At 71.5% G+C, this 54,289-nt stretch carries 59 protein-coding genes (2 of these 59 only partly in view); 18 read left to right on the forward strand and 41 right to left on the reverse strand.

Features of this window, described 5'->3' with window-relative positions:
- The 4 genes from ACIQZN_RS07605 to ACIQZN_RS07620 all read right to left on the reverse strand — a co-directional run.
- Positions 1-100 carry the beginning of a GuaB3 family IMP dehydrogenase-related protein gene (locus ACIQZN_RS07605; protein WP_018101158.1) on the reverse strand. The gene continues 1,025 nt to the left of window position 1, outside the view, so 100 of the gene's 1,125 nt are visible here — the first part of the coding sequence; the start codon lies at positions 98-100; the stop codon falls past the left edge of the window.
- Positions 101-205: 105 nt separating this feature from the next.
- Positions 206-1,708, reverse strand: a complete 1,503-nt coding sequence (gene guaB / locus ACIQZN_RS07610; RefSeq protein ID WP_403989344.1) for an IMP dehydrogenase — start codon at positions 1,706-1,708, stop codon at positions 206-208.
- Positions 1,709-1,869: 161 nt separating this feature from the next.
- Positions 1,870-2,445 (reverse strand): sigma-70 family RNA polymerase sigma factor, encoded by a 576-nt coding sequence (locus ACIQZN_RS07615; protein ID WP_018101160.1) that lies wholly within the window; start codon positions 2,443-2,445, stop codon positions 1,870-1,872.
- Positions 2,446-2,694: 249 nt separating this feature from the next.
- Positions 2,695-3,306: a response regulator transcription factor gene (locus ACIQZN_RS07620; protein WP_003948568.1), complete on the reverse strand. Its 612-nt coding sequence runs from the start codon at positions 3,304-3,306 to the stop codon at positions 2,695-2,697.
- A 426-nt stretch (positions 3,307-3,732) separates the two neighbouring features.
- On the opposite strand from ACIQZN_RS07620, the gene ACIQZN_RS07625 reads away from it, so the two are divergent.
- Positions 3,733-4,059: a WhiB family transcriptional regulator gene (locus tag ACIQZN_RS07625; protein WP_403989347.1), complete on the forward strand. Its 327-nt coding sequence runs from the start codon at positions 3,733-3,735 to the stop codon at positions 4,057-4,059.
- Between the two features lie 141 nt (positions 4,060-4,200).
- Here ACIQZN_RS07625 and ACIQZN_RS07630 read toward each other — a convergent pair whose 3' ends face one another.
- The gene (locus ACIQZN_RS07630; protein WP_403989349.1) at positions 4,201-5,130 is read right to left on the reverse strand and encodes a LysR family transcriptional regulator; all 930 of its coding nucleotides are present in this window, start codon (positions 5,128-5,130) and stop codon (positions 4,201-4,203) included.
- An 89-nt stretch (positions 5,131-5,219) separates the two neighbouring features.
- Here ACIQZN_RS07630 and ACIQZN_RS07635 point away from each other — a divergent pair, with 89 nt between their 5' ends.
- Positions 5,220-5,891, forward strand: coding sequence for an MOSC domain-containing protein (locus tag ACIQZN_RS07635; protein ID WP_403989897.1), 672 nt, complete (start codon positions 5,220-5,222; stop codon positions 5,889-5,891).
- A gap of 52 nt (positions 5,892-5,943) precedes the next feature.
- A complete protein-coding gene (locus ACIQZN_RS07640; RefSeq protein WP_403989351.1) occupies positions 5,944-6,717 on the forward strand; it encodes an SDR family NAD(P)-dependent oxidoreductase in 774 nt (257 codons plus the stop codon).
- Between the two features lie 27 nt (positions 6,718-6,744).
- Here the strand turns inward: ACIQZN_RS07640 and ACIQZN_RS07645 are convergent, their stop codons facing one another.
- A complete protein-coding gene (locus tag ACIQZN_RS07645) occupies positions 6,745-8,508 on the reverse strand; it encodes a DUF2264 domain-containing protein (RefSeq protein ID WP_403989353.1) in 1,764 nt (587 codons plus the stop codon).
- A gap of 172 nt (positions 8,509-8,680) precedes the next feature.
- Between ACIQZN_RS07645 and ACIQZN_RS07650 the strand changes: the two genes are divergently transcribed.
- The 5 genes from ACIQZN_RS07650 to ACIQZN_RS07670 all read left to right on the forward strand — a co-directional run bounded on the left by ACIQZN_RS07650 (position 8,681) and on the right by ACIQZN_RS07670 (position 14,037).
- Positions 8,681-9,793 (forward strand): substrate-binding domain-containing protein, encoded by a 1,113-nt coding sequence (locus tag ACIQZN_RS07650; protein ID WP_403989355.1) that lies wholly within the window; start codon positions 8,681-8,683, stop codon positions 9,791-9,793.
- Between the two features lie 107 nt (positions 9,794-9,900).
- Positions 9,901-11,238 carry an ABC transporter substrate-binding protein gene (locus ACIQZN_RS07655; RefSeq protein ID WP_403989357.1) on the forward strand — a complete coding sequence of 446 codons (1,338 nt, stop codon included), beginning with the start codon at positions 9,901-9,903 and terminating at the stop codon, positions 11,236-11,238.
- 4 nt (positions 11,239-11,242) lie between these two features.
- The gene (locus ACIQZN_RS07660; RefSeq protein ID WP_403989359.1) at positions 11,243-12,130 is read left to right on the forward strand and encodes a carbohydrate ABC transporter permease; all 888 of its coding nucleotides are present in this window, start codon (positions 11,243-11,245) and stop codon (positions 12,128-12,130) included.
- Positions 12,127-12,981: a carbohydrate ABC transporter permease gene (locus ACIQZN_RS07665; RefSeq protein WP_403989361.1), complete on the forward strand. Its 855-nt coding sequence runs from the start codon at positions 12,127-12,129 to the stop codon at positions 12,979-12,981. The genes ACIQZN_RS07660 and ACIQZN_RS07665 overlap by 4 nt, the downstream gene beginning before the upstream one ends.
- 27 nt (positions 12,982-13,008) lie before the next feature.
- Complete coding sequence (locus ACIQZN_RS07670; protein WP_403989363.1) at positions 13,009-14,037, forward strand: hydroxyacid dehydrogenase; 1,029 nt, start codon at positions 13,009-13,011, stop codon at positions 14,035-14,037.
- A gap of 87 nt (positions 14,038-14,124) precedes the next feature.
- On the opposite strand, the gene ACIQZN_RS07675 is transcribed toward ACIQZN_RS07670, so the two are convergent.
- The 4 genes from ACIQZN_RS07675 to groES form a co-directional block, all read right to left on the reverse strand.
- Complete coding sequence (locus tag ACIQZN_RS07675; RefSeq protein WP_403989365.1) at positions 14,125-14,484, reverse strand: ArsR/SmtB family transcription factor; 360 nt, start codon at positions 14,482-14,484, stop codon at positions 14,125-14,127.
- Positions 14,481-14,930 carry an SRPBCC domain-containing protein gene (locus ACIQZN_RS07680; RefSeq protein WP_403989367.1) on the reverse strand — a complete coding sequence of 150 codons (450 nt, stop codon included), beginning with the start codon at positions 14,928-14,930 and terminating at the stop codon, positions 14,481-14,483. Before ACIQZN_RS07680 ends, ACIQZN_RS07675 begins: the two co-directional genes overlap by 4 nt.
- 147 nt (positions 14,931-15,077) lie before the next feature.
- Positions 15,078-16,703, reverse strand: a complete 1,626-nt coding sequence (gene groL, locus ACIQZN_RS07685) for a chaperonin GroEL (RefSeq protein WP_403989369.1) — start codon at positions 16,701-16,703, stop codon at positions 15,078-15,080.
- 103 nt (positions 16,704-16,806) lie between these two features.
- Positions 16,807-17,115: a co-chaperone GroES gene (groES, locus tag ACIQZN_RS07690; protein WP_018101172.1), complete on the reverse strand. Its 309-nt coding sequence runs from the start codon at positions 17,113-17,115 to the stop codon at positions 16,807-16,809.
- 305 nt (positions 17,116-17,420) lie between these two features.
- On the opposite strand from groES, the gene ACIQZN_RS07695 reads away from it, so the two are divergent.
- Positions 17,421-17,831 (forward strand): DUF6234 family protein, encoded by a 411-nt coding sequence (locus ACIQZN_RS07695; protein ID WP_403989371.1) that lies wholly within the window; start codon positions 17,421-17,423, stop codon positions 17,829-17,831.
- On the opposite strand, the gene ACIQZN_RS07700 is transcribed toward ACIQZN_RS07695, so the two are convergent.
- The 7 genes from ACIQZN_RS07700 to tsaB form a co-directional block, all read right to left on the reverse strand.
- Entirely contained in the window at positions 17,822-18,796 is a 975-nt protein-coding gene (locus ACIQZN_RS07700; protein WP_403989373.1) for a polysaccharide deacetylase family protein, read from the reverse strand. The two genes, ACIQZN_RS07695 and ACIQZN_RS07700, sit on opposite strands and share 10 nt — an antisense overlap.
- Before the next feature lie 147 nt (positions 18,797-18,943).
- Positions 18,944-19,609, reverse strand: a complete 666-nt coding sequence (locus tag ACIQZN_RS07705) for a hypothetical protein (RefSeq protein WP_403989375.1) — start codon at positions 19,607-19,609, stop codon at positions 18,944-18,946.
- 47 nt (positions 19,610-19,656) lie between these two features.
- Positions 19,657-20,127 carry a VOC family protein gene (locus tag ACIQZN_RS07710; RefSeq protein ID WP_403989377.1) on the reverse strand — a complete coding sequence of 157 codons (471 nt, stop codon included), beginning with the start codon at positions 20,125-20,127 and terminating at the stop codon, positions 19,657-19,659.
- Positions 20,128-20,208: 81 nt separating this feature from the next.
- The gene (locus tag ACIQZN_RS07715; protein ID WP_403989379.1) at positions 20,209-20,481 is read right to left on the reverse strand and encodes a hypothetical protein; all 273 of its coding nucleotides are present in this window, start codon (positions 20,479-20,481) and stop codon (positions 20,209-20,211) included.
- Entirely contained in the window at positions 20,478-21,578 is a 1,101-nt protein-coding gene (gene tsaD, locus ACIQZN_RS07720; RefSeq protein ID WP_403989381.1) for a tRNA (adenosine(37)-N6)-threonylcarbamoyltransferase complex transferase subunit TsaD, read from the reverse strand. The genes ACIQZN_RS07715 and tsaD overlap by 4 nt, the downstream gene beginning before the upstream one ends.
- Positions 21,578-22,081, reverse strand: a complete 504-nt coding sequence (rimI, locus tag ACIQZN_RS07725) for a ribosomal protein S18-alanine N-acetyltransferase (protein WP_403989383.1) — start codon at positions 22,079-22,081, stop codon at positions 21,578-21,580. Before rimI ends, tsaD begins: the two co-directional genes overlap by 1 nt.
- A complete protein-coding gene (gene tsaB, locus ACIQZN_RS07730) occupies positions 22,078-22,716 on the reverse strand; it encodes a tRNA (adenosine(37)-N6)-threonylcarbamoyltransferase complex dimerization subunit type 1 TsaB (protein WP_403989899.1) in 639 nt (212 codons plus the stop codon). The genes rimI and tsaB overlap by 4 nt, the downstream gene beginning before the upstream one ends.
- Positions 22,717-22,946: 230 nt before the next feature.
- On the opposite strand from tsaB, the gene ACIQZN_RS07735 reads away from it, so the two are divergent.
- Positions 22,947-23,492 (forward strand): hypothetical protein, encoded by a 546-nt coding sequence (locus ACIQZN_RS07735; protein WP_403989901.1) that lies wholly within the window; start codon positions 22,947-22,949, stop codon positions 23,490-23,492.
- 511 nt (positions 23,493-24,003) lie between these two features.
- On the opposite strand, the gene tsaE is transcribed toward ACIQZN_RS07735, so the two are convergent.
- From tsaE to ACIQZN_RS07775, 8 genes are all read right to left on the reverse strand, one after another.
- The gene (gene tsaE, locus ACIQZN_RS07740) at positions 24,004-24,555 is read right to left on the reverse strand and encodes a tRNA (adenosine(37)-N6)-threonylcarbamoyltransferase complex ATPase subunit type 1 TsaE (protein ID WP_403989385.1); all 552 of its coding nucleotides are present in this window, start codon (positions 24,553-24,555) and stop codon (positions 24,004-24,006) included.
- Positions 24,524-25,735, reverse strand: coding sequence for an alpha/beta fold hydrolase (locus ACIQZN_RS07745; protein ID WP_403989903.1), 1,212 nt, complete (start codon positions 25,733-25,735; stop codon positions 24,524-24,526). Before ACIQZN_RS07745 ends, tsaE begins: the two co-directional genes overlap by 32 nt.
- 80 nt (positions 25,736-25,815) lie before the next feature.
- Positions 25,816-26,964 carry an alanine racemase gene (gene alr, locus ACIQZN_RS07750; protein WP_403989387.1) on the reverse strand — a complete coding sequence of 383 codons (1,149 nt, stop codon included), beginning with the start codon at positions 26,962-26,964 and terminating at the stop codon, positions 25,816-25,818.
- Positions 26,965-27,016: 52 nt separating this feature from the next.
- Positions 27,017-27,403, reverse strand: a complete 387-nt coding sequence (locus ACIQZN_RS07755; RefSeq protein WP_403989389.1) for a DUF488 domain-containing protein — start codon at positions 27,401-27,403, stop codon at positions 27,017-27,019.
- A gap of 44 nt (positions 27,404-27,447) precedes the next feature.
- Positions 27,448-28,914 (reverse strand): NAD(P)H-hydrate dehydratase, encoded by a 1,467-nt coding sequence (locus ACIQZN_RS07760; protein WP_403989391.1) that lies wholly within the window; start codon positions 28,912-28,914, stop codon positions 27,448-27,450.
- Between the two features lie 219 nt (positions 28,915-29,133).
- A complete protein-coding gene (locus ACIQZN_RS07765; protein WP_403989393.1) occupies positions 29,134-29,502 on the reverse strand; it encodes a holo-ACP synthase in 369 nt (122 codons plus the stop codon).
- Positions 29,503-29,529: 27 nt separating this feature from the next.
- A complete protein-coding gene (gene glmS, locus ACIQZN_RS07770) occupies positions 29,530-31,377 on the reverse strand; it encodes a glutamine--fructose-6-phosphate transaminase (isomerizing) (RefSeq protein WP_403989395.1) in 1,848 nt (615 codons plus the stop codon).
- Positions 31,378-31,470: 93 nt separating this feature from the next.
- On the reverse strand, positions 31,471-32,958 hold the full coding sequence (locus ACIQZN_RS07775) for an MFS transporter (RefSeq protein WP_403989397.1): 1,488 nt from the start codon (positions 32,956-32,958) through the stop codon (positions 31,471-31,473).
- A 130-nt stretch (positions 32,959-33,088) separates the two neighbouring features.
- Between ACIQZN_RS07775 and ACIQZN_RS07780 the strand changes: the two genes are divergently transcribed.
- Positions 33,089-34,072: an Lrp/AsnC family transcriptional regulator gene (locus ACIQZN_RS07780; protein ID WP_403989399.1), complete on the forward strand. Its 984-nt coding sequence runs from the start codon at positions 33,089-33,091 to the stop codon at positions 34,070-34,072.
- Between the two features lie 180 nt (positions 34,073-34,252).
- Here the strand turns inward: ACIQZN_RS07780 and ACIQZN_RS07785 are convergent, their stop codons facing one another.
- Positions 34,253-35,170, reverse strand: coding sequence for a LysR family transcriptional regulator (locus ACIQZN_RS07785; protein WP_403989401.1), 918 nt, complete (start codon positions 35,168-35,170; stop codon positions 34,253-34,255).
- Between the two features lie 132 nt (positions 35,171-35,302).
- Here ACIQZN_RS07785 and ACIQZN_RS07790 point away from each other — a divergent pair, with 132 nt between their 5' ends.
- From ACIQZN_RS07790 to ACIQZN_RS07815, 6 genes are all read left to right on the forward strand, one after another.
- The gene (locus ACIQZN_RS07790) at positions 35,303-35,701 is read left to right on the forward strand and encodes a nuclear transport factor 2 family protein (RefSeq protein ID WP_403989403.1); all 399 of its coding nucleotides are present in this window, start codon (positions 35,303-35,305) and stop codon (positions 35,699-35,701) included.
- Between the two features lie 26 nt (positions 35,702-35,727).
- The gene (locus ACIQZN_RS07795; protein ID WP_403989405.1) at positions 35,728-36,660 is read left to right on the forward strand and encodes a zinc-binding dehydrogenase; all 933 of its coding nucleotides are present in this window, start codon (positions 35,728-35,730) and stop codon (positions 36,658-36,660) included.
- Positions 36,661-36,747: 87 nt separating this feature from the next.
- Positions 36,748-37,392: a dihydrofolate reductase family protein gene (locus ACIQZN_RS07800; protein WP_403989407.1), complete on the forward strand. Its 645-nt coding sequence runs from the start codon at positions 36,748-36,750 to the stop codon at positions 37,390-37,392.
- Positions 37,393-37,456: 64 nt separating this feature from the next.
- A complete protein-coding gene (argG, locus tag ACIQZN_RS07805; protein ID WP_403989409.1) occupies positions 37,457-38,902 on the forward strand; it encodes an argininosuccinate synthase in 1,446 nt (481 codons plus the stop codon).
- Between the two features lie 134 nt (positions 38,903-39,036).
- Positions 39,037-40,032 carry a type I pantothenate kinase gene (coaA, locus tag ACIQZN_RS07810; RefSeq protein WP_403989411.1) on the forward strand — a complete coding sequence of 332 codons (996 nt, stop codon included), beginning with the start codon at positions 39,037-39,039 and terminating at the stop codon, positions 40,030-40,032.
- Positions 40,033-40,051: 19 nt separating this feature from the next.
- A complete protein-coding gene (locus ACIQZN_RS07815) occupies positions 40,052-41,026 on the forward strand; it encodes a DUF389 domain-containing protein (protein ID WP_403989413.1) in 975 nt (324 codons plus the stop codon).
- Positions 41,027-41,083: 57 nt separating this feature from the next.
- On the opposite strand, the gene glmM is transcribed toward ACIQZN_RS07815, so the two are convergent.
- The 4 genes from glmM to ACIQZN_RS07835 all read right to left on the reverse strand — a co-directional run bounded on the left by glmM (position 41,084) and on the right by ACIQZN_RS07835 (position 45,474).
- Entirely contained in the window at positions 41,084-42,442 is a 1,359-nt protein-coding gene (gene glmM, locus ACIQZN_RS07820; protein WP_403989415.1) for a phosphoglucosamine mutase, read from the reverse strand.
- Positions 42,443-42,606: 164 nt separating this feature from the next.
- Complete coding sequence (gene rpsI, locus ACIQZN_RS07825; protein ID WP_018101205.1) at positions 42,607-43,131, reverse strand: 30S ribosomal protein S9; 525 nt, start codon at positions 43,129-43,131, stop codon at positions 42,607-42,609.
- Positions 43,132-43,176: 45 nt separating this feature from the next.
- Positions 43,177-43,620 carry a 50S ribosomal protein L13 gene (gene rplM, locus ACIQZN_RS07830; protein WP_018101206.1) on the reverse strand — a complete coding sequence of 148 codons (444 nt, stop codon included), beginning with the start codon at positions 43,618-43,620 and terminating at the stop codon, positions 43,177-43,179.
- Positions 43,621-43,845: 225 nt separating this feature from the next.
- Positions 43,846-45,474 (reverse strand): ABC-F family ATP-binding cassette domain-containing protein, encoded by a 1,629-nt coding sequence (locus ACIQZN_RS07835; RefSeq protein ID WP_403989905.1) that lies wholly within the window; start codon positions 45,472-45,474, stop codon positions 43,846-43,848.
- Between the two features lie 274 nt (positions 45,475-45,748).
- Between ACIQZN_RS07835 and ACIQZN_RS07840 the strand changes: the two genes are divergently transcribed.
- Entirely contained in the window at positions 45,749-46,603 is an 855-nt protein-coding gene (locus tag ACIQZN_RS07840; protein ID WP_403989418.1) for a hypothetical protein, read from the forward strand.
- A gap of 37 nt (positions 46,604-46,640) precedes the next feature.
- Here the strand turns inward: ACIQZN_RS07840 and truA are convergent, their stop codons facing one another.
- The 11 genes from truA to rplO form a co-directional block, all read right to left on the reverse strand.
- Entirely contained in the window at positions 46,641-47,495 is an 855-nt protein-coding gene (gene truA / locus ACIQZN_RS07845; protein ID WP_403989420.1) for a tRNA pseudouridine(38-40) synthase TruA, read from the reverse strand.
- Positions 47,496-47,583: 88 nt separating this feature from the next.
- Entirely contained in the window at positions 47,584-48,060 is a 477-nt protein-coding gene (gene rplQ / locus ACIQZN_RS07850) for a 50S ribosomal protein L17 (RefSeq protein WP_403989422.1), read from the reverse strand.
- Positions 48,061-48,260: 200 nt separating this feature from the next.
- A complete protein-coding gene (locus tag ACIQZN_RS07855; protein ID WP_003966937.1) occupies positions 48,261-49,283 on the reverse strand; it encodes a DNA-directed RNA polymerase subunit alpha in 1,023 nt (340 codons plus the stop codon).
- A gap of 137 nt (positions 49,284-49,420) precedes the next feature.
- Positions 49,421-49,825 (reverse strand): 30S ribosomal protein S11, encoded by a 405-nt coding sequence (gene rpsK / locus ACIQZN_RS07860; RefSeq protein ID WP_003956432.1) that lies wholly within the window; start codon positions 49,823-49,825, stop codon positions 49,421-49,423.
- Between the two features lie 104 nt (positions 49,826-49,929).
- Positions 49,930-50,310 (reverse strand): 30S ribosomal protein S13, encoded by a 381-nt coding sequence (rpsM, locus tag ACIQZN_RS07865; RefSeq protein WP_018101211.1) that lies wholly within the window; start codon positions 50,308-50,310, stop codon positions 49,930-49,932.
- Positions 50,311-50,501: 191 nt separating this feature from the next.
- Positions 50,502-50,615 carry a 50S ribosomal protein L36 gene (rpmJ, locus tag ACIQZN_RS07870; protein WP_003956441.1) on the reverse strand — a complete coding sequence of 38 codons (114 nt, stop codon included), beginning with the start codon at positions 50,613-50,615 and terminating at the stop codon, positions 50,502-50,504.
- A 60-nt stretch (positions 50,616-50,675) separates the two neighbouring features.
- Complete coding sequence (gene infA, locus ACIQZN_RS07875) at positions 50,676-50,897, reverse strand: translation initiation factor IF-1 (protein WP_014047798.1); 222 nt, start codon at positions 50,895-50,897, stop codon at positions 50,676-50,678.
- 164 nt (positions 50,898-51,061) lie between these two features.
- Complete coding sequence (map, locus tag ACIQZN_RS07880; protein ID WP_330313311.1) at positions 51,062-51,898, reverse strand: type I methionyl aminopeptidase; 837 nt, start codon at positions 51,896-51,898, stop codon at positions 51,062-51,064.
- 142 nt (positions 51,899-52,040) lie between these two features.
- A complete protein-coding gene (locus ACIQZN_RS07885; protein WP_403989425.1) occupies positions 52,041-52,700 on the reverse strand; it encodes an adenylate kinase in 660 nt (219 codons plus the stop codon).
- Positions 52,700-54,019: a preprotein translocase subunit SecY gene (gene secY, locus ACIQZN_RS07890; protein ID WP_328904426.1), complete on the reverse strand. Its 1,320-nt coding sequence runs from the start codon at positions 54,017-54,019 to the stop codon at positions 52,700-52,702. Before secY ends, ACIQZN_RS07885 begins: the two co-directional genes overlap by 1 nt.
- Positions 54,020-54,242: 223 nt before the next feature.
- A protein-coding gene (gene rplO / locus ACIQZN_RS07895; RefSeq protein WP_018519290.1) for a 50S ribosomal protein L15 crosses the window boundary here: on the reverse strand, positions 54,243-54,289 show its 3' end. Its footprint extends 409 nt past the window's final position; 47 of the gene's 456 nt are visible here — the last part of the coding sequence; the start codon falls outside the window, past its right edge; its stop codon occupies positions 54,243-54,245.

Genomic DNA, 54,289 nt, shown 5'->3' on the forward strand with positions numbered 1-54,289 from the left:
CCTTCGGGTCGCGGGTCCGGCGGCTCGGGACGACGGCGATGTCGTCGAATGCGTATGCCCGGCGGCCGCGCTTGCCGCGCCCGATCTCGATCTCAGTCACGATGTGTGGCCTTTCCCTCTGCGTCTGCGCTGTCCAGTATCCCCGACACGTGCCGGAGGGGCGGTCCGGGAACCCCCGGGCCGCCCCTCGTGCTCGCGTGGCGCGTTACTTCTTGCTGTAGTTCGGTGCTTCGACCGTCATCTGGATGTCGTGCGGGTGGCTCTCCTTGAGGCCCGCCGAGGTGATCCGCACGAAGCGGCCCTTGCTCTCCATCTCGTCCACGGTCGCGGCGCCCACGTAGCCCATGGTCTGGCGGAGGCCGCCGACGAGCTGGTGCAGCACGTTGGCGAGGGGGCCGCGGTAGGGCACCTGGCCCTCGATGCCCTCGGGGACGAGCTTGTCGTCCGAGGCGACCTCGGCCTGGAAGTACCGGTCCTTGGAGTAGGAGCGGCCCTGCCCCCGGGACTGCATGGCGCCCAGCGAGCCCATGCCCCGGTACGACTTGAACTGCTTGCCGTTGATGAACATCAGCTCGCCCGGGGACTCCTCGCAGCCCGCGAGGAGCGAGCCCAGCATCACGCTGTCGGCGCCGGCGGCTAGCGCCTTGCCGATGTCGCCGGAGTACTGCAGGCCGCCGTCGCCGATGACCGGGACGCCCGCCGCACGGGCGGCCAGGGCGGCCTCGTAGATCGCGGTGACCTGCGGGACGCCGATGCCGGCGACGACGCGGGTCGTACAGATGGAGCCGGGGCCGACGCCGACCTTGACGCCGTCCACACCGGCGTCGATCAGGGCCTGGGCGCCGTCGCGGGTCGCCACGTTGCCGCCGATCACGTCGACGTTCACGGCCGACTTGATCTTGGCCATCCAGTTCAGCGCGTTGCTGTTGTGGCCGTGCGAGGTGTCCACGATGAGGAAGTCGACGCCCGCCTCGGCCAGCGCCTGGGCGCGGTCCAGCGCCTCGGGGCTGGCGCCCACGGCGGCACCGACGAGCAGCCGACCCTCGGCGTCCTTGGCCGCGTTCGGGTACTGCTCGGCCTTCTTGAAGTCCTTGACCGTGATGAGGCCCTTGAGGAGGCCCGCCTCGTCCACCAGCGGCAGCTTCTCGATCTTGTGGCGGCGCAGCAGCTCCATGGCGTCCACGCCGGAGATGCCGACCTTGCCGGTGACGAGCGGCATCGGCGTCATGACCTCGCGCACCTGGCGGGAGCGGTCCGACTCGAAGGCCATGTCGCGGTTGGTGACGATGCCGAGGAGCTTGCCCGCCTGGTCGGTGACCGGGACGCCGCTGATCCGGAACTTGGCGCAGAGCGCGTCCGCCTCGGCGAGCGTGGCGTCCGGGCCGACCGTGATCGGGTCGCTGACCATGCCGGACTCGGACCGCTTCACCAGGTCGACCTGGTTGACCTGGTCCTCGACCGAGAGGTTGCGGTGGAGCACGCCGACGCCGCCCTGGCGGGCCATCGCGATGGCCATGCGGGCCTCGGTGACCTTGTCCATGGCGGCGGACAGCAGCGGGATGTTGACGCGGACGTTGCGCGAGATGAGCGTCGAGGTGTCGACCGCGTTGGGCAGCACTTCGGATGCGCCCGGCAGCAGCAGCACGTCGTCGTATGTCAGCCCGAGCGTCGCGAATTTCTCGGGCACTCCGTCGACGTTTGCAGTCATGACACCTTCCCCAAATGGCCTTGATCGGTGCGGATGTCCATGCTAACGGGCTCGGGAGGCGTCTCATTCCACGAGCAAGATCACCCGCAGGTTCTGTAGCTTTCTACGGCTGTGGCGTACGTCTCCGAGGGGCCCGGGCCCCCGTCGGCGCACCGCCCGGCTCACTGTTCGGCGAGGGCCCTCAGCCGGCTGAGCGCCCGGTGCTGGGCGACCCGGACGGCGCCCGGGGACATGCCGAGCATCTGCCCGGTCTCCTCGGCGGTCAGCCCGACGGCGACGCGCAGCACGAGCAGTTCGCGCTGGTTCTCCGGGAGGTTGGCCAGGAGCTTCTTGGCCCAGGCGGCGTCGCTGCTGAGCAGCGCGCGCTCCTCGGGCCCGAGCGAGTCGTCGGGGCGCTCCGGCATCTCGTCGGAGGGCACCGCGGTCGAGCCGGGGTGCCGCATCGCGGCGCGCTGGAGGTCGGCCACCTTGTGACCGGCGATGGCGAAGACGAAGGCTTCGAAGGGTCTGCCCGTGTCCTTGTAGCGCGGCAGCGCCATGAGCACGGCGACGCAGACCTCCTGCGCCAGGTCCTCCACGAAGTGGCGGGCGTCACCGGGCAGCCGGTTCAGCCGGGACCGGCAGTAGCGCAGGGCGAGCGGGTGGACGTGGGCGAGCAGGTCGTGCGTGGCCTGCGCGTCGCCCTCGACGGCGCGGTGCACCAGGGCACCGATCACCGTCGTCCCGTCGTCGCGCATCGAACCATGGTGCCCCGGCCCCGCTTCATCCGCGGCACCGCGTCCGTAGTTGTGCACCGAAGCGTTATGAGCGGGTGCGCCGGAAGTCATGTCCTGCGCCCTCCCCTTCCGCTCGACCGAATCGTTCCCGAGGAACTCCACGTCTCAAGGATGCGGCATCGGCCGGGAAGCGTCACATACCGCCGGATCGGCGGGGTACGGCGGCGTGCGCCGCACCCCTTGCCCGGGCCCGCGGGGCCCGGGCAACTGTCAGCGCACCAGGCCCCACCGGAAGCCCAGGGCCACCGCGTGGGCGCGGTCCGAGGCCCCGAGCTTCTTGAAGAGCCGCCGGGCGTGCGTCTTCACCGTGTCCTCGGAGAGGAACAGCTCGCGGCCGATCTCCGCGTTGGAGCGGCCGTGGCTCATCCCCTCCAGCACCTGGATCTCGCGCGCCGTGAGCGTGGGCGCCGCCCCCATCTCGGCCGACCGCAGCCGGCGCGGGGCGAGCCGCCACGTCGGGTCGGCCAGTGCCTGGGTGACGGTCGCCCGGAGCTCGGCCCGGGAGGCGTCCTTGTGCAGATAGCCGCGGGCACCGGCGGCGACCGCGAGCGCGACGCCGTCCAGGTCCTCGGCGACGGTCAGCATGATGATCCGGGCGCCCGGATCGGCGGAGAGCAGCCGGCGGACCGTCTCCACCCCCCCGAGCCCGGGCATGCGTACGTCCATGAGAATCAGATCCGAACGGTCGGCACCCCAGCGGCGGAGGACTTCCTCGCCGTTGGCGGCCGTCGTCACACGCTCGACGCCGGGCACGGTCGCGACCGCGCGACGGAGCGCTTCTCGGGCAAGCGGGGAGTCGTCGCAGACGAGGACGGAAGTCATGACCGCCCTCCGCAGCTGATGCGCGTCACCTTGAGCCTCCAGGCTGTTACAAGTCGTCACCTGTGCGGTTGACGCTCTCGGACATCTGCCCGATCGCTCTTTCTGCCAACCGCCTCCGCACTCTCAACGATGGTCACTCGAAAGAGTTACGGGTTGGAAGACCGAGTTCGGCACTCTACGTGAGTAAGCGCTCACGGAGGAGAGCGCCACGGGTCGTCCAGTCGTCAACCGAAACTTTTGGCACCCCTGTGCCCCATTTAGCGGGATTTCTTCCCTTTTGGTGGTGTCTGTGGCTAGATTCGCAATCAGTCATATTTACATCTACTAACACCGTAGATGTACGGTCTTGTACGCGGTCATCGACAAGCACCCACCCACGACGCACGACGACGTTTCCGACTCAGCACGGTTTCGAGGGGACAAGCAATGGCCGATTTCTCCCGACTTCCCGGACCCAACGCCGATCTGTGGGACTGGCAGCTGCTGGCAGCCTGCCGCGGGGTCGACAGCTCGCTCTTCTTCCATCCCGAGGGGGAACGGGGTGCCGCGCGGAGCGCCCGTGAGACCTCTGCGAAGGAGGTGTGCATGCGGTGCCCCGTGCGCGCGGAGTGCGCGGCGCACGCCTTGGCCGTCCGTGAGCCCTATGGGGTGTGGGGTGGGCTCACCGAGGACGAGCGTGAGGAGTTGATGGGGCGGGCGCGGAATCGGTTGATCACGGCTGCGATGCCGGCGTCGCCGCCGGGGCATGGGTGACCTTCGCTTCGCGTACCGGGGGGAGAAACGTTTCTGCACCCCACCCCGCCCCTTCCCGAAACCTGGGGCTCCGCCCCCGGACCCCCGCTCCTCAAGCGCCGGAGGGGCTGGTTTTCGGGGCTCCGCCCCGGACCCCGCGCCTCAAACGCCGGCGGGGCTGGATTTAGCGCCGGTGGGGCTGGGATTGCGTGCTGTCAGCGCCAGGTGGTCCAGGGTGGCCGCCACCGCCGGGACCCGTGCCAGGTCCGGCAAAGTCAGGGCTACGATCTCGCGCTCGATGGCCGGGGCCACCGTGAGGGTCCTGGCTCCTCGGGGGCGTACCGACTCGATGGCCAGGGCGGGCAGTACGGCGACCCCCAGACCAGCGCCGACCAGGCCGATCACTGCCGGGTAGTCGTCGGTGGCGAAGTCGATGCGCGGGGTGAAGCCGGACTCCTCGCAGACCTCCACGAGCTGCCTGCGGCACCGGGGGCACCCGGCGATCCAGGACTCCCCGGCCAGCTCCGCGATGCCCACCTCGTCCCGGTCCGCCAGCGCGTGCCCCTCGGGGACGAGGCCCGTGAGGCGGTCCGTGAGCAGGGGGCGGACCACCAGGTCGTCCCATTCGGCGCCCGGCTCCCCGTAGCGGAACGCGAGGGCGATGTCGCAGTCGCCGTCGCGCAGCATCTCGACCGACCGGGGCGGCTCGGCCTCCACGAGGGAGACCCGGGTGCCGGGGTGGGCGGCGCGCAGGGCGGCGAGGGCGCCCGGGACCAGCGAGGAGCTGCCGCTCGGGAACGAGACGAGCCGGACCCGGCCGGCCCGCAGTCCGGCGATCGCGGCGACCTCCTCCTCGGCGGCGGTGAGCCCGGCGAGGATGCCCGACGCGTGCCGCACCAGCGCCTCGCCCGCCTGGGTCAGCCTCATCTCGCGGCCGGTCCGGATGAGCAGCGTGGTCCCCGCCGAGGACTCCAGGGCCTTCATCTGCTGGCTGACGGCGGGCTGGGTGCAGCCCAGCTCCCGGGCGGCGGCGGAGAAGGAGCCGGTGGTGGCGACGGCGCGCAGGACGCGGAGGTGGCGGGCTTCGATCACTTCTTCAGCATAAGCGACCCTTGGGGCGGTCGCAGGATATTCGCGTGTGACTTTGGGGTGGGCTTGGATACGGTTCCGGTATGACCGCGATGACAGTGCTGACCGTGAACGCGGGGCGTCCCACGACGGCGTCCTACACCGACGCCCCGGGCGGCAGGACCGGGATCGACAAGCACCCCGTGGACGGGCCGGTGCGGGTCTCGGAGCCCGGCCCCAGGGGCGAGGGCGGCAGCGGTGTCGCCGGGGACGCGGTGTGCGACCTGCGCCACCACGGCGGCTCGGACCAGGCGGTGTACGCGTTCGCGCGCGAGGACCTGGACGCCTGGGAGCGGGAGCTGGGCCGCTCACTGCCCAACGGCTCGTTCGGCGAGAACCTGACCACGGCGGGGCTGCGGGTCGGCGAGGCGCTGATCGGCGAGCGCTGGCGGATCGGCGGGGAGCTGGTCCTGGAGGTCGCCTCGGGCCGCATCCCGTGCCGTACCTTCCAGGGCCATCTCGGCGAGGCCCGCTGGGTGAAGCGGTTCACGCGGGCGGCGGCCCCGGGGGCGTATCTGCGGGTGATCACGCCGGGGTCCGTCCGGGCGGGCGACCCGGTCGAGATCGTGCACCGGCCGGACCACGAGGTGACGGTGGAGCTTCAGTTCCGGGCCGTCACCACCCGGCGCGACCTGCTGCCGCTGCTGCTCCCGGCCGGCGGGGCCCTGTCCCCGTCGACGCTGCGCAAGGCACGTGCGTACGCGGCGGAGCTCACCGCGTCCTGAGGCCGCGGGAGTGCCCGGAGGCGCCGTTCCGGGATGCTCTACCGTGCCGCTTATGACGACTGCACTGATCACGGGCGCGACGGCGGGTATCGGTGCCGCCTTCGCCCGGCGGCTCGCCGCCGACGGGTACGACCTGGTCCTGGTGGCCCGGGACGCGGAGCGGCTGCGCGAGCAGGCGACCGAGCTGCACGACCGGCACGGCATCGAGGCCGAGGTGCTGCGGGCCGACCTGTCCGAGGACAAGGGCATCCGCGCGGTCGAGGAGCGCCTCGGGGACGCCCGGCACCCGGTCGACCTGCTGGTGAACAACGCGGGCTTCGGCAACAAGGGGCGCTATCTGGAGGTCCCGATAGCCGACGAGCTGACGATGCTCAAGGTGCACTGCGAGGCGGTGCTGCGGCTGACCTCGGCGGCGGCGGCCTCGATGCGGGAGCGCGGCCGGGGCGGCATCGTCAACGTGGCCTCGGTCGCGGCGTTCGTACCGCGCGGCACGTACGGCGCTTCGAAGGCGTGGGTCGTGCAGTTCAGCCAGGGCGCGGCGAAGGACCTGGCCGGGTCCGGGGTGCGGCTGATGGCGCTGTGCCCGGGCTTCGTGCGTACGGAGTTCCACCAGCGGGCCGGGATGGGCACGGGCAACATCCCGGGCTGGATGTGGCTCGACGCGGACAAGCTGGTGACGGCCGCGCTCGCGGACCTGGCGCGCGGGAAGTCGGTGTCGATCCCGGACCCGCGTTACAAGGTGCTGATGGGCGCGGTGAAGCTGGCCCCGCGCGGCCTGCTCGGCGGGCTGACCTCGCGGACGGGCCGCAAGTACGGGCCGCAGTAGGGGCCCTCGCTCCTCAGTAGAGGGCCTTCACTCCTCCGGGAGCCGGAGTACGGCGGTGCTGCCGTCGTGCCAGGTCACCCGGATCTCGTGGGGGCTCTGTACGCGGATCCCGGCGAGGGTGTCGACGGGGGCCGGGTCCGCCTCGCCGGTGAGGGAGGCGAGCGCGACGAAGAGGGACCGGGGTCCGGTGGTCTCGCCCTCGACGGCCAGGAGCCGGGAGGTCTCGCCGAACATGGTGTCCCCGCCGGGAAGTTCGCGGACCCCGCCCGCGTAGCCGTGGACCGGGTGGAGCTGGGCGGTGAGCGCCTGGCCGTCCCCGGTCGCCCATCCCGTCTGGCGGACGGGCGTGCCGTCGGGCGCGCCCGTGACCAGATGCGCGCGGACCTCGGCGCGGCCGTGGGCGAGGGTGGCGGAGACGACGCGGACGCCGGGGCGCGGGGTGTGCGCGGAGGCGGCGTGGCCGAGCGGGTCCGCGGTGAGGCGGGCGGTCGGATCGCCGTCCCACAGCAGCGCGAAGTGGTTGTCGCGCTCGGCGTCCCCGTGCGTGGGGCCGGTGCGGGTGGAGTACGCGAAGCGGGCGTAGCCGGGGTCCTCCTCGTCGCCCACGTGGTTCGAGCCGTGGTTGTGGAGCCGCACGAGGCCGTCCGCGGCGGTGGACTGGAGGAGCATCCCGGTCGGGCCGAGGACGGTCACGGCGTCCGCGGTCTCGGCGGGCAGCGGCTCCTCGGCGGCCGTCCAGACGGGGTGGTCCGGGGGCATCAGGAGTCCGAGGAAGCCCTTGGAGGCCCAGTACGGGGACGCCGGGCCGGAGTAGGTCTGGAGCATGGGCGCGTACGGGCGGTGCCAGCCGAGGGTGAGGAGGCCGTCCCGGTCGGTGGCGCCGTGGTCCAGGAAGTGGCGGAGGGTGCCGGAGGCGAGGCGGCGGGTCGCGCCCGGGGTGAGCGGGGTGTGGCCGGTCATCGCGCCGAGCCAGGGGGCGGCCGCGGCGGCGAAGCGGTAGATGAGGGAGCGGCCGAACGGCATGGGGGCGCCGTCCGCGCCGAACATGCGGCTGTAGTCGTCCAGCTGGCGGTGCAGGCGGGGGCCGTAGCGGTCCAGGAGGTCCCGGTCGCCGGCGAGGTGGGCGTGCAGGACCGGGTAGAAGTGCATCGCCCAGGCGTTGTAGTGGTCGAAGGAGCGGTTCGGGCCGTCGCTGTACCAGCCGTCGCCCAGGTACCAGTCCTCGACGTGTGCCAGCGCGCGGTCGATGGTCTTCCGGGCGCGGTCGGTCTCGATGCCGGCGTCCTGGAGGAAGCCGGCGACGGTGAGCCCGAAGAACCACCAGTTGTTGTTCACCGGGGGCGCTTCGAGGGCGGGCAGGAGCCAGTCCACGGCGCGCTGCCGGGTGGCGTCGTCCAGGGTGTCCCAGAGCCAGGGGCGGGTGAGGCGGAGGCCCAGGGCGATGGACGCGGATTCCACGATGGCCTGGGGGACGTCCGCGATGCGGGGCCAGGCGTCGGGGCTGCCCGTCGGCTCCGACGTACCGGCGGCGAGCCCTTCGGCGTACCGGCCGAGGAAGCCGTGCGGGTCATCGCCGCGCGCTCCGGCGGTCCGCAGCGCGGCGAGCAGCCAGGTGCGGGCGTAGCCCTCCAGGCCGTCCGAGAGCGGTCCGGACCAGCTCGGCCGGGGGCCGGGGAGGTCAATGCGGCCATGACGGGGCGAGGCGTGGGGGCATACCGCGAGGAGCAGCCGGTCGGCCGTGCGCTCCCAATCGGTACGGGTGTACCCCGTGTACGGACTCGTCGTGGGCATGATGCTCCCAGGGGAGGCGGACTTCGGCATCGCAGGGAATCCTGAACCGCGGATTGATCGAACGTCAAGGGATGACGTTGCGAATGATCGAAACTTCCATCAATCGATCACAGTGGATTAAGGTCTGGCGAGCCGAGCCACCACATCGCGATTTTGCAAGGGGACTGCCGCCGTGCGCGAGAGTGCAGCTGAACGTCACGACCGACTTCTGGCCCTGGTACGGGAGCGCGGCTCGGCCCGTGTCTCCGATCTGGCCGGCCTGCTGGGGGTCTCCCCCGTCACGGCGCGCCGCGACGCCGAGGCGCTGGCCGAGCGCGGACTGCTGGACCGGGTCCACGGTTCGGTCTCCTGGCCCCGGGACGCCGCCGCCCCCGACGCCCCCGCTCCGGGCGGCGGCCCGGTGCTCGGCCTGATCGCCCCCTCGGCCACGTACTACTTCGCCGAGGTCATCCGGGGTGCGCAGGAGGCGGCCGCGCGCGCCGGGGGCCGTCTGGTGCTGCGGATCTCCGACTACCGGCCCGAGGGCGACCGGGCGCGCGCCGAGGGGCTGCTCGCCTCCGGGGTCGACGGGCTGCTCATCGCACCGGCCTGGCGGGGCGCCGAGGACCAGGCGGCGTACGGGGACTGGATGGCCGGGCTGCCGGTGCCCGCCGTGCTCCTGGAGCGCACCCCGGCGCCGGGGTCGCCGCTGGACAGCCTGGACCGGGTCTGCTCGGACCACCGGCACGGGGTGCTGCTCGCGGTGCGCCATCTGGCCGGCCTCGGCCACGGCACCCCGCTCCTGGTGGCCCGCGCCGACAGCCCGACCGCGCTCGCGGTGCGCTCCGGGTACGAGGACGCGCTCGCGGTGCTGGGTCTCGCCGAGGGCGCTCCGGCGATGATCGGGACGTCCGGGCCCGAGGTGGACCCGGGGCGCTTCGAGGAGGCGGTGCGCGAGGTGCGCGACGCGGTGGTCTCCGGCCGGGCCGCGTCGGTGCTCGTGCACAACGACGTGGACGCGATCCACCTGGTGCAGCGCCTGTCGGAGCTGGGCGTGCGGGTGCCGGAGGACCTGGCGGTGATCGCGTACGACGACGAGGTCGCGGCGCTGGGCGACATCCCGCTGACCGCGGTCAGCCCGCCCAAGCGGCACGTCGGGCGGTACGCGACGGAGCTGCTGGTCGAGCGGCTCGGGGCCGGGCGGGACGGGTCCGGGCGGGACGGTGCGGGGCCGGACGGGGACGAGCCGGGACGGCATCTGGCACTGCTGCCGCGGCTGCGGGTGCGGGCGTCGACCGCTCGATAACTTTCTGATCTTTTCTCGATCAATCAATCTTTCGCTCTTGACTTCGGTCATCGGTGGACCAAGGATCACGCCCAACGTCCCTGTCACCGTCGACTCAGGAGCCCGCCGTGAACCGCAGTTGGAGCAGAACGACTCTTTCCATAGCCGGAGCCGTCACCGCCCTCGCCGTCGTCACGGCCTGCGGCGGGGACGGGGACGGCTCCGGGGACGGCGGCGGCACCGGCACCGGCACCGCCGCCAAGCCCGTGACCATCACCTTCTGGGGCTGGGCCAAGGGCACCAAGGAGGTCGTGGACGCGTTCAACGCCTCGCACGAGAACATCCACGTGAAGTTCGAGGAGACCCCGTCCGGGAACGCCGGCGGCTACGCCAAGATCTCCAACGCGATCAAGGCGGGCAACGCCCCCGACCTGGTCTCCGTCGAGTACCCGCAGCTCCCCGAGTACGTCAGCCAGGGCGGGTTCCAGGACATCGGCAAGTACCTCACGGACGACGTGAAGAAGAAGTTCCTCCCGCAGGCGGTCGAGCAGACCACGCTCGGCGGCAAGAGCTGGGCGGTCCCCTTCGACGCCGCACCGCAGGCGTTCTTCTACCGCAAGGACCTCTTCACCAAGTACGGCATCGAGGTCCCCAAGACCTGGGCCGCGTTCAAGTCGGCGGCCGAGAAGGTCGAGAAGGCCGACTCCAAGGCCCGCATCGGCACCTTCTTCCCGGACGACCCGACCACCTTCGAGGCGATGGTCTGGCAGGCCGGCGCCCAGTGGTTCAAGGCCGAGGGCGACACCTGGAAGGTCGACACCACGGACGCCGCCACAACCAAGGTCGCCGACTACTGGCAGGGCCTGGTGAAGGACGGCCTGGTCCGCACCGACGCCTCCTTCTCGCCCGCCTGGACCAACTCCCTGAAGACCGGCGCCACCATCGGCTACCTCGGCGCCTCCTGGGGCGGCGGCGTCCTCGGCTCCACCCTGCCCGAGCAGAGCGGCAAGTGGGCCGTCGCCCCGATCCCGACCTGGGACGGCGAGCCCGCCGGCGGCATGCTCGGCGGGACCACCTTCGCCGTGCCGAAGAACAGCGGGAAGGCCGCCGCGGCCGTCGAGTTCGCGACCTGGATGACCACCACGGAGGACGGCATCAAGGCCCGTATCTCCTCCGGCACCTCCAGCGCCTTCCCCGCCGCGCTCGCCCTGCGCCCGACGGCCAAGAAGGCGTTCGACACCGAGTTCTACGGCGGCCAGGACATCTACCAGGTCTTCGAGGACGGCGGCGCCGCGATCAAGCAGGGCTGGACCTGGGGCCCCGCGATGGGCACCACCAACACCACGCTCAAGGACCGCTTCGGCAAGCTCGCCGGGGGCGGCACCACCCTCCCCGACGCCGTGAAGGCCGCCCATGACGCGACCGTCGCGGAGCTGTCCAAGCGCGGCCTGAAGGTCGAGGGCTGACCGGATGAGAGCCCGCACCCGCGCCGCCGCGATCCTGCTGACCCCGTTCTTCGTCCTGTTCACCGCCGTGATGCTGATCCCGATCGGTTACGCGGTCTGGCTCAGCCTCTTCACCGAACAGCAGTCGGGGCTCGGCTTCGGCGGATCCGAGACGGTCTTCACCGGACTCGGCAATTACACGGCGGCGCTGGGTGACCGGGTCTTCCGCGACGGCTTCCTCGTCCTCCTCGGCTACTGCGCCGTCTACATCCCGCTGATGGTCGGCGGCGCCCTCGGCCTCGCCCTGCTGCTCGACTCGGCGCTCGCCCGCGCCCGGCGCTTCTTCCAGCTCGCGCTGTTCCTGCCGCACGCCGTGCCCGGCATCATCGCCGCGATGATCTGGCTGTACCTGTACACGCCGGGCCTCAGCCCCGTCGTCTCCGCGATGCACTCCGGCGGCATCGGCTTCGACTTCTTCTCGCCCGGTGGCGCGCTGCCCTCCGTCGTGAACATCGCGCTGTGGGAATGGCTCGGCTACAACATGGTGATCTTCTACGCCGCCCTCCAGGCCATCGACCGCTCGGTGCTCGAAGCGGCCACGGTGGACGGGGCGAGCGGCGGACGCATCGCGTTCAGCATCAAGCTCCCGCTGATCCGGTCCTCGGTCGTGATGGTCGTCCTCTTCACGATCATCGGCTCGCTCCAGCTCTTCACCGAGCCGCTGATCCTCAACACCGGCTCCGGGTCCGCCGTCTCCTCCTCCTGGACACCGAACATGTACGCCTACACCGCGGCCTTCGCCCGTAACGACTTCGGACTCGCGGCCGCCGCCTCCGTACTCCTGGCGCTCACCGCCGCCCTGCTGTCCTTCGTCGTCACCCGCCTCACCGGCCGGAAGGGTGCGCGCGCATGAGCACCACGACCCGCAAGAACCCCTGGCTGTCCAAGGCGGCCGTCAACGGAGCGCTGCTCCTGGCCGTCCTCTACATGCTCTTCCCGCTCGTCTGGCTGGTCACCGCCGCCACCAAGGACACCGGCTCGCTGCTCGCCGGGGACACCTTCTCCTTCAAGGGCTTCGACCTCTCGAAGAACCTCTCCGACATCGCCACGTACGGGGACGGCGTCTACTTCCGGTGGTACGGGAACAGCCTGCTGTACGCGGGAGTGGGCGCCGCGGTCTGCTCGCTGATCTGCGTCGCCGCCGGGTACGCCTTCGACAAGTACGAGTTCCGGGCAAAGGAGAAGCTGTTCGGTCTCGTCCTGCTCGGGGTGCTCGTCCCGACGACCGCGCTGGCCCTGCCGATGTACCTGCTGGCCAGCAAGCTCGGCCTCGTCAACACGTACTGGTCGGTGCTGATCCCCGTCCTGGTGAACCCGTTCGGTGTCTATCTCGCCCGGGTGTTCTCCTCCGGCTACATCCCTGGTGAGGCGCTGGAGGCGGCGCGCATCGACGGGGCGGGCGAGCTGCGCACCTTCTTCTCCATCGGGCTGCCGATGATGATGCCGGGGTTCGTCACGGTCTTCCTCTTCCAGTTCACCGCGATCTGGAACAACTTCTTCCTCCCGCTGGTGATGCTCTCCGACCGCGAGCTCTTCCCGCTGAGCCTCGGCCTGTACTCCTGGAACACCAACACCCACAGCGAGCCCGGCTTCTACCCGCTCGTCGTCACCGGGTCGCTCCTCGCCGTCATCCCGCTGATCGTCGCCTTCGTCTCCCTGCAACGGCACTGGAAGGCCGGACTCACCGCCGGCAGCGTCAAGTAGCCCCCACACCAAGGGAGTCGTTCACCCATGCAGTCCACCCCTGCCCCCCGGCCGGCCGTCCTGCTCGCGATGGGCCCGGACATCTACGAGCGCCTCTTCGAGCCCCGCCACCGCGACCGGCTCGCCGCCCTCGCCCGTACGGACCCGGCCCTCGTCGCCCACGACCTGGCCGACCCGGACCCCCGCGTCGCCGCCGCGCTCGCCGAGGCGGAGGTCCTGTTCACCTGCTGGGGCGCCACCCCGCTCACCGCCCGGGTCCTCGCCGCCGCGCCCCGCCTGAAGGCGGTCGTCCACGCGGCCGGTTCCGTCAAGCACCACATCACCGACGCCTGCTGGGAGCGCGGCCTCGCCGTCTCCTCGGCGGCCGGGGCCAACGCGCTGCCGGTGGCGGAGTACACCCTGGCCACGATTCTGCTCGCCAACAAGCGCATCCCGCACTCGGCCCACGTCTACCGCGAGGTCCGCGCCGACCACGACTGGCGCGCCGAGCTGGACGGTGCCGGAAACTACCGCCGCACGGTGGGCATCGTCGGCGCCTCCCGCATCGGCCGCCGTGTCATCGAGCTGCTCCGCCCCTTCGACCTGGCGGTCCTGCTGTACGACCCCTTCGTCACCGCGGCCGAGGCGGCGCGCCTGGGCGTCGAACCGGTCGCCCTGGACCAACTGTGCGCCCGCGCCGACGTCGTCTCCGTGCACGCCCCCCAGCTCCCCGAGACCCACCACATGATCGGCGCCCGCCAACTGGCCCTGATGCGGACCGGCTCGACGCTGATCAACACGGCCCGGGGTTCCCTGCTCGACGAGGCGGCCCTCCTGCGCGAACTGGTCCCGGGCCGCCTCCACGCCGTACTCGATGTGACGGACCCCGAAGTGCCGCCGTCCGACTCCCCGTTGTACGACCTCCCGAACGTCCTCCTGACCCCCCATGTGGCGGGCTCCCTCGGCAACGAACTGCACCGCATGGCCGACCACGCCCTGGACGAGCTGGAGCGGTACACCCAGGGCCGCCCGTTCGCGGAGCCGGTGCATCCGGCGGCGCTGGACCGGTCGGCGTGACGTCCGGGCACGCGCGGAGGCCCCGGCTTCACGCGTGCCCGGGGACGGCGGCGACTGCCTGAGCGACCACCGGACAACGCGCTTACTTCAGTCGGGGCGTGTGGGCTTCGCATCCCGTTCCGCCGCCTCGGCGACGCTCTTGATGTTCGCCAGCCGCCTGTCCCAGGAGGCCGCGAGCGAGGCCATCCACCGTGCCGTCGCGTCGAGCGCCGCGGGCCGTACCGCGTACCGCACCTCGCGTCCGACCCGGCCGCCGGACACCAGCCCGGCGGCCTCCAGGACGGCGAGGTGTTTGACCACCGCCTGCCGCGAGACGGGAAGCGGTCCGGCCAGCGTCGTAGCAGTGGCCTCGCCCTGTGCGGCGAGCAGGTCGAGCAGCCGGCGCCGCGTCGGGTCCGCCAGCGCGGCGAGGACACCGTCGACGGCCTCGGGACGTTCCTCCGTCACGCGGCGGGCTGTTCTTCGGCACGGCCCTTGAGCGCGCCGAGCTCCAGGGGCCAGCCCCCGGCGTGGTCCTTCAGGTTCTGGCTGCGCAGTCCCTCGGACGCGGCCAGCGCCGCGAACCCGCTCTCGACGACGCGCAGCCGCGTCCCCTCGCCCTCCGGGGTCAACGTGAACTCCACGAGGGTGCTGTTGTCCTCGCGCAGCTCTTCTCCGGGGAACGCACTGGTCCAGCGGTACGCCAGGTAGGTGGGCGGCTCGACCTTCTCCACCCGCACCGGGAAGTCGCCGTGCTCGGTGTTCCTCGCCGTCATCAACGCCCCCTCCTCGGCCACGGTCCCGGGCAGACTCGCCTTGTCGGCCACCCAGAACCCGGGCTGGGCCACCAGCGACCAGACCCGCTCCAGGGGCGCCGCGATCAAGGTCTCGCTTTCGATCCGGTCCTCGCTCATGAAAGCTCCTTCATCGTCACCATCAGATGCAACTCCAGGGTTGCACTTCCCCCATCCAGACGCAACCCGAGGGTTGCGCCCGAATACCCACCGCACAGCAGAAAGGCCCGGCCCCCCGCAGGGGACCGGGCCTCTTCGCGCTACGCGTTAGTGCGAGTGGCCGTGGCCGTGGCCCGCGGCCTCCGGCTCCTCCTCGGCCGGCTTCTCGACGACCAGGGTCTCGGTCGTGAGCAGCAGCGACGCGATGGACGCGGCGTTCTCCAGGGCGGAGCGGGTGACCTTGACCGGGTCGATGACGCCGGCCTTGACCAGGTCGCCGTACTCGCCGGTGGCGGCGTTGAAGCCCTGGCCCTTGTCGAGCTCGGAGACCTTGGAGGTGATGACGTAACCCTCCAGGCCCGCGTTCTCGGCGATCCAGCGCAGCGGCTCGACGGCGGCGCGGCGGACGACCGCGACACCGGTGGCCTCGTCGCCGGTCTTGCCGAGGTTGCCCTCAAGGACCTTGACGGCGTGGACGATGGCGGAGCCACCACCGGAGACGATGCCCTCCTCGACCGCGGCGCGGGTCGCGGAGATGGCGTCCTCCAGACGGTGCTTCTTCTCCTTGAGCTCGACCTCGGTGGCGGCACCGACGCGGATCACGCAGACACCGCCGGCCAGCTTCGCCAGGCGCTCCTGGAGCTTCTCGCGGTCCCAGTCGGAGTCCGTGGCCTCGATCTCGGCCTTGATCTGGTTGACGCGGCCGGCGACCTCGTCGGACTTGCCGCCACCGTCGACGATGGTGGTGTCGTCCTTGGTGACGGTCACGCGGCGGGCGGTGCCCAGCACGTCCAGACCGGCCTGGTCGAGCTTGAGGCCGACCTCCTCGGCGATGACGGTCGCACCGGTGAGGGTGGCGATGTCGCCGAGCATGGCCTTGCGGCGGTCACCGAAGCCCGGCGCCTTGACGGCGACGGCGTTGAACGTGCCGCGGATCTTGTTCACGACCAGGGTCGACAGGGCCTCGCCCTCGACGTCCTCGGCGATGATCAGGAGCGGCTTGGAGCCACCGCCCTGGATGACCTTCTCCAGGAGCGGCAGCAGCTCCTGGATCGAGCCGATCTTGCCCTGGTGGATCAGGATGTACGGGTCGTCGAGGACGGCCTCCATACGCTCCTGGTCGGTCACCATGTACGGGGACAGGTAGCCCTTGTCGAAGGCCATGCCCTCGGTGAAGTCGAGGTCCAGACCGAAGGTGTTGGACTCCTCGACGGTGATGACACCGTCCTTGCCGACCTTGTCCATCGCGTCCGCGATGAGCTCGCCGACCTGCGGGTCCTGCGCGGAGAGCGCGGCGACGGCGGCGATGTCGGACTTGTCGTCGATCGGGCGGGCGGTCGCGAGGAGCTCCTCGGACACGGCCTTGACCGCGGCGTCGATGCCCTTCTTCAGGGCGGCCGGGGAGGCACCGGCGGCGACGTTGCGCAGACCCTCGCGGACGAGCGCCTGGGCCAGGACGGTGGCGGTGGTGGTGCCGTCACCCGCGACGTCGTTGGTCTTGGTGGCCACCTCCTTCACCAGCTGGGCGCCGAGGTTCTCGTACGGGTCGTCCAGCTCGACCTCGCGCGCGATGGTGACACCGTCGTTGGTGATGGTGGGGGCGCCGAACTTCTTGTCGATGACGACGTTGCGGCCCTTGGGGCCGATCGTCACCTTGACCGTGTCGGCAAGCTTGTTGACGCCGCGCTCAAGGGCGCGACGGGCGTCCTCGTCGAACTTCAGGATCTTCGCCATGGAGCTGAACTGTTCCTCTCAAAAACAAGAACTGCGCCCCTGCCGCCCGGCTGGTTAGATCGCAGGGGGCCAGGGGCGCAGAACAGAAGCAAACGTGGGTGAATTACTTCTCGATGATCGCGAGGACGTCGCGCGCCGAGAGGACGAGGTACTCCTCGCCGTTGTACTTCACCTCGGTGCCGCCGTACTTGCTGTACAGCACGACATCGCCGGTCTTGACGTCGAGCGGCAGGCGCTCGCCGTTCTCGAAGCGGCCCGGGCCCACGGCCAGGACGACGCCCTCCTGGGGCTTCTCCTTGGCGGTGTCCGGGATAACCAGGCCGGAGGCCGTGGTCTGCTCGGCGTCGAGCGGCTGGACCACAATGCGGTCCTCGAGCGGCTTGATCGCAACCTTGGAGCTGGCGGTCGACACGATCCGGTCTCCCCCTTCGGAGATCTCACGGGGTTTAACAGTCTTTGGGTGGCGACCAGGTGGGCCCGTCGTCGCGGGTGCCGGACCTGCCGGTCGCGCAGTACTGCTGGCACTCTCCAGTGGGGAGTGCCAGCACTGAGACTATGACCGCGATTAGCACTCGGTCAAGCGGAGTGCCAATTCACGCCCCTCGTGGCGTACGCGGGAGCCGCCGGCCCCACCGTACGGCTGCGGCCGCACAACGTTCCGGACACCGTAGGGACAACGCCGGGGCCGCCCGGTCCGTTCCGGTGGACGGTGGCGGCATGCGCATACGAAGCTCCGACCGCCCGGCCCCCTCGCGCCCCGGTCCGGTGATGACCGGCTGCCTGGACGTGGTGCTCGGGATGCTGCTCATCGCGCTGGAGGGGCTGCTCAGCGCGGTTCTCTTCTACGCGTACACGGGCTCCGACCCCCGGCCGCCGAACCCGGACATGGCGGAGGCCGGACCGCCCGGGATGGACTGGTCCGGCACTCTCGTCCTCGCCGCCATCACGGTGGCGGCCTGTGTGATCGGCGTGGTGCTGCTGCGCCACGGGCTGCCGATCGCGGGGGTCGTCCAGCTGCTCGGCGTATGCCTGCTGCTGGTCCTCACCCTGACGGCCTGGCACAGCGCCTACGAGGACGCGCACCCGGAGCCGGGGGACGCCCGCGCGTACGCCGCCTCCTATACGTAGTCCTCCAGGCGGGCCACGGAGTAACCCTGGTCCGTGATGACCTTCATGACGGACCGGACCAGGTCGGGCATGCTGCCCTTCCAGTCCGCCTTGCCCCGGAAGTGCGTGAGGATGATGTCGCCGGGGTGCAGCTTCTGGTCCTCCTCGCGCCACTCCATGTGGTCGGGGAACGCCTCCGCCTCCCACAGCGGCACGGCGGTGATGCCGCAGGACTTGGCGATCTTCAGCGTGTCGGTGTTGTAGTTGCCGTACGGCGGCCGGAAGAGCCGGGGCCGCTTGCCGAACTGCTTCTCCAGGATGTCCTGCTGGTCGCAGATCTCGCGCTTCTGCTCGTCGTGGGAGAGGCCCGGCAGATAGCGGTGGTTGAGCGTGTGGTTGCCGAGGACGGTCCCGCGCGACTGGGCGTCCTTGAAGTACGTGTAGTCGTCGCGCACCAGGTAGTCGGTGAGGAAGGCGCTGTACGGGATGTTCAGCTCCGACATCATCTTCAGCAGCTCGGGGTCCTTGTCGTCCCCGTCGTCCATCGTCAGGAAGACGACCTTGTCCGTGGTGGGGACCCGGGTGAAGACCGGCGGCAGCGAGTCGTCCTGACCCGAGACCTCGAAGCCCTTGCGCGTGGTGATGTGCGGCTTCTGCGCGGGCGGTACGGGCGCCGCGAGCGGTGTGCCCGCCAGGCCCCACTTCTTGGCGGCGACCGCGCGGGCCGCCTGGGCCAGCTTCGCCCGCTCCGCCTGCGCCGCGCGGGTACCGAGCGCCCCGGCCGCCGGTTCCGCCGGCGCGCCCGGCTGCCCCGCCTGGGCCTTCGCGCTCCGGGCGGCGGTGCCCGAGTCGTCCCCGGCCGCACAGCCGGACGCGGCGGCGGCGACCAGGAGCGCGGCGAGGACCGCGTAACCCGGCCTGCGCCGCAGGCGTCCCCGTACCCGCTGCCGCCCGCCCGTCACCGCACCCGGTTCACGCCCATTCATGGCCAATTTGTCCTTTTGTCGTACTGGCTGCATGGCGCCGGATCCTGCCAGTACGTGACGGGGCATCGGCCACGACACCGCCGCCGGGCGCGCGCGGTCCCCCGGGTGGCTCACACGGAGGGGGCCTAGGGCCTGTCTGAAGAGGCTTCAGCGGTGCGCGCCGCCGGCTCCGGACACCAGGGGCGGCGGCGCGGTCGCCCCGGCCAGGGTCCGCACGATCCAGCGCCGGTGCCAGAACGCCTTGAAGACGCCGACGAGCCCGACGACCCAGGCCAGCAGCCCGAGCCCCATCATCAGCGCCATCAGCCCGTACGTGTCCTCGCCCCGGACCGCTCCGGCGGGCACGACGACGCAGAGGTAGAGGCCCAGCGCGCCGAGCGCGAAGGAGGGCAGCAGCCACCCCAGGCTCGTGCCGGGGAGCCGGAGTCCGGCGTCGCGGGCGGGATCGCGGTCCAGCTCGCCCCACTGCGTGAGCAGCCGACGCAGCGCCACGTCCCGGCGCAGTCCGGAGACGAGCAGGATCACCGCCGGGATCAGGGCGCCGGCGCCGAGCGCGAGCATCACCAGGGCGAAGATCGCGCTGATGGGGTCGTACGACTCCTCGAAGCCGATGAGCGCCGTCCCGATGAACGACCAGCCGATCGCGCCGACCGCTCCCCACAGCCACAGCAGCCCGAGCCGGCCGGGTCCGACGTGCGCCTTGACCAGCACGCCGAGCAGGAACGACCGGTCGGCGAGCAGCGCGTCCCGGTCGGGCCAGGAACGTATCTCCACGGGCGGCGGGGGCGGCGGCAGCACGAAGCGAGGGGACATGGGGCCGACCCTATCGAGCGCCCCTGGCCCCAATTGCCGCGCGGGGCTCAGGCGTTGCGGATGGCCTCGATGTCCAGGCGCTTCATGCCGAGCATGGCCTTCATCGCGCGGGCGGCCTTCTCCGGGTCCGGGTCGGTCAGGGCGTCACCGAGGCCCGGCGGGACGATCTGCCAGAAGAGGCCGTACTTGTCCTTGAGCCAGCCGCACTGGATCTCCTGCCCGCCGCCGGAGGTGAGCTCGTTCCACAGCCGGTCCACCTCCTCCTGCGAGTCGCACTCGACGGAGAGCGAGGCGGCCTCGTTGAGCGTGACCTCGGGCCCGCCGTCGAACGCGACGTACTCCGCGCCGTCCAGCTGGAACCGCACGGTCATCGCCGTGCCCTCCTCGCCGGGGCTCGCGGCGGTCCAGCGGGTGGTTTCCAGGACGCGCGAGTCGCCGCCGACGACGGAGACGTAGTAGTCGGCCGCCTCCTCGATCAGGCCCTTCGGGTACCAAAGGAACGTGGTGACCTTCTGCATGGTCCTTCTCCTCACGTACAGGGGCAAAGTGCCGTGAAGGGTAGACCGCGGGAGCGTCCGGAACTCATCGACGTGCCGGGGCTAAGCAGCGCCCAGCGATTCGAAGCGCCAGCGGTGGACCGGACGGGTGACGAGGTCCGGGTCCGGCTCGGGCAGCTCCGGCAGCTCGTCGGCGTACCCGCCCTGCCACCAGGTGATGACGAGGACCCGGTCCTGCGGGGCGCGCAGCAGCTCGCTGCGGAGCGGGGGGCGGGGCAGCGCGGCGGCGCGGGCGCGGGCCCACTCCGCCAGCTCGCCGCCCCGGCCCTCGGCGGCGCGGGCCTCCCACATCAGGGCGGTGACGGGGGCGCTCATGAGTACAGGTTGTCCTTGCTGACCTCGTGCACGTGGTCGTGGCTGTGGCTGTGGGCGCCCGGGACGTGGGTCTCGGTGACGGGCAGCGAGGAGTCGGCGGACAGCTCCAGGTCGGAGGCGGGCCGGTTGCGGGCGACCATCTCGGCGCCGAGCGCGGCGACCATCGCCCCGTTGTCGGTGCACAGCTTGGGGCGGGGCACGCGCAGCCGGATGCCGGCCCGGTCGCACCGCTCCTGGGCGAGCGCGCGCAGCCGGGAGTTGGCCGCGACGCCGCCGCCGATCATCAGGTGGTCGACGCCCTCGTCCTTGCAGGCGCGGACGGCCTTACGGGTGAGCACGTCGACGACGGCCTCCTGGAAGGACGCGGCCACGTCGCGCACCGGCACCTCTTCGCCGGCCGCCCGCTTGGCCTCGATCCAGCGGGCGACGGAGGTCTTCAGGCCGGAGAAGGAGAAGTCGTACGCGGGGTCGCGCGAGCCGGTGAGTCCGCGCGGGAAGGCGATGGCGGCCGGGTCGCCCTCGCGGGCGAGGCGGTCGATGACCGGGCCGCCTGGGAAGCCGAGGTCCAGGACGCGGGCGATCTTGTCGAACGCCTCGCCGGCCGCGTCGTCGATGGTCGCGCCGAGCGGCCGCACGTCGTTGGTGATGTCCGGGGCGAGCAGCAGCGAGGAGTGCCCGCCGCTGACCAGGAGCGCCATGGTGGGCTCGGGCAGGGGGCCGTGCTCCAGCTGGTCGACGCAGATGTGGGACGCCAGGTGGTTGACCCCGTACAGCGGCTTGTTCAGCGCGTACGCGTACGCCTTGGCGGCGGAGACGCCGACGAGCAGGGCGCCCGCGAGGCCGGGTCCGGCGGTGACGGCGATGCCGTCGAGGTCGCGGCCGCTGACCCCGGCCTCCTTGAGGGCGCGCTCGATGGTGGGGACCATCGCCTCCAGGTGGGCGCGGGAGGCGATCTCGGGGACGACGCCGCCGAAGCGGGCGTGCGTGTCGACGCTGGACGCGACGGCGTCCGCGAGGAGCGTGGTCCCCCGGACGATGCCGACCCCGGTTTCGTCGCAGGAGGTCTCGATGCCGAGTACGAGCGGTTCGTCAGCCATCAGTGGGTCCCGTTTTCTTCTACTTCTTCGTGTACGTGGAGGCGCATGACGAGCGCGTCGATGTTGCCCGGCTGGTAGTAGCCGCGGCGGAAGCCGATCGGTACGAAGCCGAAGCGCTCGTAGAGCTTCTGGGCGCGCGTGTTGTCGACGCGGACCTCAAGGAGCACCTCGGCGCACTCGAAGGCCGTGGCGTGCCGGAGCAGGTCGGTGAGCAGCTCGGAGCCGAGCCCGCCGCCCCAGTGGTCGCGGGCGACGGCGATCGTCTGTACGTCGGCGAGGTCGCCGGCGGCCGCGAGGCCCGCGTACCCGACGATCCGGCCGGTGCCGGGCTCCTCGGCGACGACGTAGCGGCGGGTGGCCGCCGGGCCGCGCGCGTGGGCGAGCTCGGACCAGAACATCCCCGCCGACCAGGCGTCCTCCGGGAACAGCTCGTGCTCCAGGGCGAGCACGGGGTCGATGTCCCACCAGCGCATCTCGCGCAGCACCGCGGTCGTGACGGTCACTTCGGGGTGACCACCTTGTAGTTCTTCGGCACCTGCGCGTCGGGCCTGCGCAGGTAGAGCGGCTGCGGCGGCAGCAGCTCCTCGCCGGCCGCGAGGCGTTCGGCGGCGAGGCCCGCGAGGGCGCCCGCTGCGAGGTGTTCGGGGCCGCGCGCGTCCGGGAACGCCTCCGGATAGAGCACCGCGCCCGCGCCGACGACCGGGAGGCCCGCGAGCCGGTCCGCGATGTCGGCGGGCCGGTCGACGGAGGGGCCCTCGGTCCGGGTGCGGGCGTCCTCGTACCGCGCCCAGTAGACCTCCTTGCGGCGGGCGTCCGTGGCGACGGCGAAGGGGCCGGCGAGCCCGGCGGCGTACGCGAGGCCGTCCAGGGTGCACAGGCCGTGCACGGGCACGGAGAGCGCCGAGCCGAAGGTGGCGGCCGTCACCAGGCCGACGCGCAGTCCGGTGTACGGGCCGGGGCCGACGCCCACGACGACGTCCGTCACCGCGTCGAGTTTCACCCCGGCGTCCGCGAGGACCCGGTCGACGGCGGGCAGCAGCAGCTCCCCGTGCTTGCGGGCGTCGACCTGGACGGACTCGGCGACGACGCGGGTCCCGTCGTGCAGGGCGACGGTGACGGCGGGGGTGGCGGTATCCATTGCGAGCAAGAGCACGCAAACAGCCTACGGCTCCGGCGCGGCCCGCCCCGCGCCCCGTACGGCATCCCGGCCGGGGCGGTCCCGGCTGCTACCGTCACCGGGTATACGCGGAGTACGTGTAAACGCTTGTACGACTTACGGTTCACGTCCGCGTACAACGTACTGATCGCGCCTGACGGCACACGACAGCGAAAGAGGCACGCACGGTGGCAAGGGGCAGCTCGGGAATCGTGGCCGCGCTCACCGCGGCGGCCGTCGTGGCGGTCGGCTTCCTGGCGTACCAGGCTTCCGCGCATGTGCCGGACGACCTGGCCACGAAGCCGAAGGCGTCGAGCAGCGCCTCGGCGTCCGCCCCGGCGGGCGGGCACGGCAAGGCCAAGCCGAAGAAGGACCCGCTCGCCGTCCCGGCCGGCTCCGGCACCGGGGCGCGGGTCGTGTACGCGCTGCACGACCGCCGGGTGTGGCTGGTCGACGCGAAGGGGAAGGCGTCGCGGACGTTCAAGGTGATGCCGAGCTCGGTGCTCGCGGCGCCGGGCACGTATCACGTGACGTCGCGCTCGGGCAGCGTGAAGGGGTCCGACGGCGTGCCGATCGAGCACGTGGTGCGGTTCGCCACGGTGAACGACGTGACGATCGGCTTCAGCGCCGCGCAGGACGGGTCGATGGAGGAGCCGGATCCTACGGTGAAGGCGGGGGGCGTGCGGATGTCTCGGGCCGACGGGGAGGCGGTGTGGCGGTTCGCCACGGTGGGGGCGACCGTCGTGGTGGTCCCGTAGACGGGACGGGCCTTTGTCCTCAATCGCCGGACGGGCTTGAATGTGCGGCCCGTCCTCGGTCCCGTTACCGATGTCCTCAATCGCCGGACGGGCTGGTTTTCTGCGGGCCGTCGGTGCCCGCGCTCACCGATGTCCTCAATCGCCGGACGGGCTTGATTTTGCCGCCCGTCCGGCTTTTGCCGTGCGGGCGGATTTCGCCGCGTGAGCAGGGTTTGCCGCGTGAGCGGCGTTGACTGGGCGCGCAGGATTCACCGGGCGGGGCTGGTTGCGTGGCGATGGCGGTGTTGATACCGCGTTCGCCGCTGCCGTCGCGGCCAGCAGTGTGCTCATGGGGACCGCCGTGCTCGGCGGTTGCGGGTCGCGGTCGGATGTCGGCATGGACGCCTCCTGAGGCTCCGGCTCCGGTGGGGCGTGGTTAGGTAGACCTAACCCGCTCTCGTCCTCCATGTCACCATGTCCGCCCCGTCCCGCGCAACATTTTGCCGACAGCTCGTCGGAAACAGTGGTCCGGTCAGGCCCACGGCGCCCAGGACTCGTTGCGCAGGCCCGCCCAGCGCGTCCCCACGCCCACCAGGGTCACCGTGCGCCGTTCGTCGTCCGTGTCCCCCACCGCGCGGTCGATGAACACCTGGAGGCGGTCGTCCGAGAGCTCCTCGACCTTGCCGTCGCCCCACTCCACGACCACCACGGACTCCGGCAGCGACACGTCGAGGTCCAGGTCCTCCATCTCGTCGAGCCCGCCGCCCAGGCGGTACGCGTCGACGTGGACCAGCGCGGGCCCGCCGGAGAGCGACGGGTGGACGCGGGCGATCACGAACGTGGGGGATGTCACCGCGCCCCGTACGCCCAGGCCCTCGCCGAGCCCCCGGGTCAGGGTCGTCTTGCCGGCGCCCAGTTCGCCGGTGAGCATGACGAGGTCGCCGGGGCGCAGCGCGGCGGCGAGCCGGCGGCCGAGGGCCTGCATCTGTTCGGGGGAGTCGAGGGCGAGGCGCACACTGACGGCGCCGGTGACGTTCTCGTACGCGGTGGCCTCAGTGGCCGCCGGGCTGTTCTGCGGTTCCATGCCCGCCAACGTTAGAGGACTCCGGTACGGCTCCGGCCCGCACCAGCAGGTCCGCGAGCCGGTCGGTCACCGTCTCGGGGTGTTCCAGCATCACCAGGTGCCCGGCGTCCGGCACGATGACGAGTTCCGCGTCGGGCAGCAGGTCCGCGATGGCCTCGCTGTGCGAGCTGGGCGTCACAAGGTCCTTGTCCCCGGCCAGGATGAGGACCGGGAGGTCGCGGAAGAGGGGCAGGGCCGCGCTCTTGTCGTGCTCCGCGAAGGCCGGGTAGAACTCGGCGACCACGTCGATCGGGGTGGACTCGATGAGCCGTTCCGCGAACCGCGCGACGGCCGGGTCCACGTCCCGGGAGCCGAAGGAGTACCGCTTGATCAGCCCGGCGAACAGGTCGGCGGTCGCCCGGCGCCCCCGCTCCACCAGCTCCGCCTGCGAGCCGAGCGCCCGCAGCACTCCGGGGAGCACGCGTCGCACGGCGTTGACGCCCATCACGGGCAGCCCGAAGCTGACCTCGTTGAGCCTGCCGCTCGACGTACCGACGAAGGCGACGGCGGCGACCCGGTCGCGGAGCAGGTCCGGGTACTGGTCGGCGAGCGCCATGATCGTCATGCCGCCCATCGAGTGGCCGACGAGGACGAGCGGGCCCTCGGGCGCGGCGGCGTCGATGACGGCCTTGAGGTCGCGGCCGAGCTGGTCGATGCCGACCGGCACCCCTCCCCCGGCGCGGGCCTGGGCGCGGCCGCGCTCGGAGCGGCCATGGCTGCGCTGGTCCCAGTGGACGGTGCGCACGAGGCCGCGCAGGGCGGCGCGCTGGAAGTGCCAGGAGTCCTGGCCGAGGCAGTAGCCGTGGCTGAAGACGACGGTGACGGGGGCGGGCGCCTTGCGGCCGAAGAGGCGGCGCCTGCGGGAGCCCGAGGGGCCGGGGTCCTCGGGCGGATCGACCTCGTCCACCTCGTAGTACAGCTGGGTGCCGTCGTCGGCGGTGGCCCGGCCGGGGGTCCCGCGCAGCGAGCCGTACGGGCCGGTGGCGTCCAGGGCGAGGCGGGCACGCTTTCGCATGCCCCGGCCGACGGTCAGCCGCTCCACGGCGACCCCGGCCGCGGCCCCGGCGGCGAGCACGCCTATGGCGGCGCCGGCGAGGCCCGCCCGGCGCCAGCCGGCCCCCGAAGCGGCCGCCGTCGCCATCACGTCACCCGTGCTGATGTCGCTCACCCGTGCCCCGCTCCTCGTGGGTCGTGTCAGTGGGTCGTGCTCAGTCGGTGCTGTCAGTCGGTCGTGGCGCCCAGGTGGACGCGCGGTACCCGGCCGCCGATCCGGGTGACGATCTCGTACGCGATGGTGCCGGCGGCCTCCGCCCAGTCCTCGGCGCTCGGCTCGCCCCGGTCGCCGGGCCCGAAGAGCACCGCCTCGCTGCCCGCCGCCACCTCGGCGCCGTCCAGGTCCACGACGAACTGGTCCATGGCGACCCGGCCCGCGATCGTCCGCCGCACCCCGCCGACCAGGACCGGGCCCCGGCCGGACGCGTGGCGCGGGATGCCGTCGGCGTAACCGAGGGGCACCAGGGCGAGGGTGGTCTCGCGGGGGGTCGTGTAGTGGTGGCCGTAGCTGATGCCGTGGCCGGCCGGGACCTGCTTGACCAGGGCGACGGACGCGGCGAGCGTCATCACGGGGCGCAGCCCGAAGTCGGCGGCGGTGCCCAGTTCCGGGCTGGGCGAGATGCCGTACATGGCGATCCCGGTCCGCACCAGGTCGAAGTGGGAGTCGGGGACGGTCAGGGTCGCCGGGGAGTTCGCGATGTGCCGCACCTCGGGCTCGATCCCGGCCTTCTCGGCGTACTCCACCATGTCGCGGAAGGTGTCCAGCTGGGCGGTGATCGAGGGGTGGCCGGGCTCGTCGGCGCAGGCGAAGTGGGACCAGAGGCCGGTGACGCGGACGGTGCCCGCGCGCTCGGCGGCGCGGGCGGCGGCGACCAGTTCGGGCCAGTCGGCGGGCTGGCAGCCGGCCCGGCCGAGTCCGGTGTCGGCCTTGAGGTGGATACGGGCGGGCCGCCCGGCCGCCGCGGCGGCCCCGGTGACCTCGCGCAGCGCCCACATCCCGCTGACCGAGACGTCGATGTCGGCCTCGATCGCCTCGCGCCAGGGCCCGCCCGGGGTCCAGAGCCAGCACAGCATCGGGCCGTCGAGCCCGGCGGCGCGCAGGGCCAGGGCCTCCTGCGGGGTCGCGGTGCCCAGCCACGTGGCGCCCGCCTCCCGCGCGGCGCGGGCGCAGGGGACCGCGCCGTGCCCGTAGGCGTCGGCCTTGACCACGGCCATGAGGTGCGCCCCGGCCGCCCGGGCGCGCAGGACGCGCACGTTGGCGCGGAGTGCGGCGAGGTCGATCTCGGCACGGGCTCGCAAGGACGCTGTCTCGTTCATATCGCGCCCAGTTTCTCATTCCCGCCCGTGCGGGCCGGTCCGGCGGGGCGCGTCAGCGGTGGCGCAGCTCGTGTTCCAGGTGGTCGGCGAGGACCGGTACGTGGCTGTGCCCGACGTCCTTGACGGCCGTCACGAGGGTCACCGGGCCGCCCTCGCGGACCAGCCCGGCGAGTTCGTCCACGGCCGCGGACTCCGCCGGACCGGCGAGTTCCGCCCGGTAGCGCTCCACGAAGGTGTCGTAGCGGGTGGCGGAGCGGTCCTCGTGGTACCAGGAGCGCAGTTCGTCGGACGGGGTGAGGTCCTTGAGCCAGCGGTCGATCGCGGCCTTCTCCTTGGACACCCCGCGCGGCCACAGCCGGTCCACCAGGACGCGGGTGCCGTCGCCCTCCTCCACCCCGTCGTACACCCGGCGTACGCGCACGTCACCGCTGCTGCTCACGGCCGGTCACCTCTCCTCGGACGGTCGGCTCTCCTCAGCTTCGCTCAGGCCCGGACGTCCCGCCACGCCCCGGGGATCGCGTCGGCGACGTCCATCGCGGCGACCGGGGAGCCGTCGGCGGCGCGGCGGGCGGCGAGCCCGTGCAGATAGGCCCCGGCCGATGCGGCGTCGAGCGGGGCGAGTCCGGCGGCGAGCAGGGAGCCGGTGAGGCCGGAGAGCACGTCGCCGCTGCCGGCCGTGGCCAGCCACGGGGTGCCGGTCGGGTTGACCCGGACCGGCGTGTCCGGGGTGTCCGTGGCGATGAGGGTGGTCGAGCCCTTGAGCAGCACCGTGGCACCGAACCGCCCGGCCAGTTCCCGTACGGCGGCGAGCCGCCCCGCCTCGACCTCCTCGCGCGCCACGCCGAGCAGCGCGGCGGCCTCCCCGGCGTGCGGGGTGAGGACGGTGGGGGCGGTACGAGCCCGCACCACGTCCGGGTCGAGGAGCCGCAGCCCGTCCGCGTCGACCAGCACCGGCACGTCGGTGGCCAGCACATCGGAGACGGCCGCCACGGCGTCGGTGCCGTCGCCGAGCCCGGGGCCGACGACCCACGCCTGCACCCGCCCGGCCTCCGAGGGGCGGCCCGCGTGGACCAGGGCCTCCGGATGGCGGGCGATGACCGCGTCGCCGCCGGGGCCCGCGTAGCGCACGGCCCCCGCACCGGCGCGCAGCGCCCCGGAGACGGCGAGCACGGCGGCGCCCGGGTAGCGCGCCGATCCGGCGGCGATGCCGACGACACCGCGCCGGTACTTGTCGCTCTCGGCGGCCGGTACGGGGAGCAGCGCGGCCAGGTCCTCGTACTGGAGCGCCTCCAGGTCGGGCACGGCGGGGAGTTCGGGCCCGAGGCCGATGTCCACGAGGCTCAGCGCCCCGGCCCGTTCGGCGGCCGGGTCCACGAGCAGCGCGGGCTTGTACGCGCCGAAGGTGACGGTGGCGTCCGCGCGCACCGCGTCGCCGGTCACCTCGCCGGTGTCCGCCTCGACCCCGCTGGGCAGGTCGACGGCGACGACGGGCGCGCCGTGCGCGGTGTACTTCCGGACCAGCTCGGCGGCCTCGGGGCGCAGTCCGCCGCGTCCGCCGATGCCGGTGATGGCGTCCACGACGAGGTCGATGCGCCCGGCCCAGTCCTCGTGCGCGGTGCTCTCCGCACCGTCGACCACGTGCCCGCCGGCCGCGACCAGAGCCGCGCTGCCGCCCTCGTGGGCCCGCCCCGGGACGACCCGCACGGCGACCACCCCCGCGCCCCGCCGGGCGAGCCGGGCCCCGGCGTACAGGGCGTCACCGCCGTTGGCACCGGTGCCGACGAGGAGGACGACGCGGGAACCGTAAACCCGCCCGACCCGGCGCAACAGCCCCGCACAAACAGCGGCAAGCCCGGCGGCGGCCCGCTGCATCAGCACCCCGTCGGGAAGCCGCGCCATGAGGGCGGCTTCGGCGGCCCGTACGGTGTCAACGCTGTAGGCAGTACGCATGCCTTCAACGTACGCACGTTCAGTGGCGCGCGCAGACCTCAGCCGCATCAAGCCCGTCCGGCGATTGAGGACATCGGCAACGGAACCGAGGACGGGCCGCACATTCAAGCCCGTCCGGCAAGCAGCCTCAACGGCGGCCAGCCAAAATCAAGCCCGTCCGGCGATTGAGGACGGAACCGGCACACCGGAGCACCCGAGGCCACAGCGGCGGAGCCCACGTCACCCCTCCGCGATCACCACCGCGGACGCCACCCCCGCGTCGTGGCTGAGCGACACGTGCCAGCTCTCCACCCCCAACGCGGCGGCGCGAGCCGCCACCGTGCCGCGCACCCGCAACCGCGGCTGCCCGCTCTCCTCCACGTACACCTCGGCATCCGTCCACAGCAGCCCGCCAGGCGCGCCGAGCGCCTTCGCCAGGGCCTCCTTGGCCGCGAACCGGGCGGCCAGCGAGGCGATCCCGCGCCGCTCCCCGCTCGGCAGCAGCAGCTCCGCCTCCACGAACAGCCGCGCAGCGAGTTGCGGCGTACGCTCCAGCGCCGCGTCGAACCGCTCGATCTCCGCCACGTCGATCCCGACCCCGATGATCACGTTCCCACCCTCACTGCTCGTCTCGGCTCACTCCACGGTGACGGACTTCGCCAGGTTGCGCGGCTGGTCCACCTCGTTGCCCCGGGCCGTCGCGAGTTCGCAGGCGAAGACCTGCAACGGCACGGTGGCGACCAGCGGCTGAAGCAGCGTAGGCGTTGCGGGGATGCGGATGAGGTGGTCGGCGTACGGGACGACCTCGTCGTCGCCCTCCTCGGCGATGACGACGGTACGGGCGCCCCGGGCCCGGATCTCCTGGATGTTCGACACGATCTTGCCGTGCAGCACGGACCGCCCGGCCGGGGACGGCACCACGACGACGACGGGCACCCCGTCCTCGATGAGCGCGATCGGCCCGTGCTTCAGCTCACCGGCGGCGAAGCCCTCCGCGTGCATGTACGCGAGTTCCTTGAGCTTCAGCGCGCCTTCGAGGGCGACCGGGAAGCCGACGTGCCGGCCGAGGAAGAGCACGGTGTCGTGGGAGGCGAGCGAACGGGCCAGCTCCCGGACCGGCTCCATGGTCTCCAGGACCCGTTCGACCGAGCCGCTGATCTCGGAGAGCTGCCGGATGACGGTGCGGACCTCGTCGCCCCACTTGGTGCCGCGCACCTGGCCCAGGTAGAGGGCGACGAGGTAGCAGGCGACGAGCTGGGTGAGGAACGCCTTGGTGGAGGCGACGGCGACCTCGGGCCCGGCGTGCGTGTAGAGGACCGCGTCGGACTCGCGCGGGATGGTCGAGCCGTTGGTGTTGCAGATGGCGAGGACCTTCGCGCCCTGCTCGCGGGCGTGCCGCAGGGCCATCAGGGTGTCCATGGTCTCCCCGGACTGCGAGATGGCGACGACCAGGGTGTGCGGGTCCAGGATCGGGTCGCGGTAGCGGAACTCGCTGGCGAGCTCGGTCTCGCAGGGGATGCGGGTCCAGTGCTCGATGGCGTACTTGGCGATCATCCCGGCGTGGTACGCGGTGCCGCAGGCGACGATCACCACCTTGTCGACCTCGCGCAGCTCGCCCCGCGTGATGCGGACCTCGTCCAAGTGGAGGGTGCCCTCGGGGTCGATGCGGCCGAGGAGGGTGTCGGTGACGGCCTTCGGCTGCTCGGCGATCTCCTTGAGCATGAAGGACGCGTACCCGCCCTTCTCGGCGGCCGAGGCGTCCCAGTCCACGTGGTACTCGCGCACCTCGGCGGGCCGGCCGTCGAAGCCGGTGACGAGGACGCCGTCCCGGCGCAGCTCCACCACCTGGTCCTGACCGAGCTCGATCGCGGACCGGGTGTGCTCGATGAACGCGGCGACATCGGAGGCGAGGAAGGACTCGTCGTCCCCGAGCCCCACGACGAGCGGGGAGTTGCGCCGGGCGCCGACCACCACGTCGGGCGCGTCCGCGAAGACCGCGACCAGGGTGAACGCCCCTTCCAGGCGGCGGCACACCTGGCGCATGGCCTCCGCCGGCTCCCCGCTCTGGCTGTACGCCTCGGCGAGGAGGTGGGCCACGGTCTCGGTGTCGGTCTCGGAGATCAGGTCGTGGCCGCGCTCGCCGAGCTCGGCGCGCAGGGCGGCGAAGTTCTCGATGATCCCGTTGTGGACGACGGCGACGCGGCCGGCGTTGTCCAGGTGCGGGTGGGCGTTGGCGTCGGTGGGCCCGCCGTGGGTGGCCCAGCGGGTGTGCCCGATCCCGGCGGTGCCGGCCGGAAGCGGGTGCTCGCTCAGCGCCTTCTCCAGGTTGACCAGCTTCCCGGCCTTCTTGGCGGCGGCGAGCCCGCCGTCGGCGAGGACGGCGATGCCGGCGGAGTCGTACCCCCGGTACTCCAGCCGCTTGAGGCCCGCGACGACGACGTCCTGCGCCGACTGCCCGCCGACGTAACCCACGATTCCGCACATAGTGGTCCCTTCCTGGTCACCAGCCCCTGCTCTTCGCATAATCGCAGAAAACCGGGTCCACCAGCCGATTGAGGACCACGCGCCGCCGCGCCCTCACCCCGCCCGTACGGCCTCCGGCGCGGGTTCCTCGGCCTCCTTCACAGCCACCGGCCGCTCGCCCCTGACCAGCAGCAGCACCGCGACGCCCGCGACGAGGCCCACCGCACCGGCCACCACCGCGGCCGTGTTCAGCCCCGAGGCGAACGCCGTCCGCAGCGCGTGCTCCGGCATCCCGGCGGCCCGCAGCCCCTGCGCACCACCGCCGGCGAGCGCGTGGGACGCCCCGTCGCCCAGGCTGTCCGCCATCCGGGAGGTCAGCACCGTCCCGAGCACGGCGACCCCGAAGGCGTAACCGAGCTGGCGGAAGGTGTTGACCGCGCCGCCCGCCATGCCGGCCCGCTCCGGCGGGACCGCGGCGAGCGCCGCGCCCGCGATGGCCGGCGAGACCAGACCCGTACCGATGCCCGCGAGCGCCAGGCCCGGGATCAGGGCGGGCCAGGAGGAGCCCGCGCCCAGGACCGCCTGGGCGAGGGTGCCGGCGCCGATGAGGGCGAGCCCGATGCCGATGGTGAAGCGCGGCTGCACCCCGTGCAGCAGCCTGCCGCCGGCGGCGGCGACCACGAAGGAGGTCGCGGCGAGCGGCAGGACCGCCAGACCGCCCTGGACCGGGCTGAGTCCGAGGACCGTCTGCAACCAGATCGAGGTGTACGGCAGCACGCCGAACGCCGCCATGTTGAAGGCGAGCGCCCCGGCCATCACCCCGGTGAACGCGGAGGTGCGGAACAGCGACAGGTCGAGCAGCGGGTGCTCGACGCGCAGCTCCACGACGACGAAGCAGACCAGGGCGAGCGCGGCGATCCCGAACGTGGCGAGCGTCTGCCCGGACGCCCAGCCGACGCTCCCCGCCCGGACGACGGCGTACGTGGCCGCCCCGGCGAACACCGCGAAGGCGGCGGTCCCCGCCCAGTCGGTGCGCCGGTCCCGCGCCCCGTGGGACTCGGGCACGGTCCGCAGGGTCAGCCAGATCGCGGCGACGCTCACGGGGAGGTTGACGTAGAAGATCCACCGCCAGCCGGGCCCCTCGGCGAGCAGCCCGCCGACCACGGGCCCGATCGCGGCGGCGCCCCCGGCCACCGCGCCCCAGAGCCCGAGCGCCACGGACCGGTCCTTGCCCCGGTAGACCGAGGCGAGCAGCGGCAGCGTCGTCGCGAACATCGCGGCGGCCCCCACGCCCTGCACGGCGCGCGCCGCCACCAGCAGGCCCGGTGTGGAGGCGAGCCCGCAGGCCAGCGAGGCGGCGGCGAAGAGGACGACGCCGACGACGTGGACCCGGCGCCGGCCGAGCCGGTCGGCCGCCGCGCCTATGCCGAGGAGCAGAGCGGCCAGCGCGAGGGCGTAGCCGTCGATCACCCATTGCAGATCGGAGAGCGAGGCGTCGAGCGCCTTCGCCATGTCGGGCAGTGCCACGATGACGATCGTGACGTCCAGCAGCAGCATGAACGTCCCCAGACAGACCGCGGTGAGCGGCCCCCACTTACGCATGTCCTTGATCCTTCTCCCGTGCGGTTCCGTGTGACCGGCGGCCACCCCCGTACGATCGGACGCGGGCGGCCGGAATCCCCAGCCAGTGACACCCCGGCGCCGGAATCCGACATGGAAGGGGCCTTCGGGAGTGGAATCACCCACCCGGGGCGACGCCCTGGACCTGCGCATCCTGCACGCGCTGGAGCTGGACGCCCGCGCGTCCTTCAGCCGGATCGCGGCCGTCCTCGGCGTCTCCGACCAGACGGTCGCGCGCCGCTTCCGGAGGCTGCGGGCGGAGGGCGGGCTGCGGGTCGTCGGGGTCCGGTGCGCCGCGTCCGACGAGCCGTTCGAGCACTGGCTGCTGCGGGTGCGGTGCGCGCCGGAGGGCGCGACGGCCATCGCGGAGGCCCTGGCCAAGCGCCCCGACACCGCGTGGGTCGGGCTGACCTCGGGCGGCACGGAGGTGACCTGCACGGCCAACGTCCGCAACCGGGGCGACGCGGACGACCTTCTCCTCGGCAAGCTGCCGCGCACCCCGCACATCGTGGACATCCGCGCGCACCAGCTGCTGCACCGGTTCTACGGCGGCCCGAGCGGCTGGCTGCACAAGAGCACCGCGCTGACGGCCGAGGAGACCGCCGCCCTGGCCCCGCCCCCCGACTCCGCCCCGCCCGGCCCGCGGGTCATCACCGCCGACGACGAACCCCTGGTCGCCGCGGTGGAACGGGACGGCCGGGTCACGTACGCCGAACTCCAGAGCGCGACCGGCCTCTCCGAATCGGCGGTCCGCCGCCGCCTGGCCCGGCTGACCGCGTCCGGCGCGCTGTACGTGGACGTGGAGTTCGACGCCGGCTACTTCGGCTTCCGCAACTCCAGCATGCTCTGCGTCACCGCCGCCCCCCGCGCCCTCCACGCGGTGGGCGAGGCGCTCGGGGCCGACCCGGAGGTGGCGTACGCGGCGGCCACCACGGGCCCGTCGAATCTGATGGCGGTCGTGATCACCCGCGATTCCGCCCACTTGTACCGCTACCTCAGCGAGCGCCTGGGCGGCCTGGACGGCGTCGAGCACGTGGAGTCGATGCCGCTGCTGCGCCGGGTGAAGCAGCTGACGTACCGGCAGTTCCGGGGGTAGCGCCCGCCCGGCGACGGGCTCGGGGACCCCTCGGCTCAGGCCCGGCAGGTCTTCGAGAATCTGGTGCGTTGTCGACGTGAAGCGGCCGCCGTCCAGGTGGCCGCGCTCTACCGGCCCGAGCCGCTCATCGAGGTGGAGGCGCTGGCCGTCATTCCCTGGTGACCCGACGAGCCGCCCGGTTCACCCCGCCGCCCCCGGCGACCGCAGCCATCCCCCGGCCCGGGCCACCTCGCCCGCCACGCGCAGGAGTCGGGCGGTGATCGGGCGTCCGCCCCGGCCCCGGGTGAGGAGGTGGAGTTCGATGGCGGCTCCTCCGGTCAGGGGGCGCCAGACCAGGCCCGCCGGCAGGCTCGGGGCGGCCGAGTCGCCGACGACCGAGACCGCGTCGCCCCGGGCGACCGGGGTGTGGCCGGCGTCGAACGTCAGGGGGCGGAGGAGGAGTTCGGGGGTGGCGCCCGCCTCGGCCAGGAGGGCCGTGATCGCGTCGTAGTGGCCGGGGTTGGCCTCGCGCGGGTGGATGAGGAGCGTCTCGGGGGACAGCTCGGCCGGGTCCACGGCGGGGCGCGCCGCGAGGCGGTGGGCGGCGGACATCAGGACGCCCTGCGGTTCCAGCCGTACGAGCGTCCGCACGAGTTCGGGCGTCGGCGGCGGGCAGCGGACCAGGCCCGCGTCGAGGGTGCCGTCGGCGACGCCGGACAGGATCTCGGCGGTGGCCAGCAGCCGGGTGTCGGCGGTGATGGCGGGCAGCCGCTCCGCCAGGGCGGCGAGGATCGCGGGGGCCGTCTCGTAACTCGTACTCATGCTGTAGCCGAGCACCAGCGTGCCGCTCTCGCCGCCGGCGAAGCCGCGCACCTCGCGCCAGAGGCGGTCCGCCTCCTCGCTGAGGGCCGCGCCGCGCTCCATCAACAGCCGCCCGGCCTCCGTGGGTTCGACGGAGTGCGTCGTGCGGTCCAGGAGGCGTACGCCCAACTCCCGCTCCAGCTCCCGGATCTGGCGGCTGAGCGCGGGCTGCGCGATGTGCAGGCGCTCGGCGGCGCGGGTGAAGTTGCGCTCCTCCGCCACGGCCAGGAAATAGCGGAGGCGCCGTAGATCCGACATGCCGAACAGCATATGAGCTGCGGTGATGCCGGACGGTTCTGAAGCGATCGGAAACAGGTCTTTCCCTGCGCGGGCCCGGTCTCCGTAGCGTTCAGGCATCGGAGAAAAGCAGTCACGAAAGGACTTGCGACCATGAGCAGCACCCCCAAGGACATCGTCCTCGACTACATGAAGACCCTCGCCGCGGGCGACATGGACCGGCTGAGGGCGTTCTTCGACGCCGATACCACCTGGACGCTCGCCGGTGACCTGCCCGTCTCGGGCACCTGGACCGGCCCGGACGAGATCTTCGACGAGTTCGTGGCGACGATGACCGCCCGGCTGGTGCCGGAGACCGTGGAGATGGAGTTCCTGGGCGTGATCGCGGAGGGCGAGCGGGTCCTCGCGGAGTGGAAGACGCGCGGGCTCACCCGGAAGGGCGGCCGGTACGACCAGCACTGCCTGGCCGTGTTCACCGTGCGCGACGGCCGCATCGCCGCCGTCCGGGAGCACTTCGACACCCTGCACGCCCACAACGTCGTCTTCGCCTGAAAAGCTGAGGAGCTGAGGAACCCGCCATGCGCGCACAACTTCCCGCCCCCGCAGCGGGCGGCACGGTCCACATCGACGAGGCCCCCGAGCCCGAACCCGCCGCCGACGAGGCCCTGGTCGCGGTCGAGGCGTACTCGGTCAACCGGGGCGAGACCTTCCAGCTCGACGGGCAGCTGGACCGCCGGTGGCCCGGCTGGCGGCCCGGCAAGGACGTCGCCGGCACGGTCGTACGGGCCGCCGCCGACGGCACCGGACCGGCCGCCGGGACCCGCGTCGTCGCCCACCCGCCCGCGTACGGCTGGGCCGAGCGCGTCGCCGTCCCGGTGCACAGCCTCGCCGCGCTCCCCGACAGCGTCGACGCGGTGACGGCGGCGGCCCTCCCGCTGGCCGGGATCACCGCACTGCGCCTGCTGCGCGCGGCGGGCCCGGTGGCGGGGCGGCGGGTCCTGCTCACCGGGGCGAGCGGGGGCGTCGGCCACTACGTCACGGAGCTGGCGGCCTCCTCGGGCGCGGCGGTGACGGCGGTCAGCGCGACCCGGGAGCGCGGGGCGCGGCTGCTGGAGCTGGGGGCCGAGGCGGTGGTGACCTCGCCCAAGGAGGCGGAGGGCCCGTTCGACGTGGTCCTGGAGTCGGTGGGCGGGGACTCGCTGCCGGCCGCGCTGGCCCGGCTGGCCCCGGGCGGCCTCCTGGTCTGGTTCGGCCAGGCGAGCCGCACCCCGGTCACGCTGGACTTCTTCGACTTCTTCAAGGGCCCGGCCCAGGCCCGTATCGCCCACTTCGACTACACCCTCGCCGACACCACGTACGCGGCCGAACTCGCCACCCTGGTACGGCTGGTGGCGGGCGGGCGGCTGCACCCGGAGATAGGCTCGGTCCGCGACTGGTCGCGCACCGGGGACGCCATCACGGACATCCGGGCGCGCCGGGTGCGGGGGAACGCGGTCCTTACGGTGGGATGAGAAATCGGGACGCTGTACGGCGATGAGTCCGGGCCTCCCGAGGAGTCACCCCTTGCGATGTCACCCATTCACCGGGAGAGAGCACCCATGACTCAACTGCTGAAGGTCCAGAACTTCACCGTCTCCGCCGACGGAGTCGCCTGCGGGGAGAACCAGACCCTGGAGCGGCCCTTCGGCCATGTCGACCCGGGGCAGCTGTTCTCCTGGGCCGGGGCGACGGCGAGCTGGCCCAACCGGACCGACCCGGGCGGCAGCCGGGGCCTGGACGACTACATGACGCGGGACTTCTCGCACAACATCGGCGCCGAGATCATGGGCCGCAACAAGTTCACTCCGCAGCGCGGCCCGTGGGAGAACCACGAGTGGCAGGGCTGGTGGGGCGACGAGCCGCCGTTCCACACCCCGGTGTTCGTTCTGACGCACCACGAGCGGCCCTCCTTCACGCTCTCCGACACGACCTTCCACTTCGTGGCCGGCGAGCCCGCCGAGGTCCTGGCCCAGGCCCGGGAGGCCGCGCAGGGCAAGGACGTCCGGCTCGGCGGCGGGGTCTCCACCATCAGGGAGTTCCTGGACGCCGACCTGGTGGACACCCTGCACGTGGCGGTGTCCCCGGTGAAGTTCGGGACGGGCATGCGCCTGTGGGACTCCCCGGACGACCTCCGCGACCGGTTCCACCTGGACGTCGTGCCGAGCCCGAGCGGGGTGACGCACCACCTGTTCTGGCGGAAGTAGCCCCCCGAGCCGTGCGGGGAGGCAGGACGTTGCATGATCATGCGAGATGATGCATAATCTTCCTATGTCCAAGGTCCTCACCTCCCTGCCCACCGGCGAACGCGTCGGCATCGCCTTCTCGGGCGGCCTCGACACCTCGGTCGCGGTCGCGTGGATGCGCGACAAGGGTGCCGTCCCGTGCACCTACACCGCCGACATCGGCCAGTACGACGAGCCCGACATCGCCTCGGTCCCGGGTCGCGCCCAGGCGTACGGCGCCGAGCTCGCCCGCCTGGTCGACTGCCGCGCCGCACTCGTGGAGGAGGGCCTGGCCGCGCTGACGTGCGGGGCGTTCCACATCCGCTCGGGCGGCCGGGCGTACTTCAACACGACGCCGCTGGGCCGCGCGGTCACCGGCACGCTCCTGGTCCGGGCGATGCTGGAGGACGACGTCCAGATCTGGGGCGACGGCTCCACGTTCAAGGGCAACGACATCGAGCGGTTCTACCGCTACGGCCTGCTGGCCAACCCACACCTGCGCATCTACAAGCCCTGGCTGGACGCCGAGTTCGTGACGGAGCTCGGCGGCCGCAAGGAGATGTCGGAGTGGCTGGTCGCCCACGGCCTGCCCTACCGGGACAGCACCGAGAAGGCGTACTCCACGGATGCCAACATCTGGGGCGCCACCCACGAGGCCAAGACGCTGGAGCACCTGAACACCGGTGTGGAGACCGTCGAGCCGATCATGGGCGTGCGGTTCTGGGACCCGTCGGTCGAGATCGAGACCGAGGACGTCACGATCGGCTTCGACCAGGGCCGCCCGGTCACGATCAACGGCGAGAAGTTCGAGACCGCCGTCGACCTGGTCCTGAAGGCGAACGCCATCGGCGGCCGCCACGGCATGGGCATGTCCGACCAGATCGAGAACCGGATCATCGAGGCCAAGAGCCGGGGCATCTACGAGGCCCCCGGCATGGCCCTGCTGCACGCCGCGTACGAGCGCCTGGTCAACGCCATCCACAACGAGGACACCCTCGCCCAGTACCACAACGAGGGCCGCCGCCTCGGCCGGCTGATGTACGAGGGCCGCTGGCTGGACCCGCAGGCGCTGATGGTCCGCGAGTCGATCCAGCGCTGGGTCGGTACGGCCGTCACCGGCGAGGTCACCCTGCGGCTGCGGCGCGGCGAGGACTACTCGCTCCTCGACACCACGGGCCCGGCCTTCAGCTACCACCCGGACAAGCTGTCCATGGAGCGCACCGAGGACTCCGCCTTCGGCCCGGTCGACCGCATCGGCCAGCTCACCATGCGGAACCTGGACATCGCGGACTCCCGCGCCAAGCTGGAGCAGTACGCCGGCCTCGGCATGATCGGCACCGCGAACCCGGCCATCGGCGCGGCCCAGGCCGCCGCCACCGGCCTGATCGGCCAGCTCCCCGAGGGCGGCGCCGAGGCCATCGCCTCGCGCGGCGAGGTCTCGGACCAGGACGAGATGCTGGACCGCGCGGCGATGGAGTCCGGCACGGACTAGTCGCCACGGCGCGTACGACGAAAGGGCCGGGCACCCCTGGGGCGCCCGGCCCTTTCGTACGCCCCTCCCCCACGTGACCGAGCCCACTCTCCGCCCCGTTCGTACTCCCGTCGAACTCCCGCAACAATGTTCCCGTGATCACTTCGCCGACCCGGAGCACGAACCGACGCGCCGAGCACGCCGCGACGCCGTACGTCGACCTCTCCCGGGCGGAGTGGAGCGCGCTGCGCGACAAGACGCCGCTGCCGCTGACCGCCGAGGAGGTGGAGCGGCTGCGCGGGCTCGGCGACGTCATCGATCTCGACGAGGTGCGGGACGTCTACCTGCCGCTCTCGCGGCTGCTGAACCTGTACGTGCAGGCCACCTCAGGGCTGCGCGGCGCGCTCAACACCTTCCTCGGCGACGCGGGCAACGGGCAGGGAGCGCAGCGCGGCACCCCGTTCGTCATAGGCGTCGCGGGCAGTGTCGCCGTCGGCAAGTCCACCACCGCGCGCATCCTCCGCGCGCTGCTGGCCCGCTGGCCCGAGCACCCCCGGGTCGAGCTGGTCACCACCGACGGGTTCCTGCTGCCGATGAAGGAGCTCCACGCGCGCGGACTGATGTCCCGCAAGGGGTTCCCGGAGTCGTACGACCGGCGCGCCCTCACCCGTTTCGTCGCCGACATCAAGGCGGGCAAGGACGAGGTCACCGCCCCGGTGTACTCGCACCTGATCTACGACATCGTGCCCGGCGAACAGCTCACCGTGCGCCGCCCGGACATCCTCATCGTGGAGGGGCTGAACGTCCTCCAGCCCGCCCTGCCCGGCAAGGACGGCCGCACCAGGGTCGGGCTCGCCGACTACTTCGACTTCAGCGTGTACGTGGACGCCAAGCCGGAGGACATCGAGACCTGGTACCTCAACCGCTTCCGGAAGCTGCGCGAGACGGCGTTCCAGGACCCGTCCTCGTACTTCCGCAAGTACACCCAGGTCTCCGAGGCCGAGGCGATGGAGTACGCGGCCACCATGTGGCGCACCATCAACCGGCCGAACCTCGTGGAGAACGTGGCGCCGACGCGCGGACGTGCCACGCTGGTGCTGCGCAAGGGGCCCGACCACAAGGTCCAGCGGCTGTCGCTGCGCAAGCTCTGAACCGGGAAGGGTCCGCCCCGTGCTGCATCTGCGCCTGCTCGTCCCCGCCGACCGCACGGACGAGGTGACGGACCTGCTGGAACGGACCGTCGGCACCGCGCACCTCGCGGTGCTGCCGGGCGTCGCGCGCGACCCGGTGGGCGACATCGTGCTGTGCGACGTGGCGCGCGAGGCGGGCGACGAGCTGATCGCCGAGCTGCGCAGGATCGGGCTCGACGAGTTCGGCGCGATCACCGTGGAGAACATGGACCTGACGCTCTCCGCGCGCGCCGACCGCGCGGAGGAGGCGGCGCCGGGCGAGGGATCGGACGCGGTGCTCTGGGAGGAGCTGGTCGAGGCCACGCACGACGACTCGACGTTCAGCGCCACCTATGTCGCGTTCCTCGCGGTGGCGACGATGCTCGCGGCCTGCGGGGTGATGCTCGACAACGCGATCCTGATCGTGGGCGCGATGGCGGTGGGCCCCGAGTTCGGGCCGCTCGCCGGGATCTCGACGGCGCTGGTGCAGCGCGCCCCGCGCCTGGTGGGGCGCTCGCTGATCGCGCTGATCGGCGGGTTCGCCGCGGCGATGCTGCTGACAGTGGGCTTCGCCTGGCTGATGGACGCCTTCGGGCTGTTCGACATGGCGATGATCGAGGGGAAGCGGCCCAACACCGCGTTCGTCTGGCAGCCGGACTGGATGTCGTTCGTCGTGGCGTTCCTCGCCGGCATCGCGGGGACGCTCTCGCTGACCTCGGCGAAGTCCGGCGCGCTCATCGGGGTCGCGATCTCGGTGACCACCGTGCCGGCGGCCGCCAACGCGGCGGTGGCCTTCAGCTACCGGGACTACGGCCAGATGACCGGGTCCGTCCAGCAGCTGCTGGCGAACCTCGGCGGGATCGTGGCGGCGGGCACGCTGACGCTGCTGGTGCAGAAGGCGCTGTGGCGGACGACCCGCCGCCACCAGCGGGCCCACCAGCGCGCCCACACGAAGCCCACGGCACCGACGCGCTGAGAACGGACCACGGGAGGGGCGGGCGCCCGCAAGAACGCCCGCCCCTCCCCCGGACTGCTAGCCCAGCGCCGACTTCACTACGTCCGCCAGCTGCCCCGCCACCGTGCGGGCCTGCTCGATGTCCGCCGCCTCGACCATGACCCGCACCAGCGGCTCCGTGCCCGAGGGGCGCAGCAGCACGCGGCCGGTGTGGCCCAGCTCGCGCTCGGCCTCCGCGACGGCGGCGGCCACGTCCTGCGAGGTGTGCACGCGGGACTTGTCCACGTCCGGGACGTTGACCAGGACCTGCGGCAGGCGCTCCATGACCCCGGCCAGCTCGGCGAGCGAGCGGCCCGTGGCGGCGACCCGGGCCGCGAGCATCAGGCCGGTCAGGGTGCCGTCGCCGGTCGTGGCGTGGTCCAGGACGATGACGTGGCCGGACTGCTCGCCGCCCAGCGCGTAGCCCTCGGCCTTCATGGACTCCAGGACGTAGCGGTCGCCGACGGCCGTCTGGACGAGCTGGATGCCCTCGCGCTCCATGGCCAGCTTGAAGCCGAGGTTCGACATCACGGTGCCGACCACGGTGTCCCGGCGCAGCTGTCCGGCCTCGCGCATGGCGAGGGCCAGCACGGCGAGGATCTGGTCGCCGTCGACCTCCTGGCCCGCCGCGTCCACGGCCAGGCAGCGGTCGGCGTCGCCGTCGTGCGCGATGCCCAGGTCCGCGCCGTGCTCGACGACGGCGGCGCGCAGCAGCTCCAGGTGGGTGGAGCCGCAGCCGTCGTTGATGTTCAGCCCGTCCGGCTCGGCGCCGATCGTGACGACCTCGGCCCCGGCGCGGGCGAACGCCTCGGGCGAGACGCGGGCGGCGGCGCCGTGCGCCTCGTCCAGGACGACCTTCAGGCCGTCGAGGCGGTTCGGGAGGACGCCGATGAGGTGGGCGACGTACCGGTCGAAGCCCTCCACGTAGTCCGTGACGCGGCCGACGCCGGCGCCGGTGGGGCGGGTCCACGGCTCACCGGTGCGGTGCTGCTCGTAGACCGTCTCGATGCGGTCCTCCAGCTCGTCGGCGAGCTTGTGGCCGCCCCGGGCGAAGAACTTGACACCGTTGTCCGGCATGGCGTTGTGGCTGGCGGAGAGCATGACCCCGATGTCGGCGCCGAGCGCGCCGGTCAGGTAGGCCACGGCCGGGGTCGGCAGCACGCCGACGCGCAGGATGTCGACGCCCGCGCTCGCCAGGCCGGCCACGACGGCGGCCTCCAGGAACTCTCCGGAGGCGCGTGGGTCACGGCCCACCACGGCCGTCGGCCGATGGCCCTCGAAGGTGCCCGCCTCGGCCAGTACGTGTGCCGCGGCCACCGAGAGACCGAGCGCGAGCTCGGCCGTCAGGTCCGCATTGGCGACACCGCGCACGCCGTCCGTGCCGAAGAGTCGTCCCACTGGTGTCCTCCGAAAGTGCTCCGAAACGCAAAAGATCAGATCATGCAACCAACAAGCCTATGAACGCCTTATGCCGTTATATGCCCGAGGATGTCGATAAACGAACGCCCCGGCAGCACGAGAGGTGCCGCCGGGGCGAACGGTAACGCGGATGAGCAGGCGGTTTAGCGCTTGCTGTACTGCGGGGCCTTGCGGGCCTTCTTGAGACCGGCCTTCTTGCGCTCGACCGCACGGTCGTCGCGGGAGAGGAAGCCGGCCTTCTTCAGGGTCGCGCGGTTGTTGTCCACGTCCGCCTCGTTCAGCGCGCGGGCCACGCCCAGGCGCAGGGCGCCGGCCTGACCCGAGACGCCGCCACCCGCGATGCGGGCGATGACGTCGTAACGGCCGTCGAGCTCGAGCACCTTGAAGGGCTCGTTGACTTCCTGCTGGTGCACCTTGTTCGGGAAGTAGCTCTCGAGGGTGCGACCGTTGATCTTCCACTTGCCGGTGCCCGGAACGATCCGGACGCGGGCGATGGCGTTCTTGCGACGGCCAAGGCCGGCGGCGGGCTGCGGGTCGCCGAAGCGGCCGGCGAGCGACTCGGAGGTGTACTCACCCTCGACGGGGACCTCGGACTCGAAGGTGGTCACCTCGGCGAAGGTCTCCTCGCCCTCGGTGCCCTCGACGGTCTCAACAGTGGTCTCGGCCACGATTCTCCTCAGATCTTTCTTTATGTCTTTGGGGGGAGGCCGGAACTACTGCGCGACCTGGGTGATCTCGTACGGGACCGGCTGCTGCGCAGCGTGCGGGTGCTGGTCGCCCGCGTAGACCTTCAGCTTCGAGATCATCTGGCGGCCCAGGGAGTTCTTGGGGATCATGCCCTTGATGGCCTTCTCGACGGCCTTCTCGGGGTTGTTCGCGAGCAGGTCGTCGTAGCGCACGGAGCGCAGACCGCCCGGGAACCCGGAGTGGCGGTACGCCATCTTCTGGGTCCGCTTGTTGCCGGACAGGTGAACCTTGTCGGCGTTGATGATGATGACGAAGTCGCCCATGTCCATGTGGGGGGCGTAGATCGCCTTGTGCTTGCCTCGCAGGAGGTTCGCAGCCGTGGTGGCGAGACGGCCCAGGACGACGTCCTGCGCGTCAATGATGTGCCACTGGCGAGTCACATCGCCGGGCTTGGGGCTGTACGTACGCACTTCGTAGCCTTCGCTTCTTCAGTGGATGGGGTCCAGACACACGACACCTCTGAAGCGATCATGCAGCTGGGGCACGCAATGCCGGGGCGATGCCCGTATGCGAGCCACTGGTAACTGCTCCAGAGAACCTGCGCAAGGGCTCTGCGCGTCATGAAGACGCAGCCCATACGCATAACAAAGGTCGAGACTACCCGTCCGGCCCCGGACGGGTCAAAACGCGCCCCCCTACCGCGCCCGCTCGACCCGCCGCTCGTCCCACACCGGCTCCGTCGTCTCGCGGACGACCCCGTCCGAGCCGAAGACCAGGTACCGGTCGAAGCTCTTGGCGAACCACCGGTCGTGCGTCACCGCGAGCACCGTGCCGTCGTACGCCTCCAGCCCGTCCTGCAACGCCTCCGCCGACTCCAGGTCCAGGTTGTCCGTCGGCTCGTCCAGCAGCAGCGCGGTCGTGCCGGACAGCTCCAGGAGCAGGATCTGGAACCGGGCCTGCTGCCCGCCGGACAGCTTCTCGAACGGCTGGTCGCCCTGCCGCTCCAGCTCGTAGCGGCGCAGTACGGACATCGCCCCGCCCCGGTCCTTCGCGTGCCCGGTCCACAGGATGTCGACCAGCGTGCGGCCCAGCAGCTCCGGGTGCGCGTGGGTCTGCGCGAAGTGCCCGGGGACCACCCGCGCACCGAGCTTCCACTCCCCCGTGTGCGCGACGGGCTCGCCCGCCAGGAGCCGCAGGAAGTGGGACTTGCCGGACCCGTTGGAGCCGAGGACCGCGACCCGTTCCCCGTAGAAGACCTCCAGGTCGAACGGTTTCATCAGGCCGGTCAGCTCCAGGCCCTCGCAGGTCACCGCGCGCACCCCGGTGCGGCCGCCGCGCAGCCGCATCCGGATGTCCTGCTCGCGCGGCGGCTCGGGCGGCGGGCCCGCCTCCTCGAACTTCCGGAACCGGGTCTGCATCGCGTGGTAGCGGCTCGCCATGTCGGGGCTGATCGCCGCCTGCTGGCGCAGCCGGTGCACGAGCGCCTTCAGCCGTTTGTGCTCCTCCTCCCAGCGCCGCAGCAGCTCCTCGAAGCGGGCGAACCGCTCCTTGCGGGCCTGGTGGTACGTGTCGAAGCCGCCGCCGTGCACCCAGACGTCGCTGCCGGCCGGGCCGGGCTCCACGCTGACGATCTTCTGCGCGGCGCGGGACAGCAGCTCCCGGTCGTGGGAGACGAAGAGGACGGTCTTACGGGTCTCCCTCAGCCGCTCCTCCAGCCACCGCTTGCCGGGCACGTCCAGATAGTTGTCCGGCTCGTCCAGGAGCAGCACCTCGTCGGGGCCCCGCAGCAGGGCCTCCAGGACCAGCCGCTTCTGCTCACCACCGGAGAGCGTGCGCACCTCGCGCCACTGCGCCTTCTCGTACGGGACGCCGAGCGCGGCCATGGTGCACATGTCCCACACCGTCTCGGCCTCGTAGCCGCGCGCCTCCGCCCAGTCGCTCAGCGCCTGCGCGTACGCCATCTGCGCGGCCTCGTCGTCCACGGTGAGGATGCGCTCCTCGGCCCGGTCGACGGCGAGCGCGGCCTCCCGGATACGCGGCTGCGCGACGGAGACCAGCAGGTCGCGGACGGTGCGCTCGTCGCGGACCGAGCCGACGAACTGGCGCATCACGCCGAGCCCGCCGCTCACCGACACCGAGCCGCCGTGCGGCTGGAGCTCCCCGGCGAGCAGCCGCAGCAGCGTGGTCTTGCCGGCGCCGTTCGCCCCGACGAGGGCGACGACGGCACCGTCGGCCACCCGGAACGAGGCATCGCCGAGCAGCACCCGCCCGTCCGGAAGGTAGTACTCAAGGTGGCCCGCTTCGAGATGTCCCATGCAGAGCATTGTCACGGGCGCCGGAGGGTTGGCCCAACCGGATTACGCGGCGTCTAGGCCCTGTCGTCACATTCCCGTCGTCCGCCCGGAGGGCGGGCCGGGCGGCGTCAGGTGCATCCCCAAGTTCTCGGCTTCGCTCGAACAGGGGAGACCCCACTTCTCGGCGTGCCGGCCCCAGACCCCTGTACTGGATGTACTGGGGTCTGGGGCCGGTGCGGCGAGAGTGCGTGCATGGCGTCGCCCGGCAGACGGGAATGTGACGACAGGGCCTAGGATGCGCGGCATGAGTTTTGGGGACGGGGGGCCCTCCGAGGGGCCCGGGAACGGCGGCACTCCCGACTGGGAGGCGCTGGCCGATGCCTCCGCGGCCCGGGCCCGGCGCAAGAAGTGGCTGCTGATCGGCGGCGGCGCCCTCGCCACGGCAGCCGTCGCCGCGGTCGTGGCGACGGCGGTGATCTCCGCGAACGGCTCCGGCTCAGGCAACCGGGCCGGGAAGCACGCCAGCGAGCTGCCCACGGCGGACGACCTGCCGACCGAGCTCCCCGCGCCCGAGCCGTCCTTCTCGTCGGTGGCGCCCCCGCCCCCGCCGGACCCCCGGGACTACATCGCCGACGTGAAGAAGGACCGGCTGCCGGTCGACGTCGACGCCTTCTTCCCCGACGACAAGCTGACCGCCGGAGGCCGTACGTACGCCAGGGGCGCGACCCACCGCACCAAGCAGTGCGCGGCGACCACCCAGGGCGCGCTGGGCGCGGTCCTCACCGCCAACGGCTGCGACCAGGTCATCCGGGCCACGTACAGCCGGGACGGCGTGGCGGTCACCGTCGGCATCGCGGTCTTCGACACGGAGGCCCAGGCGAAACGCACCGCGCAGCTGGCGACCGGCGGGCTGGCCTCGCTGAGCGGGTCGGGCGTCCCGGTCTTCTGCCGCGACGGCGTGATCTGCCGCCGCACCGCGAACTCGTACGGCCGGTACGCGTACTTCACGGTCGGCGGCTTCACGGACGGCCGCAACGCCACCAAGGCCGACAAGGACGTCTACACGACCGGCGACGACCTGACGGACTACACGTTCCGCCGCATCCGCCACCGCGGCGAGGTCCAGGCATCGGCCGCCGCCGACATCACGACCACCTAGGGAGGTGTCTTGCCGGTCAGGGCCGGCAAGACACCCCCTAGCAGCAGCCCGCCCCCGGCAGCGTCCGCACATTGCGCGCCTCCACCGCACGCGCCGCCAGCAGCTCGTCCGCCGGGTACGCGACCTCCTCCAGCGTCAGCCCGTGCGGGCGCACCACGTGCACCCCTGGGTCGCGCACGGCGGCGGCCAGCACCTCGGCCGGCCAGGGGTCGGGGCGCCGCCCGTCGCCGACGAAGAGCATCGCCCCGACGAGGGCGCGCACCATGTTGTGGCAGAAGGCGTCCGCCTGCACGGTCCCGGTGATGATCCCGGTCTCCGCGTCGCGCACCCAGTGCAGCTTCTGGAGCGTCCGGATCGTCGTCGCGCCCTCGCGCTTCTTGCAGTACGCCGCGAAGTCGTGCTCCCCGGTCATCCGCGCCGCGGCGGCGTTCATCGCGGCCACGTCCAGCGGCCGGTCGTGCCAGAGCACATGGCCCCGGACGAGGGGGTCGACGCCGCCGGGGCGGTCGGCGACGCGGTACGCGTACCGGCGCCACAGGGCGGAGAACCGGGCGTTGAACCCTGGCGCCGCCTCCGCGATCCGCCAGACCCGCACATCGGGGGCCATCCGCCCGGCGAGCCGCCTCAGCAGCTTCTCGGCGTGCTCGGCCCACACCTCGTCCGGCAGGTCGACATGGGCGACCTGGCCCCGGGCGTGCACCCCGGCATCCGTGCGGCCGGCCACCGTCAGGTCGTACGTGCGTGAGGAGCGGGTCACGGTCCGCAGCGCGTCCTCGATCTCGCCCTGGACCGTCCGCCGCGCGGTCTGCTTCGCCCAGCCCGAGAAGTCCTTGCCGTCATAGGCCAGGTCCAGCCGTACCCGTACGAAACCGGGCTCCACCTCGTCACTCACCAGCGCATCCTCTCAAGATCCCGCACAGCCGAACGGGCCCGCACCGCCCCGGAGGGTGATGCGGACCCGTTCAGTGGTTCCGGAACGCTCAGGCGTCCTGCGCGTCCTCGACGGACTCGACCGGGGTCTCGTCCTTCTTGGCCGCGTCTTCCTTGACCGCACGCTTGGTGGCGGCCTCGGCCTCACCGGTGGCCTGCTGCGCCACGGTCAGCGCCTCGACCAGCTCGATGACGGCCATCGGGGCGTTGTCGCCACGACGGTTGCCGATCTTGGTGATGCGGGTGTAACCACCGGGGCGGTTCTCGTAGCGCGGGGCGATCTCGGTGAAGAGCGTGTGGACGATGCCCTTGTCCGTGATCGACTCCAGCACCAGGCGACGGTTGTGGATGTCGCCCTTCTTCGCCTTGGTGATGAAACGCTCCGCGACCGGACGCAGGCGACGCGCCTTGGCCTCGGTCGTGGTGATGCGGCCGTGCTCGAACAGCGACTTCGCGAGGTTGTTGAGAAGAAGCTTCTCGTGCGCGGCGCTGCCGCCCAGACGGGCACCCTTGGCGGGCTTCGGCATGGGTTTTCTCCTTGTGTGCTGCACCGGCCGTATCAGGTACCGATGTCAGTTCCCACGCGGCGGCCGCCGCGCGGAAGTGTGAAAACGCCGTCCGCACTGGACATCGGGCATCAGCCCAATTCAAGCCCGTCCGGCGATTGAGGACAAAAGCCCTCACCCGGACCGGGGCACCCACACGGGCACCCCAGCCGGGAGGCGACTCAGTACTGCTCGGTCTCCACGAAACCCGCGTCCGCGTCGTCGTCGGCGCCAAAGGCGTCCGCGGCGGCGGTGGGGTCGAAGCCGGGAGGCGAGTCCTTCAGCGCCAGGCCCATACCGGCCAGCTTCGCCTTGACCTCGTCGATCGACTTCGCACCGAAGTTGCGGATGTCGAGCAGGTCCGCCTCGGAGCGGGCCACCAGCTCGCCCACCGAGTGGATGCCCTCGCGCTTGAGGCAGTTGTACGAGCGGACCGTGAGCTCCAGCTCCTCGATCGGCAGCGCCAGGTCCGCCGCGAGCGCGGCGTCCGTCGGCGACGGGCCCATGTCGATGCCCTCGGCGTCGATGTTGAGCTCGCGCGCCAGACCGAACAGCTCGACCAGGGTCTTACCGGCCGAAGCCATCGCGTCACGCGGACGCATGGCCTGCTTGGTCTCGACGTCGACGATCAGCTTGTCGAAGTCGGTGCGCTGCTCGACACGGGTCGCCTCGACCTTGTACGTGACCTTGAGCACCGGCGAGTAGATGGAGTCGACCGGGATACGGCCGATCTCCTGGCCCACCTGCTTGTTCTGGACGGCGGAGACGTAGCCGCGACCGCGCTCGACGGTCAGCTCCATCTCCAGCTTGCCCTTGCCGTTCAGCGTGGCGAGGACGAGGTCCGGGTTGTGCACCTCGACACCGGCCGGCGGAGCGATGTCCGCGGCGGTGACCAGGCCGGGGCCCTGCTTGCGCAGGTACATCACGACGGGCTCGTCGTGCTCCGAGGAGACGACCAGCTGCTTGATGTTGAGGATGAGGTCGGTCACGTCCTCCTTGACGCCCGGCACGGTGGTGAACTCGTGCAGGACACCGTCGATGCGGATGCTCGTGACAGCGGCACCCGGGATCGAGGAGAGGAGCGTGCGGCGCAGGGAGTTGCCGAGCGTGTAGCCGAAGCCCGGCTCCAGCGGCTCGATGACGAAGCGCGAACGGAATTCGTCGACGACCTCTTCGGTCAGCGACGGACGCTGAGCGATAAGCATGCTGTGATCCTTCAGTCGGGGGCACCCACTATTTGATGCCCGACAGATGTAACAAGGGTACGGGCGGTACGCCCCCGAAGAGGTGTACCGCCCGGACCCGGCGCTACTGGCGCACGGCCGTCACCGGCCGTGACGACTCAGACGCGGCGACGCTTCGGCGGACGGCAGCCGTTGTGCGGCGTCGGGGTGACGTCCTGGATCGAGCCGACCTCAAGGCCGGTGGCCTGGAGGGAGCGGATCGCGGTCTCGCGGCCGGAGCCCGGACCCTTCACGAAGACGTCGACCTTGCGCATGCCGTGCTCCTGCGCGCGGCGGGCGGCCGACTCGGCGGCCATCTGCGCGGCGAAGGGGGTGGACTTGCGCGAGCCCTTGAAGCCGACGTGGCCGGCGGAGGCCCAGGAGATCACGTTGCCCGAGGGGTCCGTGATCGAGACGATCGTGTTGTTGAACGTGCTCTTGATGTGCGCGTGGCCGTGAGCGACGTTCTTCTTTTCCTTGCGACGCACCTTCTTGGCTGCGCCCTGACGACCCTTGGGGGGCATGTCTTGACTCCAGATGGAGAGGGGAGGTGATCGGTCCTACAGCGAAGACCGCTGGTTGCTGCGGAGGCCGGGAAGCCGGTCGCCCGCAGTGCGTCCGCTGAGGACTACTTCTTGCCGGGCTTCTTCTTGCCGGCGATCGCGCGACGCGGACCCTTGCGGGTACGGGCGTTGGTGCTGGTGCGCTGGCCGTGGACCGGCAGACCGCGACGGTGACGGAGACCCTGGTAGCAGCCGATCTCGACCTTGCGGCGGATGTCGGCCTGGATCTCGCGGCGGAGGTCACCCTCGGTGCGGAGGTTGGCGTCCACGTACTCGCGGATCTTGACCAGGTCCTCTTCGGCCAGGTCGCGAACGCGGGTGTTCGGGTTCACGCCGGAGGCGGCGAGGATCTCCTTGGACCGGGTGCGCCCGATACCGAAGACGTAGGTGAGGGCAACCTCCACGCGCTTTTCGCGCGGGATGTCAACACCTGAAACGCGTGCCATTCAATGGCTCCAGTTGTTAAGTCGGGGGTCTTCCGCAGAACCACTCCCGGCCGCCGACCCCTCGCTGGGAGAGGTGGTACGTCCGGGTCCCCGGCCCCCGCCGGAGGTGTCGTCAGCCGCGGCTTGGACGGGCTCTGCGTATGTACGTATTACGTGCGTCGCGCGAACTGCGAGATGCAGGGGGTCGTGCGTCAGCCCTGGCGCTGCTTGTGGCGCAGGTTGTCGCAGATGACCATGACCCGGCCGTGACGGCGGATCACCTTGCACTTGTCGCAGATCTTCTTGACGCTCGGCTTGACCTTCATGGGATGTCAGGTTCTCCGGGTCAGTGCCCACGCCCGCACGGGTGCGGACGGCGGCAAGATCTACTTGTAGCGGTAGACGATCCGGCCACGCGTCAGGTCGTACGGAGAGAGCTCCACGACGACCCGGTCATCCGGGAGGATGCGGATGTAGTGCATACGCATCTTGCCGCTGATGTGCGCGAGGACCTTGTGACCGTTCTGGAGCTCCACCCTGAACATGGCGTTCGGGAGGGACTCGATCACGGTGCCCTCAATCTCGATGGCACCTTGCTTCTTGGCCACGCTTCGCCCTTCGAATCGGCTACCTTGATCGACTTTCGTCCCCCGCATGCGGACACACGGATGCACGAGAGCCGACGAGTCAGTCTACGTCAGCGGACTCCCAAAGGCGAATCCGTCAAGTTTGCCCATCCGGGGAGATCCTTAGACCTCCCCGGCGCAACGGATCAGCCCAGGGGGTCGGGAGCGGCCTCCACGCCGTACTGCGCCAGCTTCTCGCGGCCGCAGTCCGGGGCGGTGAGGACCAGCGGGCCCTGCTCCGTCAGGGCGATGGAGTGCTCCCAGTGCGAGGACCAGGTGCCGTCCGTGGTGATGACGGTCCACTCGTCCTCCAGCACCTCCGTGTGCGGGGTGCCCAGCGAGACCATCGGCTCGATGGCCAGGCAGAGGCCCGGGACCAGCTTGACGCCCTTGCCGCGCTTGCGGGAGACGTAGTTCAGCAGATGCGGGTCCATGTGCATCTCGGTGCCGATGCCGTGCCCGCCGTAGTCCTCGATGATCCCGTACTTGCCGGTGGCGGGGCGGGGCTGGCGGCGGATGTAGGACTCGATCGCCTTGGAGATGTCGACCAGGCGGTTGTTGACCTTCATCGCCGCGATGCCGGCCCACATCGACTCCTCGGTCACCCGGGAGAGCTCGACCAGCTCCGGCGCGTGCCCCGTACCGACGAAGGCGGTGTACGCGGCGTCGCCGTGCCAGCCGTCCACGATCGCGCCGGCGTCGATGGAGATGATGTCGCCGTCCTTGAGAACCGTCTTGTCGTCCGGGATGCCGTGGACGACGACCTCGTTGACCGAGGTGCAGATGGTCGCGGGGAACCCGCCGTACCCGAGGAAGTTCGACTTCGCGCCGTGATCGGCGATCACCTTGCGGGCGACCTGGTCCAGGTCGCGGGTGGTGGCGCCGGGCACCGCCGCCTCACGGGTCGCCGCGTGGATGGCAGCGACCACCAGCCCCGCCTCGCGCATCTTCGCGATCTGCTCGGGGGTCTTGATCTGCACCATGCTGCGGCGCCTTTCCGGTGGGACGGTGAACGGGGGGCGGGTCTTCCACGATACGCGGCGGCAAGCAGTCGGCCGCGGCGTCCGAGGACGCCGCGGCCGGCTTGTACTGCGTGTGCTGCGCTTACGAAGGGGTGCTGGGCGCTCAGTCCTCCGCGGACTTCTTCAGCGCCTCCATGGCCCGGTCGGTCACGTCGGTGACCTTGCCGAGTGCGGAGATGGTGACCACCAGGTCCTGTGCCCGGTAATAGTCGATGATCGGCTCGGTCTGCGTGTGGTAGACCTCCAGCCGGGTACGCACCGTCTCCTCGGTGTCGTCGTCGCGCTGGTACAGCTCGCCGCCGCAGGTGTCGCAGACACCCTCGGTCTTCGGCGGGTTGTACGTGGCGTGGAAGACGTGCGCGCTGTCGTTGCGGCAGATGCGGCGACCCGCGATCCGCTTCACGACCTCGTCCTCGGGGACCTCCAGGTCGAGCACGGCGTCCAGCTTCACGCCCTCGTCCTTGAGCATCACGTCCAGAGCTTCGGCCTGGCCCACGTTGCGCGGGAAGCCGTCGAGCAGGAAGCCGTTGACCGCGTCCGGCTGGGACATGCGGTCCTTGGCCATCCCGATCGTCACCTCGTCCGGCACCAGCTGCCCCGCGTCCATGTAGGCGCGGGCCTGCTTGCCAAGGTCGGTGCCCTGGCTGATGTTGGCGCGGAAGAGGTCGCCCGTGGAGATGTGCGGAATCGACAGGTTCTTGGCAAGGTACGCGGCCTGCGTTCCCTTGCCGGCACCCGGCGGGCCGACGAGGACGATTCGCATCAGCGGAGGAACCCTTCGTAATTGCGCTGCTGGAGCTGACTCTCGATCTGCTTCACGGTCTCCAGACCCACACCCACGATGATGAGGATGCTCGTCCCGCCGAACGGGAAGTTCTGGTTAGCGCCACCGAAGCTTGCCAACGCCATCGTCGGCACCAGAGCGATCAGACCCAGGTACAGCGAGCCCGGCCAAGTGATCCTGTTGAGCACGTAGCTCAGGTACTCGGCAGTAGGTCGACCAGCCCGGATACCCGGGATGAAGCCACCATACTTCTTCATGTTGTCGGCGACTTCCTCGGGGTTGAACGAGATCGCCACGTAGAAGAAGGCGAAGAACACGATCAGGAGGAAGTAGACCGTCATGTAGTACGGGTGGTCGCCCTTGGTCAGGTTGTCCTGGATCCAGATGGCCCAGCCGGCCTTGGAGTTGGAGAACTGGACGATCAGGGCCGGGATGTAGAGCAGCGAAGAAGCGAAGATGACGGGAATCACACCCGCCTGGTTCACCTTCAGCGGGATGTAGGTGGAGGTGCCACCGTACGAACGGCGTCCGATCATGCGCTTCGCGTACTGCACCGGGATACGGCGCTGGGCCTGCTCGACGAAGACGACGAGGGCCACCATGACGAAGCCGACCAGGATGACGGTGAAGAACTCGATCCAGCCGTCCGCCAGCTTGCCGCTGGTCTTGATGGCCCACATGGCCGACGGGAAGGTCGCGGCGATCGAGATGAACATCAGGATCGACATGCCGTTGCCGATGCCGCGGTCGGTGATGAGCTCACCGAGCCACATGACGGCGGCGGTGCCGGCGGTCATCGTGATGACCATCGTGATGGTCGTGAACAGCGAGTCGTTCGGGACGATCTGGTCGGCGACCGGGCAGCCGCTGAACAGGGCACCGCTGCGAGCGGTGGCCACCAGGCCCGTGCCCTGGAGGATGGCGAGCGCCACCGTCAGATAACGCGTGTACTGCGTGATCTTCGCCTGGCCGGACGACCCCTCCTTCTTGAGCGCCTCGAGTCGGGGGATGACCACGGTCAGCAGCTGGAGAATGATGCTGGCCGTGATGTACGGCATGATGCCGAGCGCGAAGATCGTGATCTGCAGCAGCGCACCACCGCTGAACATGTTCACCAGGCCGAAGAGGCTGTTGTTGCCCTTGCTGGCCTGATCAACACAGGTCTGGACGTTCTCGTAGCTCACGCCCGGTACCGGGATGTGGGCCCCGAGCCGGTAGAGCACGATGATGCCGAGAGTGAAGAGCAGCTTCTTGCGCAGGTCGGGCGTCTTGAACGCCCGGGCGAAGCCGGTGAGCACGGTGCCTCCTGCGACCCCCGCGCAGAGCGTAGAGGTGACGGTCTTGAGGATCGACGGATACGTAAAAGCCAAGGAGCCCGGACGCGTGCGCCCAGGGGATACCACAGCAACGGACGCCACCTTACCGGCGTACATGCCCCCCTAGGAACGACCAACCGGGGATGCCCCATTTGAGAGGGCATCCCCGGTCGGATGTTCAGGTCACCTAAGTGTCCGAGTTGTCTCAGACGAGCTCGGTGACGGTACCGCCGGCGGCGGTGATCTTCTCCT

Source organism: Streptomyces sp. NPDC097595, assembly GCF_044761525.1.
GTDB classification, from domain to species: Bacteria; Actinomycetota; Actinomycetes; order Streptomycetales; family Streptomycetaceae; genus Streptomyces; species Streptomyces drozdowiczii_A.

Bases quoted from the DNA above. Each gene is read 5' to 3' on its own strand.
- guaB (WP_403989344.1), bottom strand. From the start codon at position 1,708: ATGACTGCAAACGTCGACGGAGTGCCCGAGAAATTCGCGACGCTCGGG.
- ACIQZN_RS07615 (WP_018101160.1), bottom strand. From the start codon at position 2,445: ATGCGCGACGACGGGACGACGGTGATCGGTGCCCTGGTGCACCGCGCC.
- ACIQZN_RS07620 (WP_003948568.1), bottom strand. From the start codon at position 3,306: ATGACTTCCGTCCTCGTCTGCGACGACTCCCCGCTTGCCCGAGAAGCG.
- ACIQZN_RS07625 (WP_403989347.1), top strand. From the start codon at position 3,733: ATGGCCGATTTCTCCCGACTTCCCGGACCCAACGCCGATCTGTGGGAC.
- ACIQZN_RS07635 (WP_403989897.1), top strand. From the start codon at position 5,220: ATGACAGTGCTGACCGTGAACGCGGGGCGTCCCACGACGGCGTCCTAC.
- ACIQZN_RS07640 (WP_403989351.1), top strand. From the start codon at position 5,944: ATGACGACTGCACTGATCACGGGCGCGACGGCGGGTATCGGTGCCGCC.
- ACIQZN_RS07645 (WP_403989353.1), bottom strand. From the start codon at position 8,508: ATGCCCACGACGAGTCCGTACACGGGGTACACCCGTACCGATTGGGAG.
- ACIQZN_RS07660 (WP_403989359.1), top strand. From the start codon at position 11,243: ATGAGAGCCCGCACCCGCGCCGCCGCGATCCTGCTGACCCCGTTCTTC.
- ACIQZN_RS07665 (WP_403989361.1), top strand. From the start codon at position 12,127: ATGAGCACCACGACCCGCAAGAACCCCTGGCTGTCCAAGGCGGCCGTC.
- ACIQZN_RS07670 (WP_403989363.1), top strand. From the start codon at position 13,009: ATGCAGTCCACCCCTGCCCCCCGGCCGGCCGTCCTGCTCGCGATGGGC.
- ACIQZN_RS07680 (WP_403989367.1), bottom strand. From the start codon at position 14,930: ATGAGCGAGGACCGGATCGAAAGCGAGACCTTGATCGCGGCGCCCCTG.
- groL (WP_403989369.1), bottom strand. From the start codon at position 16,703: ATGGCGAAGATCCTGAAGTTCGACGAGGACGCCCGTCGCGCCCTTGAG.
- ACIQZN_RS07695 (WP_403989371.1), top strand. From the start codon at position 17,421: ATGCGCATACGAAGCTCCGACCGCCCGGCCCCCTCGCGCCCCGGTCCG.
- ACIQZN_RS07700 (WP_403989373.1), bottom strand. From the start codon at position 18,796: ATGAATGGGCGTGAACCGGGTGCGGTGACGGGCGGGCGGCAGCGGGTA.
- ACIQZN_RS07705 (WP_403989375.1), bottom strand. From the start codon at position 19,609: ATGTCCCCTCGCTTCGTGCTGCCGCCGCCCCCGCCGCCCGTGGAGATA.
- ACIQZN_RS07710 (WP_403989377.1), bottom strand. From the start codon at position 20,127: ATGCAGAAGGTCACCACGTTCCTTTGGTACCCGAAGGGCCTGATCGAG.
- ACIQZN_RS07715 (WP_403989379.1), bottom strand. From the start codon at position 20,481: ATGAGCGCCCCCGTCACCGCCCTGATGTGGGAGGCCCGCGCCGCCGAG.
- tsaD (WP_403989381.1), bottom strand. From the start codon at position 21,578: ATGGCTGACGAACCGCTCGTACTCGGCATCGAGACCTCCTGCGACGAA.
- tsaB (WP_403989899.1), bottom strand. From the start codon at position 22,716: ATGGATACCGCCACCCCCGCCGTCACCGTCGCCCTGCACGACGGGACC.
- tsaE (WP_403989385.1), bottom strand. From the start codon at position 24,555: ATGGAACCGCAGAACAGCCCGGCGGCCACTGAGGCCACCGCGTACGAG.
- ACIQZN_RS07745 (WP_403989903.1), bottom strand. From the start codon at position 25,735: ATGGCGACGGCGGCCGCTTCGGGGGCCGGCTGGCGCCGGGCGGGCCTC.
- alr (WP_403989387.1), bottom strand. From the start codon at position 26,964: ATGAACGAGACAGCGTCCTTGCGAGCCCGTGCCGAGATCGACCTCGCC.
- ACIQZN_RS07760 (WP_403989391.1), bottom strand. From the start codon at position 28,914: ATGCGTACTGCCTACAGCGTTGACACCGTACGGGCCGCCGAAGCCGCC.
- glmS (WP_403989395.1), bottom strand. From the start codon at position 31,377: ATGTGCGGAATCGTGGGTTACGTCGGCGGGCAGTCGGCGCAGGACGTC.
- ACIQZN_RS07775 (WP_403989397.1), bottom strand. From the start codon at position 32,958: ATGCGTAAGTGGGGGCCGCTCACCGCGGTCTGTCTGGGGACGTTCATG.
- ACIQZN_RS07785 (WP_403989401.1), bottom strand. From the start codon at position 35,170: ATGTCGGATCTACGGCGCCTCCGCTATTTCCTGGCCGTGGCGGAGGAG.
- ACIQZN_RS07790 (WP_403989403.1), top strand. From the start codon at position 35,303: ATGAGCAGCACCCCCAAGGACATCGTCCTCGACTACATGAAGACCCTC.
- ACIQZN_RS07795 (WP_403989405.1), top strand. From the start codon at position 35,728: ATGCGCGCACAACTTCCCGCCCCCGCAGCGGGCGGCACGGTCCACATC.
- ACIQZN_RS07800 (WP_403989407.1), top strand. From the start codon at position 36,748: ATGACTCAACTGCTGAAGGTCCAGAACTTCACCGTCTCCGCCGACGGA.
- argG (WP_403989409.1), top strand. From the start codon at position 37,457: ATGTCCAAGGTCCTCACCTCCCTGCCCACCGGCGAACGCGTCGGCATC.
- ACIQZN_RS07835 (WP_403989905.1), bottom strand. From the start codon at position 45,474: ATGCTCTGCATGGGACATCTCGAAGCGGGCCACCTTGAGTACTACCTT.
- ACIQZN_RS07840 (WP_403989418.1), top strand. From the start codon at position 45,749: ATGAGTTTTGGGGACGGGGGGCCCTCCGAGGGGCCCGGGAACGGCGGC.
- rplQ (WP_403989422.1), bottom strand. From the start codon at position 48,060: ATGCCGAAGCCCGCCAAGGGTGCCCGTCTGGGCGGCAGCGCCGCGCAC.
- ACIQZN_RS07855 (WP_003966937.1), bottom strand. From the start codon at position 49,283: ATGCTTATCGCTCAGCGTCCGTCGCTGACCGAAGAGGTCGTCGACGAA.
- rpsK (WP_003956432.1), bottom strand. From the start codon at position 49,825: ATGCCCCCCAAGGGTCGTCAGGGCGCAGCCAAGAAGGTGCGTCGCAAG.
- rpsM (WP_018101211.1), bottom strand. From the start codon at position 50,310: ATGGCACGCGTTTCAGGTGTTGACATCCCGCGCGAAAAGCGCGTGGAG.
- rpmJ (WP_003956441.1), bottom strand. From the start codon at position 50,615: ATGAAGGTCAAGCCGAGCGTCAAGAAGATCTGCGACAAGTGCAAGGTG.
- map (WP_330313311.1), bottom strand. From the start codon at position 51,898: ATGGTGCAGATCAAGACCCCCGAGCAGATCGCGAAGATGCGCGAGGCG.
- ACIQZN_RS07885 (WP_403989425.1), bottom strand. From the start codon at position 52,700: ATGCGAATCGTCCTCGTCGGCCCGCCGGGTGCCGGCAAGGGAACGCAG.